Here is a 51,182-nt window from a genome sequence, read left to right as displayed (position 1 = left end):
AACGGCGATTCCGGAAATTGGGCACAAGTGTTCAGCTTCGGCCGGAATGGGTGTTCACGTTGAACCAGAATCGGTGTTCACGTTCCGCCGGAATGGCTGTTCACGATGGGCCGGAATATGCAACGTGATCCTCGACGGGATCGTGAATCCGGGTCGGCATGTTCAAGGATATCCGCAAGAGTATTTCATGGAACCTTCCCAGATTGCTGAAGCGGTCTACTTTCTAACGCAACAACCATCGCAGGCCTGGACGTTCGAACTGGATCTGCGCGCATTTGGCGAAAAATGGTAATGAATAATGAATCAATCATCCCTTCGCTGATAGCCAATAATGGCAACCGGCAATAAGATTCAGTTGATCCGGCTAACGTTCGAGCAGCCACACAAGTGGTTGAAGATCGTCATTGGAGCGCAGGCTACGTCTTTAATCTCATGTCAGCTAAGAGACCTTAGCGCCGCTGAAACGGATAAATAAACCCAGCATTTCTCATACCCGCGTTGTGCCTGCTGTTACCTCCCCCACCACCCAATGGGAGGTCTGTTTTTGGGCACCGAGTTTAAGTGGGCTCTGCTGACACTGACTGTCAGATCTAGTCTGAACATTTACAATCCAGCCAACAATCGGGGGGACTCTTTGAACTAGACATTGAACATCAACGCGCGATCAATAATCGAGCGGCAACGGTCACCGCTATGCTAACGGGACTTATACAGGATGGGGGATTCGCAAGAACAGAAAAGAGAAAGATGGGGGCGACCCCACCAGCCACATCCCGGCACACAATTCCACCGCTGCGGCTGCTCCCTTCCGGGCCTGACCGGGTTCACGGCTTCATGTTGCGAGAGGACCGGCAGAGCCGCCATAACGCGGCTCCAACGGTTTGATGCGATGATCAAACCCTCGAAAACCAGATGTCTCGGACTACTCAACTCGAGACAGGCGCGCAGTATACCAGCCATGCCGCCGGATGCAAAACCGATTTCACGAAATTCGCTTATTGAAACAAAAAGTTAGCGCCAGGCAGGCGTTATATCGGGCTATAGCAACGGCGTAGCCGACCAATCCTGGCGGGGCACCTGGCCCTGCTGCAGCCGCCGGTTCCAGCCCGGCGCGTCGATCAGTTCGCCCTCGCCGTCATAGGGGGGATAGGCCAGCCCCCTGTCCCGGCAGAACAGCGCCAATTTGCGGTTGCTCCACTCGAACAGGCAGCGGGCGATCTCCTCGACTGACAACCGGGGCTGGTCATAAAGCCCGGCGGCCAACCGCTGCTGCTGCGCCTCCACCAGGATAATCCCGGCGGCGGTCGACACGTTGAGCGAGCTGACCATGCCCATCATCGGGATGATGATGTGCTCGTCGGCCTGCGCCTGAGCCTCCTCGCCCACCCCCTGTTTCTCGGCACCGAACAGGATCGCGCAGGGCGCGGTATAGTCGACCAGCCGGTAATCGAGCGCCCGACCGGACAGATGGGCCGCATAAATCTTCATCCCTTGCGCCCGCACGGCTTCGGCCGCCTCGGCAAAGGTCTCATGCTGCTGGGTCGACACCCAGCGGTCCGAACCCAGCGCGGTACCGCTGTAGCGATAACCCGCTTTCGGCGCCACGGTGTGTACCTGGTGGATGCCTACCGCATCGGCGTTGCGCAGCAGCGCCGCCAGATTGCGCGGTTTGTGCACCCGCTCGGCGATCAGCGTCAGGTCGGGTTGGCGGCGCTGCAGCACCTGCAGCAACTTCTGTTTACGTTCCGGAGTCATAATCGTAGATAGCCGTTGGCATGCGGAAAAAGCGATCATGCAAGGTACCGGAGGGGTTCGATTTTTTCCAGTGAACGGCTATGACATAATATGCGCCCTTTTTCTTTAACCTGACCTGGGTTAACACCACCATGAACACTGCTAAAAAGATCATCGCTTACCAGGGCCAGCCTGGCGCATACTCCCACCTCTCCTGCCGCCGCGTGCATCCGGAGATGGAACCGTTTGCCTGCGACAGCTTCTTTGAGGCGATGTTTATGGTCGAGCGCGGCGATGCCGCACTGGCGATGATTCCGCTGGAAAACTCCACCGCCGGCCGGGTCGAAGAGATCTACCGGCTGATGCCGAAAACCAAGCTGCATATCATCGGCGAGCATTTCGAGCCGGTTAACCATTGCCTGCTGGCGCTGCCCGGCGTCAAGGAGGAGGAGTTGAAAACCGTCTCCTCCCACCCACAGGCGCTGGCCCAGTGCGACGGCAATATCAAGGAGATGGGGCTGGAACCGATCGCCAGCCTGGACACCGCCGGCTCGGCCAAGGAACTGGCCGAGAGCGGCGAGCGCAGCCATGCCGCCATCGCTTCCAGCCTGGCGGCCGAACTATACGGCCTGCAGGTGGTCCGCGAGAACTACCAGGACAAGAGCGGCAACACCACCCGTTTCCTGATCGTCGCCCACGACAGCCATATGCCGGCGCTGGAAGCGGACGTGAAATTCATGACCACGCTGCTGTTCACGGTGCGTAACATCCCGTCTGCGCTCTATAAAGCACTGGGCGGTTTTGCCACCAACGGGGTCAACATGGTAAAGCTGGAGAGCTATATGGCTTCCGACACCATGCAGGCATCCAGCTTCCACCTCGATGTGGAGGGCCACCCCTACGAGCAGTCGATGCAGTACGCGCTGCAGGAGTTGAACTTCTTCGCCAAAGACGTGCGGGTCATGGGCACCTACCCGGCCCACCCGTTCCGTTACCGGCAGGATGCGATCATTGAAGAGTAAGAGTGCACAACCAGATGTCGCTTTTGCACAACCCTGCTCAGCAACAAAAGCTTAACATACTGAAACTGGTACAAAAGTATTGTTGTGCACCGCACAATGCAGTGCCATACTGCAGATGCGAATGACGACTCGTCAGCCCACCTGGTTGCGAGAACTCAGTCGCATCCCTTTTTTAACTCTGGCCACTCTAAGAGTTAACGCCTTTAGCCCTCCGCAGTTCGGAGGGCTTTTTTATGTAAAGTGAAGAGTGAACAGTTTCGAGTTAACAGCGTGGTAGGGTGGGCATGCTTTTTGTGCACACGCGGATAACGCCCCGTCCGGCTGGTGGATATATTGCAATTATCATATGCTGAACGAGCTGGAGCGGGTGAGGAGAATCGAACTCCCGTATGCAGCTTGGGAAGCTGCCGTTCTACCATTGAACTACACCCGCAGTTGAAAGCGGCCCGGAGGCCGGGCCAGGCACCGATGGCGGCATCTGGCGAAGACACGGAAAGAATACCCTTTCCGCACTTAATTGCAAGGCTTACTGATTGTTTTCGCTTGGGTTTCAAGCCACAATACAGCAATCAAAAAATGGTGTTCAGGCAATCGCCGTCGCCGAATCCGCGGATGTTGTAACGCGATACTGTTATAATTTGTACATCCGTTGTACTTTCTTCCCCTGACTTGTACCGATATGAATCAAGATAAAACCGTCGAATGGCTTTCGTCACTGACAGCCGAACAACTGGACCGTGTTCAGCAAGCTCTCGTTCAGAAAATCGCTGAGCAAGAAGCACTGAAAGCAAAGGAAGCACAAGAAAAACAGGCTGCCCAGGCCAACCAAAAGAAAGTCGCCGGCATGCCGCCGACCCGCCCGAACGATGTGGAAGCGCTGGCCTCCATGCAGGGCCTCGATATCTCCGGGCTGATGCGCGAAATCTCCAAACGCTGAACGGCGACCGAATACTGCACTGTAATTTTCCAGCAGCCCGGTCGCCCCGCAGCTTACAGTCGCCCCTGACGCTCCGCCCGCTCGACCACCTTTTTCAACACCCGTGAAACGGCAACAAAACCGAAGGTTGCTGTAACGCAGGTGGCCGCCCCGAAGCCGCCGGCGCAATCGAGCCGGGTATTGCCGTCCAGCAGGCTCTTGTTGCCGCAGACACTGCCATCGGGCTGCGGGTACATCAGCTGCTCGGTCGAGTAGACACAGTCCACCGCGAAGCGACGGCCGCTCTTGCTGAAACCGTAATCCCGCCGCAGCAGCGAGCGTACTTTGGCCGCCAGCGGATCCTGCTCCGTGCGGCTGAGATCGGTGACCTGGATCTGGGTCGGGTCCATCTGACCGCCGGCACCGCCGACGGTGATCACCGGAATCTTGCGCCTTTTACAGTGAGCGATCAGCGCCGCTTTTTCCTTGACACTGTCAATGGCGTCTATAACGTAGTCGAATTGGTCGCTGATCAGTTCGGCAATGTTATCCCGGGTGATAAAGTCCTCGACCTCGTACGGCGTACAGTCCGGATTGATCGACCGTATCCGCTCGGCCATCACCTGCACCTTGCTGCGACCGACGGTATCGCTCAGCGCATGGATCTGCCGGTTGGTATTGGTGATGCAGAGATCATCCAGGTCGATCAGGGTGATATTGCCGATGGCTGTGCGGGCCAGTGCCTCGGCGACCCAGGAGCCGACACCGCCGATACCGACCACGCAGACATGTGCCTGGCGAAAAAGCTCGACAGCGGCAGAGCCATAGAGTCGGCGGGTACCGCCAAAACGGTGTTCAAAGTCGTGAGTCACAGCTACCTCGCTACAGGAAATGCGGCGCGATTATAACAATAAAGAACAGCCGGCCCGGTAGGCCAGAAACGGGACCGGCGATTATTCAGGGATTAGAGGCTGAAAACAATAACCGATGGGCATATTCACTGACACGGAAGCCCGCTCAGACCGTTTACTGGACAGCATAGAACAGGCGGTCTGGCACTACGATGCTGACCGGGGTCGAATCGGCTGGGCCAACCCGGCGGCACTGGCGCTTTGGCAGTGCGCCAACCTCGACGAACTGCACGCGCTCCAACCCACCCCACTGGCGGCTTGCCTCGGTGCGGAATCGGACACTTGCGAATTCCAGTGGCGCGGCCAGCATTACCGCTGCCGGATCCAACTCCTGGGCGACCAGCATTGGCTGTTCGAGCAGCTACCGGAACCCGGCCCGCAGGCCGCCGCGCTGTCACAGAAGAATCTGCGCAGCGCTTACGACATGCAGGGCGACCTGATCCTGCGCAACAGCAATGCCCATCGCCTGTTCAACAGCGACGAACAGCACTTTATCGATCACTTCGTCGACCTGCAGCAGGCGGAACAGATCTGGACCCAGCTGCGCCAGGTCGGCAGTTATCTCGGCCAGGCGCTGGTCAACACCCGCACCGGGCCGCGCTGGCACTCGCTGGATATCATCGTTACCCGGCCGCCGCAACGTCGTATCGAGCTGACCGAGCAGGACCTGAACCCCTACCTGGAGAACGAAGACCCGGTGGAGAGCCTGCTGCGTGAACAGCAGGTGATCCTGGAACATGCTGGGGTCGGCATCAGTTTCATCAAGGAACGCCGCATCCTGCGCTGTAACCGTCAGTTCGCCAAGATCTTCGGCTACCAGGTAGAAGAGCTGATCGGCCAGCGCGGTGTGGTGCTCTATCGTGACCAGGCGATTTTCGACAGCGTTGGCGAGGAAGCCTATCCGCTGTTGAGCCGCGGCCAGCTATACAACAAGCGCCTGCTGATGAAGCGCAAGAGCGGCGAGCTGATCTGGTGCGCCCTGCGCGGCAAGATGGTGGTGCCCGGCCATCCGGAATCGGGCTTCATCTGGATCATCGACAATATCGACAACGAAGTGCGCCACCAGCAGGCACTAAAACAAATGATGCAGGAGCAGGAGCTGATCCTGGAGTATGCCATGGTCGGCATCGTGTTCCTGAAGGAGCGCGTAGTCACCCGCTGCAACCAGAAATTCGCCAGCATGTTCGGTTACCAGCCGGAAGAGCTGATCGGCCGCACGACAGAACACCTGCACGTGGACCTTACCGCCTTCGAGCGCATGGGACGCGAAGGCTATCGGCCACTGTCCCGCGGCCAGGTCTACCAGGCTGAGAAGCGGCTACGCCACCGCAGCGGCCAGGAACTGTGGATCGAACTGCGCGCCAAGGCGATCAACCCGCAGGATCTCAGCGAGGGCACCATCTGGATCGCCATGAACATCACCCGCCGCAAGCGGGCCGAGCAGGCGCTGAACGAAGCCCACGAACAGCTGGAACTGAGGGTTGCCGAACGCACCAAGGAGTTGCACGAGGCGATCAGCGAACTGCACCAGGAGATCGCCGACCGGCGTATCGCCGAAGAACGGATCAAGCACCTGGCCCACCACGATCCGCTGACCGGCCTGCCCAACCGGGCGATGCTGGAGGAGCGCCTGCAGCAAACATTGATCCAGGCCGAACGCGCCGACGAGCAGGTAGCGGTGCTGTTCATCGATCTCGACCGGTTCAAGAACATCAACGACAGCCTCGGCCATCAGGAGGGCGACCAGCTACTGAAGGAGGCCGCCGCCCGCTTCAAGCAGTGCATCCGCTCCACCGATATCGTCTCCCGGCTGGGCGGCGACGAGTTCGTCATCATCCTGACCCATCTGCACGACCCGCAACACATCCAGCAGATCGTCGACAAGATCCGCACCCGATTCCGCCGCGAGATGCGGCTCGGCCTGCAGGAGCTGATCGTCACCCTCAGCATCGGTGTCGCCATCTACCCGCAGGACGGTATCGAGCCACGTTCGCTGCTGAAAAACGCCGACGCGGCGATGTACCACGCCAAGGAACAGGGCCGGAACAACTGCCAGTTCTTCAATCAGGGGATCGACAACAGCGTCAGTGAACGGTTACTGCTGGAGAACGCCCTGCATCGGGCATTGAAAGAGCAGCAGTTCGAACTCCATTACCAGCCGCAGGTCGAACAGGCCAGCGGCCGCATCGTCGGCGTCGAGGCGCTGCTACGCTGGCAGCACCCCGACAAGGGACTGATCTCGCCAATGGCGTTTATCCCGCTGGCCGAAGAGACCGGCCAGATCATCCCGCTCGGCCTATGGGTACTGCAGGAGGCCTGCCAGCAGGCCCGGCGCTGGCAGCTGCAGGGGCTGGCGCCGATTACCATGTCGGTCAACCTGTCGGCGTTGCAGATTCAGACCGACGATTTCCTGCAGCAGGTAGCCAGCGTGCTGAAACGCACCGGCCTGGCACCGCAGCTGCTTGACCTGGAGATAACCGAAAGCTGCATCATGCGCAATGTCGAAGACACCATCGACAAGCTCAGCCGGCTGCACCGGCTCGGCATCCAGCTCAGTATCGACGACTTCGGTACCGGCTACTCCAGCCTCGCCTATCTGAAGCGGTTCCCGATCGATAAGCTGAAGATCGACCGCTCCTTCGTCAGTGAGATCGACGTGGATGAGGATGACGCGATGATCTGCAACACCGTCATATCGATGGCCAAGAGCCTGAACCTGAAAGTGGTGGCGGAAGGGGTGGAGAGCGTCGACCAGCTGAACTGCCTGCGCGACTACGGCTGCGACCTATATCAGGGCTACTATTTCTCGCGGCCGGTGCCCGCCTCTGAAATCGAACAGATGTTGCGCGAACAGGCGGCGGATCTCAGCCCGGCTCCTTGCGATGGGCGGTAGCTAATCACCCATCAACGAGAGATACAAGCAGCCCACCCCGACCCTATCGCGGTCGGAGCCCGCTGCTACGGGTTCGCGTTTCGTAGCAGCCCGCTCCGAGGGCGACACCCGCGGGCCCTGCAACCCTGTCGCGGTCAGAGCCCGCTGCTACGGGTTCGCGTTTCGTAGCAGCCCGCTTGGTATGCCCCTTGGGTACCGAGGGCGATATCCGCAGGCCATGCAACCCTGTCGCGGTCAGAGCCCGCCGCTACGGGTTCGCGTTTCGTAGCAGCCCGCTTGGTATGCCCCTTGGGTACCGAGGGCGGCATCCGCGGGCCCTGCAATCCTGTCGCGGTCGGAGCCCGCTGCTACGGGTTCGCGTTTCGTAGCAGCCCGCTTGGTATGCCCCTTGGGTACCGAGGGCGACCTCCGCGGACCATGCCAAGACCTGTCGCGGTCAGAGCCCGCTGCTACGGGCTCGCGTTTCGTAGCAGGCCGCTTGGTATGCCCCTTGGGTACCGAGGGCGATATCCGCAGGCCATGCAACCCTGTCGCGGTCAGAGCCCGCTCCGAGGGCGACAGCGCATAAGCTGTGGCGCCCCGGCTGCCACCCTACAAGGCTCGGCCTCTGGGGCCTGCCACGATTCGGTGAAGAAACAGGAAATTCAAAACTCTTCGTCGGTCAGCTCGGTGATCACCGGCTCGCCGCAGCCCTTGCAGCGCCCTTCGATGTAGACGATCCCTTTCAATTCGTACTCCACCGGGTCGGTCATACCCAGGTCAACCTGCTGACAGTGGTCGCACCAGGTCTGGTTCAGAAATGCCTGCTGCTCATCGGGGTCGCGGGCATGGAAATCGCGTTCAATACGTTCTGACATAATCAGCTTCCTTATGAATTCTCGGGGTTAGCGCCGCTCGGCAACGGCCGGCCAGGGCAGCAGCTCGGGCTCGGCGAACTCGCCCTGCAGCAACTGCCGCACCGACGCCGCCTGGAACAACGTCCCCTGCTCCGGCGGGCAGCAAAAACGGTAGTCACGGCCATTCAGGGTAAACGCCAACGCATAGGCGTGCAGATAGGTACGGTCGGCCGGCGGATTCACCGCTTCATGGTAGAGCGGGTCACCGATAATCGGCGCACCGATGCTCTTCAGTGCCACCCGCAACTGGTGGGTCTTGCCGGTCAGCGGCCGCAGCAGAAACAACCGCTGGCCCGGCTCGGCCGGTTTGCAGAAGAACTGGCTGACGGCCGGGTTTTCACGCCCCGCGGTCAGTTTCCAGGCGCCGCGGCGGGCCTTGGCCATATCGCCGCTGACCGTGCCCTGTTTCTTGCGCGGCTTGCGATCGGACAGTGCCAGGTAGTACTTACTCACCCGTCGCAGGCGGAACTCGGCCGCCAGTGCCGCGGCCGCCTCTGCATGGCAGGCCAGTAGCATCAGCCCGGAGGTAACCCTATCCAGCCGGTGGACCGGCGACAGCCCCGGCAGCTCCAGATCCCGCTGCAGTTGCATCACCAGCCCGCAATCTGACTGATCCTTGTGCACCGACACACCGGGCGCCTTGTCGATCAGTACAAAATCATGGTTGGCTTCGAGAATGCGGTACATGGGATGGCGGCTCCGGTCAATGAAGCGCGGCAGTGTGGCGCAAGGGGCGGCCGGATTCAAGAGACTGTCGTTTTTACCACAGCCTCTCAACCAGTCGCCATCGGGTGCCCAAGGGAGAGCTGAAACTCAGGCGCAGCGGGGTTCGGCAATCAGCGCCAGCTCGTCGGCGAACAGCTGCTCACCGAACGCCTGCCAGCTGGTGCGGTAATCGAACTCGCTGGACAGCGGCTGCCACCCCAACCCATCCAGCACCACGCTGCCGTTGAAGAACAGTGCCATGTCCTGATCAAGCCGCTGTACACCAAGGGTAAAGGAGGCGATCTCCTGCAGGGCAATAGTACCGAAGGCAGTCGCCCAGGCCGAAAAAGTTACCGCCGCCACATTAACGCCCGGACGTGGCTGCAGATCGCCTGCCGCCAGCGCCTCTTGCACCAGCGCATCGCAATTGGCCACCAGCCGTGCATCCAGTTCCGCCACTCGCTGCATTCGATCCGGCAGCGCCTTCTCCATTACCGCCGGTGTCTTGGCGGTCAGTACGGTCAGGAACAGATCCGGTTCCAGCCGGGCGAACAGCTGATAGGCAAAGCCGATCGCCATCATCCGTTCACGACTGCTGCCTGGATAAGAGCGGGCGCGCTCGAACAGATCGAGAATGCGGTTCTGAGAACGACAACTCAGGGCGCAGAGCAGATCCTCTTTACTGCCGAAGTGGTTGTACACCGTTCCCTTGGAATAGTCTGAACGATTGGCGATCTTATCCATCGTCAGACCGGCAAAGCCCTCACTGGCAACGACCTGCTGCGCGATATCCAGCAGCTGCTCTTCCCTCTCGGCAAGCTCACGGGCCTTACGTGTATGGCTAGTTGTCATCGGTTACTACGAACTCGGAGATAAAACGGGCCCCAATTCTATGTCCTCAAAGCGCGTAGGCCAACTTCGTAAAAGCCTTTTCGGCCGATTTCCTGCGCCAGCGCAAACGATCAACCGGCTGCAGCGTGCCAGCAACACCGCATACCGCTCCGACCCGGGCGCAAAACGCGCTGCTCGATATCGCCGTGTGCCCCGTCACCGGCAACCCGGATGGACAGACAGGCCGGCTGGCACCTCAAGCCGGAAAAAGCGCCTATCCGGGCCGCTCTGATTCAGCTGCGGTACCCGCGCCCGATGCGCGTAGGTGATCAGATGGCTCTGAGCCAGCACCTGAGTGACCCTTTGATGCCCGCTGCCCCCCATTAGACCAATGTTCGCCCGGCTGTTAGGCTCGACGGATGGATCCGATCGACAAGCTCCCCACCCTGCCGAGCGATTACTATCTGCATAATTTCCGCAGTCTGGTCGAACAGACCCGACAGCGCTACGGCGACCTGCTGACCGCTGCGGAACAACAGCTGCTGGAGCGATTCAGCCAGTGCCCGGAGCCGGCCCAGATGCTCTATATCCGGTTGATCTGTCGACGCGGCCCCAGCTTTCGCAGCGACAAATTGAGCTATCCGGAGATCGGCGAGCTGCGTTCGGCCGCCGACCATCTGCAGCAGCAGGCGCTGCTTTCGATCGACCCGGACATCGATGCGGAAATCCTCGGCCAACTGCTGACCGCAGTCGAACTTAGGCAACACTTTGCGTTGCATAAAGACCGTAAACCGGCCCTGATCTCGCAATTGCGACAGCAGCAGCCGGAGTCTCGCCCACTGCGCCACTGGCTGCCCGCCGAGCCGTTCGAAATCTGGCAACCGCAAGGCTATGAACTGCTGAGCCGACTGAAACTGCTCTACTTCGGCAACCTGCACCAGGACCTGACCGAGTTCGTGCTACGTGACCTCGGCCTGATGCGCTTCGAGCCTTATTCGCTTAGCCGCCCCCATCGTCAATTCCGGGAGCGCCGCCAGCTGGAGCTGATCCTGTTACTGCAGCAGCTGCGCCAGCAGTGGCAGGAACAGCCGGCGGACGAAGCCGAACTGCCACTTATCGTCGACCGGTTGATCGAACGGCTTGAGCCGGTCTCGGCCGATCACGAACCACTGCCATTGCAAAGCCGCTTGCTGAACAGCCTGGCCCGCCAGATCGAGCGGCAGGGTCTCAGCGAGCAGGCAATCAGGCTCTACCGCTACAGCCAAGAGGCCCCGGCACGTGAGCGAGAAGCCCGGCTACTCGACGTTTTGGGCCAGACCGAACAAGCCTTGCAGCTATGCCGGCAGATCGAGCAATCACCCTGGGATATCAGCGAGCAGCGCTTCGTCACCGGCTTTATGCCACGGCTGCAACGCAGACTGGGCGGGCCGCCGGTCAGACGCCGAGCGATGAGCTATGAGAGCTGCCAGCTACAGCTAGCGGACGATGGCCAACGGGTCGAGATGCAGGTGCTGGCCCACTACCAACAGCGGGGCTGGCAAGGCGTCTGGTGCGAAAACGACCTGCTGTGCGGCCTTCTGGGCCTGCTCTGCTGGCAGCAGATCTTCGCCGACCTGCCCGGTGTCTACAGCCAACCATTCCAGGCGGCGCCATTGGATATCGACAGCGGCCAGTTCTACCGCCGGCGCCGGGCGCTGTTCGAGCAGCGCTTTGCCGAACTGCAGCATTGCGACCTACGCACTGAACTGACGGCATGCTGGCAGCAGAAGACGGGCACCCAGAACCCGCTGGTGCGTTGGGCTACACTGAAGCTGGAACTGCTGTGCGAGATAGCCGACCGGCTACCGCGCGCGCAGCTGATCGCGCTGCTGCGGACGCTGGCATTCGATATCCGCCATTTCCGCGCTGGACTGCCGGACCTGATGCTGTGGCGGCACGATGACTACCGGATGGTTGAGGTAAAGGGACCGGGCGACAGCCTGCAGGAGAGCCAGAAGCGCTGGCTGGAACAGTTCCAGCAGTTGGGGATCCCCTACCAGATCTGCCACGTCAGCTGGCAGACCGGCTGAGCCGATCGGCTCCCACCAACCAGCCGGCCCCATTCGGCAATCGGTACCGGCAACGGCTCCGGCCCGCGCCCGGGTACCCTGGGAGGGAGCCATGCTCGAACAGATTCCATCCAGTCCGGTCGATCCGATTCTGCAGGTGATGGCGCAGTTTCACGCCGACCCGCGGCCCGACAAGATCGACCTGGGGATCGGCGTGTTGCGCGACGAACAGGGCCACACGCCGGTATTGGCGGCGGTCAAGGAGGCCGAGCGCCATCTCCTGGCGACACAGCAGAGCAAAGCCTACCTGGGGCCGGCAGGCAGCGTCGCGTTCAACCGCAAGATCATCGAACTGTTATGGCCGGACAACCCGCAGGACCCCTGCCTGGCCTGCATCCAGACGCCGGGCGGCACCGGCGCGTTGCGGGTCGCCGGAGACCTGCTCAACTTCCTGCACCACGGCAGCCGGCTCTGGCTGTCAGATCCCCCTTGGGTAACCCACCGCTCGATCTTCCCCGCCGCCGGCCTGCACCTGTGCAGCTACCGCTACTTCGATCCGCAACAGGGCCGGCTCGATTTCGACGGCATGCTGGAGGATCTGGCAGAGGTTCAGTTCGGCGATGCGGTGTTGCTGCAGGTCTCCGGCCACAACCCCTGCGGTTGCGATCCGACGCCGAACCAGTGGCAGACCGTCGCCGAGCTGCTATCAGCACGCGGCGCGCTGCCGATCCTCGACCTGGCCTATCACGGGCTGGTCGACGATCTGGCGCGCGACCGACTGCCGCTGGCGCTGATCAACCGCCACCACCGCGAGTGGCTGCTGTGCTACTCGACCTCGAAGACCTTCGGCCTCTACAACGAGCGCACCGGCGCACTGATGATCCACGCCGCCGAACCGGAGGTTTGTCAGCGGGTCTATGCCGAGGCGTTGAACCGGATCTGCGGCAACTATTACATGCCGCCGAACCACGGCGCCGCGGTGGTCGATATCATCCTGGGCAGCGAAGAGCTGCGCAGCCACTGGCAGCAGGAGCTGAACCAGGCTCAGCAGAAGGTCCACCAAACCCGGCAGGCTCTGCTACAAGCGCTGCAGCAACGACACCCCGACCGATTCGATTACATCGCGGCACAGAAGGGGTTGTTCAGTTACCTGAGCCTGAACGACGCTCAGCTGGAGCAGCTGCGCAACCGGCACGCGATCTACATCGGTAGCGGCGGCCGCATAAATATCTCGGGCCTGAATGAAGGCAATCTGGCGCGGGTCGCCGATGCTTTGGTGGAGCTATAAGATTCAAGTTTCAAGCGACAAGCGACAAGCGACAAGCGACAAGCGACAAGCGACAAGCGACAAGCAGTTTGTCAAAACGGATAGCCCGGTGTTTTTCCGGTGGGTAGGTGGCGCCCACTCTGGAGTGCTGCGAACGACCTGTTTGGGTGCATTTTTTGAAGAGCGGTCGCGGCTGAAGCCCCTCCTACAGGGGACGAACATTTTAGCAACGCTTAGCGGACAGCTGGCTTTGTCATGAGGAGGCAAAGCCCCCTCTCCGACATTAAAAAAACTACCAGCCCATTACCTGCTTGATGAAGGGGATGGTGACTTTGCGCTTGGCACTGAGCGAGGCGCGATCGAGTCGCTCCAGCAGCTCGACCAGGTCGCTCATATCGCGGCTGGCGTGGTGGATCAGGTAGCGCACCACCTCGTCACTGAGCTCGAAGCCGCGCGCTACCGCCCGTGCCTTCAGGGCACTCACCTTGTCCTCGTCACCAAGCGGCTGCAGCTGGAACACCATCCCCCAGGTCAACCGCGACTGCAGGTCGGGCAGCTTGATGCCGAGCAGTCGCGGCGGTACCGAGGCGCCGATCAGCAGATGGTTGTTCTGGGCCCGGATCCGGTTGAAGAAGTGGAACACGCCCAGCTCCCAGGCTTCATTGCCGGCGATCACCTGGACATTATCAAGACAGACCAGATCCAGGTGCTCCAGCCCCTCCAGCACATTGGGGCCGCCCATCGCCATCATCTCGTCCAGCGGCAGGTAGATCGCGCTGCGATGAGCCGGTTCGGCCGCATGGCAAACCGCCTGCAGCAGGTGCGAACAGCCTACCGCGCTGGCGCCCCAGTAATAGAGCAGCAGCTCCCCTTCGCCACGGCTGGCCGCCCGGGCGGTCGCCAGCGCCAGCTCGTTACCGCCGGGGTAGAAGTTCTCGAAGCGGGCGTCGTCCCGCAGGCCGACACCTAATGGAATCTGAAATGGGGCGCTACTGCTCATGCACTCTGTTCATTATCGTTATCTTCCTGCGGTTTCTCACTGTATTGCGAATACAGCGAACTGCTCTTGTAGCCGTCGTGCAGGTGGCGCAACAACACCATCACCACCGCCGCTACCGGCAGGGCCAGCAACACGCCGACAAAGCCGAACAGCTGACCGCCCGCCATAATGGCGAAGATCACCGCCACCGGATGCAGACCGATCCGGTCACCGACCAGCAGCGGCGTCAGCAGCATCCCCTCCAGGGCCTGGCCGACACCGAACACCGCCGCCACCCATAGCAACATCATCGGATCCTGGAACTGCATAAAGGCGGCAACGCCCGCCGCCGCGATACCGATAATAAAGCCCATATAAGGGACGATGCTGGCAAGGCCCGCCAGCATACCGATCAACAGCGCCAGATCAAGCCCTATCAACCAAAGTCCGAGCGCATAGACCACACCAAGTGCCAGCATCACCAGCAGCTGCCCCTTGATGAAAGCCCCCAGTACCTCGTCACACTCCTGAGCCCAAAGCTGAACCCGTCGCTCGATATTGCGTGGCAGCAGATGATGAATCCGCTCCATCATCAGGTCCCAATCGCGCAACAGGTAAAACGTCACCACCGGAATCAGCACCAGGTTGGCGATCCAGCCGGCCAGCGCCAGCCCCGAACGACTGACACCGTTCAATATCTGCTTCATCAGGTTGCCGGCCTGCTGCCAATCGCTGCTGATCAGCTGCTTGAGGTGCGCCAGGTCGAACACATCGGGATTTACCCCCAATGTGGTCTGCAGCCAGGGCAGCACCCTCTGTTCGAGCAGCGCCAGACCCACCGGAATCTGTTGCACCATCACCTTGATCTGATAACCCAGGTTGGGCAACAGAAGCAAGACCAGCACCGCGATCAACGCGGTCAGGCCGACGAACACCGTCACCACCGCCAAGGTGCGGCTCATGCCCTTCGCTTCCAGCCGGTCGGCCACCGGGTCGCAGATATAGGCCAGCAGCGCCCCGGCCAGGAACGGCGTCAGGATCGGTGCCAACAGATAGATCAGCGCCAGGGTGATCAGACTGATACTGAGAAAGAACCAGCGTTGCGAATCGGTGATCATGTTCGACTCCGGGTCAGCCCTGCCAGCGATAGTGCAGCGCCATGGTATTGTCGCCGGCCGACGCTCCGCGATGGCTCGGCACCAGTCTCGGCTCCAGCGAAAGCGCCTGCTGCAGCTGGTCGATATGCCCCTCCAGCTGTACACGCAGCAGCAACCGGCTGCCGTCGACCTGCTCGGTATAGACCCCGGTCACCAGGCTCAGCTGGCCGAGGTAATCCAGCAGCGCGCTGTAATCGCGCAGTGAGCGCACGTTGCTGATATCCAGTTGGATACCGTCAAGGTAGTAGCTGTAGCCGGCGCTATCGCCCGTCAAGGCGCTGAACAGACGGTCCGCCACCCGGTCCACCGCCTGGCGCAACGCCTGCTGCTCGCTGCCCTCGGTAACGAAGCGCATCGGTTCGCCTCGGTCGAGCAGCAGCCATTCGATCGCCCAGCTGCCGCCCGGCATCGGCATCAGTCGGCCGGCCAGCACCGCATCGGGCCGGTAACGCAGCGAGGCCTGCTCCACGCCATCGGCGAACAGCCCCCAGAGATCGGACAACGGCAACGCCTGCTGGTCGGTCAGATCCAGCAGCGGCAGTTGGACAGGCAGGCCGCGCTCACGGGCCGCCTGACGCAGCGGCGTAATAAGACGGTGATCGGACGACAGGAAATCCCGCCGGCCCTGCTGCTCCGCCGCCAGCCAGACCATCAGCGTCGGCCGCTGATTGCCCAGAGGCCGCTCGCCGGCTTTGCCGAGCAGCTGGTCGACCAGGCTGCGGTCGAACTCCAGCGCCAGCAGCTGGGCCGGCTGCTCGGTGCCGCTGGCGTCACGTACCGCCTGGTTGGTGCTGCGGTAGGAGAAGCTGCGCACCAGCGGCGCCGCCTGCAGCAGCGCCTGGCGCACGGCCGGCTTGCCGAGCAGATCGCGTCGGCCCGAGACCCGTACCAGCACCTCGGCCAGCGCTTCACTCAGCTGCGCCGCAGTGGGTCGGCTGGTCTGGTTCGGCACCAGCAGGCTGGCATTATAGAGCCCGGCCACCTCACCGCCGCGGCAGAGGGTGGTTACCAGCATCATCAGCAGGAATAACGGCCAAAAGCGCTTGTTCATCGAGTCCTTCAATCCCATTCCAGCGGCGCCGGCAGCGCAGCGTTTATTGTCCAGAATTCAGCCGCCAACTTTACCACAGGAAGCCCCCCCACAATACCGGCCCGGCAGCCGCCAACCCGCCGATCAACGAGCTTGACGGGAGGCCTGAACGGCGTGGCTCGGCCGGCGCCAAACTGCTAGAATAGCCGCTTACTTAAATCCGCTTTAATTCACGCTTGCCAAAGGTTTACTGAATCCATGTCTACTGGTTCCGAAAACACCTCCCTGAGCTACAAAGACGCCGGTGTCGATATCGATGCGGGCAACGCCCTGGTCGACCGTATCAAAGGGGTCGCCAAACGTACTGCACGCCCCGAAGTGATGGGTGGTCTGGGCGGTTTCGGCGCACTGTGCCGCATCCCTCAGGGGTATAAAAATCCGATTCTGGTGTCCGGTACGGATGGCGTAGGCACCAAACTGCGTCTGGCCATGGATCTGAACAAGCACGACACCATCGGCATCGACCTGGTGGCGATGTGCGTCAACGACCTGGTGGTGGCCGGCGCCGAGCCGCTGCAGTTCCTGGACTACTACGCTACCGGCCGACTGAACGTGGATATGGCGGCCGACGTGGTTGCCGGTATCGGCAAGGGCTGTGAACTGGCCGGCGCCGCGCTGGTCGGCGGCGAAACCGCCGAGATGCCGGGCATGTACAACGGCGACGAATACGACCTGGCCGGCTTCTGCGTCGGTATCGTCGAAGAAGACCAGATCATCGACGGCAGCAAGGTCAGCGTCGGCGACACCCTGATCGGCCTGGCCTCCTCCGGCCCGCACTCCAACGGTTACTCGCTGATCCGCAAGATCATCGAAGTCTCCGGCGCCGACCTGAGCCAGCCGCTGGACGGCCGTCCGCTCAGCGAAGCCCTGCTGGAGCCGACCCGGATCTACGTCAAGCCGCTGCTGCAGCTGATCAAACAGAGCCAGGTCAACGCGCTGTCGCACATCACCGGTGGCGGCCTGCTGGAAAACATCCCGCGCGTACTGCCGGGCAGCGCCAAGGCGGTGATCGACATCAACTCCTGGCAGATGCCGGCCGTGTTCAACTGGCTGCAACAGCAGGGCAACGTTGAAGCGCGCGAAATGTACCGCACCTTCAACTGCGGCGTCGGCATGGTGATCGCCATACCGGCGACCGAAGCCGACAACGCGCTGAAACTGCTGCAGGACGCCGGCGAGAACGCCTGGGTAATCGGCCAGATTGAAGCGGCCGCCGAGGGCGAAGAGCAGGTCGAGCTGCGCGGCCTGGAGGCCTGAGCATGGCGAAACGGATCGTGGTGCTGATCTCCGGCAGCGGTTCCAACCTGCAAGCGATCATCGATGCGGTCGACGCCGGCCGCATCGACGGCCGCATCAGCGCGGTGCTGTCCAACCGGCCGGACGTGTTCGGCCTGGAGCGCGCCGAAAAAGCCGGCATCACCACCGAGGTATTGGATCACAAAGCCTTTGACAGCCGCGACAGCTTCGACGCCGCGCTGATGGAGCGGATCGACAGCTACCAGCCGGACCTGCTGGTACTGGCCGGCTTCATGCGGATCCTGACGCCCGAGTTCGTGCGCCACTACCAGGGCCGGATGTTCAACATCCACCCGTCGCTGCTGCCGAAATACAAAGGACTGCACACCCACCAGCGCGCACTGGAGGCCGGCGATAGCGAACATGGCTGCACCGTCCACTTCGTTACCGAAGAGCTGGACGGCGGCCCGCTGGCGGTTCAGGGCACGGTCAGCATCGAGCCGGATGATACCGAGGAGAGCCTGCAGCAGAAGGTGCACAAGGTCGAGCACCAGATCTACCCGTTGGCGGTGGAGTGGTTTTGCGCCGACCGGCTGCAATGGAGCGAACAGGGGGTCACCCTGGACGGCAGCCCGCTGCCCGCCAGCGGTTACCGCTACCAACCGAACTAACTGCGACAACGAACGGACAGCCCGATGCTGAAGATGCGAAAAGGAACCCTTGGCCCAGCCCTGCTGCTGCTACTGAGCACCAGCAACCCAGCCATTGCCGCATTGGAATTGAGCCCCTATGCAGCCCAATACCAGATCGACTGGGATGCCGATATCAGCTTCAGCGGCAACGCGGTGCGACAACTGCGCCGCGATGCCGACCACTGGATACTGGAAACCAAGGCTTCGGCGCTGTTCGCCAGCATCGTCGAGCGCAGCCGCTTTGAAAGCACTCCACACATCAAGCCGTCCAACTACCACTTCAAGCGCAAGGCGCTGGGACGCACCCGCAGAGCCGACCTGAGCTTCGATTGGCAGAACGGCGAAGTCACCAACAACGTCAACCAGAAACCCTGGAAGATGGCAGTCCCGGCGGGGGCACTGGACAAACTCAGCGTTCAGCTGCAGCTGCGCATGGATCTCGCCGCCGGCGAACAGCAGTCCTTCGACTACCAGGTGGCCGACGGCGGCCACCTGAAAACCTACCGCTTCGCCATCGACGGCCATGAACCGGTCGCCACCCCGATAGGCACCTTTGACACGGTGCGGGTCAAACGGGTGCGTGATGCCGACAGCAGCCGTCAGACCTGGATCTGGTTCGCACCGGAACTGGATTACCTGATCGTCAAACTGCGCCAGACCGAGGATGACGACAAGGAGTACCGGCTGGAGTTGAAGTCATTGGAGCGCAACTGAGGCGCAACCTCCTCCAAACCGGATAGCAAAAAGCCGCGAGCCTCTCGCGGCTTTTTTGTTGTTTTTGTTAGTAGCTAGTTAACAGTCTTGAGTTAACAGAGCCGCGGCCCACGACGCCCGGCAATTACTGAGCGCATCCCGCAACCGAAATCAGACACATCGCGATACTCCGTGGCATTCCACAACTGGCGTGCCATCTCTCGAGCCCAGAGTCGCCCACGGAGTGGGCTGCTACAACAGCACTGTACTCCGTAGCAGCCCACTCTGTGGGCGACAGGAGCAAACACACAGGCACACTACCCCTGTATCACATAGGTACTCAGCGCCGTCGCAATCGGCAGACTACCCCGAACAGCCCTACCAGCGGCCTCCAGCCCAGCAGCATCGAAAGCCAAAGCGAAAATACGACAGACCGGAGAAAGAAAATAGCCATCGCGATACACGACCGGCGATCTACCAGCAAGAAAAACCAAATAAGCGAGGGATAAAAAAGAGAGAGAAGATGGCGTCCCATAGGGGGTTCGAACCCCTGTTACCGCCGTGAAAGGGCGGTGTCCTAGGCCACTAGACGAATGGGACGCAAAGATAGAAGCGAACCGCTTCTAATCAAGACCGAGACTCCAAAACGCTTGTTTCCGTTTCTTTGTCCCGTTTTTGTCCGGCCAGTAGATCCTAACCGCACAGATCATAAGGTTTGGTGGAGCCTAGCGGGATCGAACCGCTGACCTCAACACTGCCAGTGTTGCGCTCTCCCAGCTGAGCTAAGGCCCCGTGCCAAATGATGGAGCGTATATTAATGGCGACCGGCCAGGCTGTCAACAGAGTTTCACAAAAAATTTTAAGATTTTTTCTTTTATTTTCAGCTGGTTATATTTTGACCGCCCGTCAGGCCGGCTGCCGCGGATAGCCCCAAAAGAAAACCCCGCACGGCGGCAGCCGGGCGGGGTTTGTCGTCAGAGAGCTTCTGCCAGGCTCAGTCTTCGAGTTGCGCGGCGATGGCGCGGTACTCTTTCTCCCACTTCTTGGCCTGCTTCTTGGACGGACCACCGACCAGGTTCAACGCATGGCGCATCCGGGCACGGCTCATGTCCGGCCCCAGGATCGCCATGGAATCCATCACCGAGACGGTCTGGCTAGTGCCGGCGATAGCGATGAACAGCGGGAACAGGAAGTCACGAATCTTCAGCTCCAGCGCATCGGCCACCTGCTTCAGGTTCCGGAACAGCCGGTCCTTATCCCAGTGACGCTCGGAGTCCAGGTACCAGACGGTGAACTGCAGAATGCGACTGATATCCTCCTGGCTCAGCGTCTTGTGCTCGAACTGCTCCAGCGTCAGCTGCGGCATTCCGGACAGGAAGAAACCGGCCAACGGCGCCACGTCGGAGAAGGTTTCCACGCGCTGCTGGATCAGCGGCACGACCTGCATCAGGTAATCGGCGTTCAGACCCCACTCGATGTAACGCTGGGCGAACTCTTCCGGACTCAGGTTTTCACGCACCCAAAGTCCATTCAACCAGCTCAGCTTCTGCTGATCGAATACCGGCCCACCCAGCGATACCCGCTGGATATCGAAGTTGTCGAACATCTCCTGGCGGGTGAATTTCTCGCTTTCGTCCGGCATCGACCACCCCATGCGGCCCAAGTAGTTGAGCAGCGCTTCCGGCATGAAGCCCATGCGCTGGTAGTAGAGGATGCTGGTCGGGTTCTTGCGCTTGGACAGCTTGGACTTGTCCGGGTTGCGCAGCAGAGGCATATGACAGAGCTTCGGCATCTCCCAGCCGAAATACTGGTACAGCAGCTTGTGCTTCGGCGCCGAGTTGATCCACTCTTCACCGCGGATCACGTGGGTGATCTCCATCAGGTGATCGTCGACCACGTTGGCCAGGTGGTAGGTCGGCATGCCATCCGATTTCAACAGGATCTGGGCGTCAACCATGCCCCAGTCCAACTCAATGGTGCCGCGCAGCAGGTCGTCGATCTCGCAGGCGCCCTCCTCCTCCGGCACCACCATACGAATTACGTAGGGCGCGCCCTCGGCGATACGCTTCTCCAGCTCCTCCGGCGGCAGCGCCAGGTCGCTCTGTTTCAGCGCGGTGTGCTTGCCTTCCGCCCGGCGTGCTTCGCGCAGCTGGTCAAGCTCCTCGGCGGTACGGTAGCAACGGAACGCCTTGCCCTCGTCCACCAGTTGCAGCGCATACTGAGCATACATATCCTTGCGCTCGCTCTGGCGGTACGGGCCGTGCGGGCCGCCCACATCCGGCCCCTCGTCCCACTCCAAGCCAAGCCAGCGCAGGGAATCCAGAATGGTCTGTTCGGATTCGCTGGTGCTGCGGGTCTGGTCGGTATCTTCGATACGCAGGATGAACTGGCCGCCATGCTGACGGGCGAACGCCAGGTTGAACAGTGCGATATAGGCGGTACCTACATGCGGATCGCCAGTCGGTGACGGCGCGACACGGGTGCGAACGGTCATTGGAGTCCCTGATCTACAGTGAAATTGTCAGAAAAATAAGACCGGGATTATACCTGTCGCACCGCCATTAACCCAACAGCGACGACCAATCAGAACAGCGCCTTCAAGGTGCCGTTATCCCAGAGCACGCCACCCCAGGTCAGCGTAGTAATGATGATCATCACGAACACCGCCGCCGAGCCGAGATCCTTGGCCAGGCCAGCCAGCTCGTGAAATTCGGTTCCGGCCCGATCGACCACCGCCTCGATGGCGGTGTTGACCAGTTCGAATACCAGCACCATCAGCACGGTGCCAATCAATGCGGCCAGCTGCATCCCGCCCTGAGCGACAAACAACGACAGCGGAATAAGCACCAACGCCGCGTAAACCTCGTAGCGGAATGCGGGTTCATTACGGAAAGCGGCACGCAGTCCCTGCAGCGAATAGTTGGTTGCATGATAGAAGCGGCTCAGGCCGGTGATCTTGCGGGTCACTGTCATTATCCTGCCTATCCCATCTGGAAAGCTGGTGTGCATCGCAGCTCGGCAAGGCCGGTCGCCATAACGGGCCCGGAACCGGCAAGCTGTCTTCTAGCGCGTATTATGCAGTGTTTTACCCACAGCCGTAACCGCCCCAGCGATGCTTTGCGGACCCGTTGCGCAATGTGGATAGTCCTCTGGTTTCAGACCTTTGGCAATCAGCAGTAAGCGCCCCAAACAAGTCGCCTCGCCAACGGCAGATGCGACCAGCGACCGCTCACCAGGCGCGCAGCGGATCAGCTCAACGTACCACCAGGCAGGCACATTTCGCCGTATTGCAGACCCGATGGGATACGCTGCCCAGCAACAGCCCGCCCAGATCGCTGTGCCCCTGACTACCGATCACGATCAGGTCGGCGCCGATCTTTTCGGCATGGGACACAATGGATGCACCAATCCCCCCTTCAAGCAGTTCGCTTGCTGTCACAGCTCCCCCGAACTGCTCAGCCTTCTCTTCAGCCTGTTTCAATATCTCCTGGCCATACCTGATGGTTTCGTCAGGCAGCATCGCAACGGACGCCGCGCCCATCGCCAGATACTGCAGGTCCGCCACATGAACCAGATGAAGCTCCGCATTCGACAAACGCGCCACTTCGCAGGCTTTAATAAGCGCCTTGCCGGCGTCTTCGGAATCATCGATGGCAACTACAATTTTTTTAAACATACGCCCGCCTGATTGATGGATTGCTACCTCTGGAGCGGCGCCAGCCAAAACGGCATCGGCAAGCGCCATAGAATAGAACTATAGACAAATCGCCGATTTTCGCTGCACCAGGCCAATCAAGCAGCCCCCCCCACCCCCTGACTGAACCGTCGCCCCGCCCAGCTTTTGAACAAAATCCGACAAGGCGCTGAAGCCCCGCCCCGGTAACGACTGGTGTATAATCGACCGTTTCGTAATTCGTTTTATATTGCTGTAGGCAAGTAACCGTACGCTGGGGACCGATGACCGACCTGAACCACACCCAAGACAACGCCTCGAACACCAAGCTGGACCGTCGCTTCACCGTCGCGCCGATGATGGACTGGACTGATCGACATTGTCGCTACTTCCATCGCCAGCTATCGAAGCATGCGGTGCTGTACACCGAGATGGTAACCACCGGTGCGCTGATCCATGCAGAGCCGGCCCGTTTCCTGGATTTCCACGCCCAGGAACACCCGGTGGCATTGCAACTGGGCGGCAGCGATCCGCGTGAACTGGCACTGTGCAGCAAGATGGCGGAGGACTGGGGTTACGACGAGGTCAACCTCAATGTCGGCTGCCCCAGCGACCGAGTACAGAACAACATGATCGGCGCCTGCCTGATGGCGCATCCGCAGCGGGTAGCCGACTGCCTGCACCAGATGCAGCAGCAGGTGTCGATCCCGGTGACCGTCAAGCACCGGCTCGGCATCGATGATATGGACAGCTACGAAGAACTGCATCACTTCGTCGACATGGTGCGCCAGTCCGGTTGCAGCACCTTTATCATCCATGCCCGTAAGGCGATCCTGCAGGGGCTGAGCCCGAAAGAGAACCGTGACATCCCGCCGCTGAAGTACGACTGGGTCTACCGCATCAAACAGGACTTCCCGCAGCTGGAGATCCTGATCAACGGCGGCATCAAGACCCTGGCGGAGTGCCAGCAGCACCTGCAGCATGTCGATGGCGTGATGGTCGGCCGCGAAGCTTACCAGAACCCCTACCTGCTGGCCGAGGTCGACAGCCTGATCTACGGCGATGAACGCCCGGCACCGAGCCGCAAGGACGCCGCCCATGCGCTGCTCGACTACCTGACCAGTCAGTTGCAGCAGGGTGTTTACCTGAATCACATGGTGCGTCATACCCTGGGCCTGTTTCACGGCCAGCGGGGCGGACGCCAATACCGTCGCTATCTCAGCGAAAACGCACATAAGCCCGGTTCCGGCCTGGAGGTGTTCCAAGAAGCCCTCAGCCGGGTACCGGATTGACCGATCTTCCTGGAAGTTACCGATGATGAACCAGCTCGAACAGCTTAAACAGATGACCGTGGTGGTGGCCGACACCGGCGATATAGACGCGATCCGCCAGTTTACACCGGAGGATGCGACCACCAATCCTTCACTGCTACTGAAGGCGGCGGCGCTGGACGAGTATCGCCCGCTGCTGGGACGCGCCAAACAGTGGGCTCTGGCACAGAATAATGGCGGCGATACGCTGTTGCACGATATGACCGACGCCTTCGCGGTGCTGATCGGCTGCCAGATCCTGCAGCTGATCCCCGGCCGGATCTCCACCGAAGTGGATGCCCGGCTGTCGTTCGACTGTGAGGCCACGCTGGCGCGGGCCCGCAAGCTGATCCGGCTGTATGAGGAGAACGGTATCGGCCGCGAGCGGGTGCTGGTCAAGATCGCCTCCACCTGGGAGGGGATTCAGGCCGCCCGGGAACTGGAACGCGAAGGGATCAACTGCAACCTGACCTTGCTGTTCAGCCAGACCCAGGCTGCGGCCTGCGCCGATGCCGGCGCCTACCTGATCTCGCCGTTCGTCGGCCGGATTCTGGACTGGTACAAGGCACAACAGCCTGAGCAGGATTTCAGCGGCGCAGCCGACCCCGGGGTACGCTCGGTCAGCGCAATCTACCGCTACTTCAAGACCCACGGTTACAACACCATCGTAATGGGCGCCAGCTTCCGCAACACCGATGAGATCCTGTCGCTGGCCGGCTGCGACCGGCTGACCATCGCCCCGCCGCTGATGGAGCAGCTGGCCGCCAGCAACGCGCCACTGAGCCGGCAGCTGGGCGGCGAGCAGCGCAGCGAAGATAGTCGTCACGAACCTTCGGAGCACGAGTTCCGCTGGCTGATGAACGAGGATGCGATGGCCACCGAGAAGCTGGCCGAGGGGATCCGCAAGTTTGCTGCCGACCAGGTACTACTGGAACAACTGCTGAGCCAGCACGACTAAACCCCGGCATTCTGGCCCGCCCGAACCGATGTGGGCGGGCTTTTTCCGGCTTCAACCGCCTTTGGCGGCGGTGCAGCGATATCCAAAGGGCGCACCGCATGTAGCCGAAAAAGAGCGGTACCTTACTAACCTTTAGCGTCAGCAGAAAGAGGCTTTCAGAGACTTCTTACAGGCATGAAAAAGGGCCTGGTTGCTATGCAACAGGCCCTCTACAGCTTCATTGCCAATACAGCACTCGCTCCCTGAGTACCGGAAAGAGGTCGCTCATCCTTGAACTTGTGCAACTCCCTTTGCATCCCCTTCCAATGCCTATTCTATGGATCCAGGCTTGGCGGTATATAGGAAAAATTCTTAATTTTCGTTTTTTGGTATTTAAGCGAGCTTGCGTTCTTAGCCGGTTGGCCCGTTGGTTTTGGTGTTCCAAGGGAAACAGGCCCCGCAACGGCTTTCCGCACCCCGGACTGCAGCCAAGCGCAACCACGGTTAACTGATTGTCGATAACTGGTAACTGGTAGAAAATAACTGGCAGAAAACCCTAGCACTCCAGCGCCTTGATCAGGTCTTGAAACGCCTCTCGATTGGATTCGTTCAGCCCCATCAACACTCGATGAGCCGCGATAATCCGTGCTTTCACCTGATCATCGGACTCCTGAACCCAAGGCAGCGCTTGCAGATCGCTGGAACTGGTCGGCAACTGATCGAGCAGCAGGAATACATGATCAAACCCCATGCTCATCAGCACCCGGGTGACATCCTCATTTGTCGACACCAGTGCCGGCTTGGCCAAGCCCAGCTGCTGCGACTTGACCGCCAGCTTGGCAATCAACCCGAGCGAAGTACTGTCAATCGCGTCAGTTTCGGTCAGGTCGATCAGGATATCCTCTATTCCGGCACAGGCAAACACCTGCTGCAGATGGGCATCCAGCGACGAGCAGAGCGTCAGGCGTACGTCACCAACACACTTCAGCACGTAGCGGCCCGACTGACAGGCATAAAAAATTGCTCCGTTACTCATCCCGCTTACTGCCTCGCCAGAATCATGATTGCGATATCATCGGGCGCCTCGGGGACCTCGCCACCCAACAGCGCCTGCTTAAGCTGAATCGGATCATCAGTTCCCGTTTCCTCCACCACCCGGCGAAGGTACTGTTCCTTCTGTTCCAACGACTCCTGCGGCAACACCTCCAGAATACCGTCCGAAAACAGCGTCAACCGGAAGGCTTCAGGCAGCTTGACCGCATGCTCATCGAATACCGGCTCGTCGAACAAGCCGACCGGCATTCCCCGACCAGCCAGGTAATCGCTACCCTCAGCCGTCGAAATCAGCGGCATCGGATGATGCCCTCCCACAGCATAGTGCAGACATTCCGTTTTCAGGTCGAACAAGCCGACAAACATCGTCAAATGCTTGCCCAGCCCTGTCTCCAGCAGCTCATGGTTGATCCGCTTCAGCGTGCTGGTCGGCGAAAGTACATCAAAACTGGAGCCACGTCTAAAGTTTCGTGCCAACCGGTTGGCCATATTCTTCAACAACACCGTTACCAATGCCGACGAGGCACCATGTCCGGATACATCGGCGAGATAGAACATGCAGTAACGCTTATCCAGCGTCACCACATCGACGAAGTCACCACTCAGATAGAGCGACGGTGTCAGGTCATAGCGCACACCGATACCCGGCAGCGCCTGCATCTTGGCGTTGGGCAGCATCCGGTGCTGAATATGCCTCGCCGCCGCCTGGTCGGACTCGAGCTCGTCCAGGCTGCGCTCGAGCTGTTCACGGTAGCTTTCGGTATCGTCAACCAGCCTGGCACGTTCCAGAAAGCGGATCACCGAGCCGGCAAAGGCCTGCGCTTCGGTTACCATCGTATCCACCAGGAATACATCCGATGCACCCTGCCGTAACGACTGCATCACCACTTCACAGGACGACTGCCCCTCCAACAACGCCAGCACGGGACGCGGATCCTGCAGCGAGACCAACTCTTCCAGCTGGCGATCAAGCTCGGGGGTTGCAAAGGCGATGATCAACGAAAAACGGCGCTCCGCGAGCGCCTGAACCGCTTCGCTATAAGAAAAGGCGGTAGTGATGCGAACCGGAGGCAGCTCCGCTTCGTCAAGAATAGCAAACACCCGGTCGACGACTTGCGACGACGGGTGCAGCAGAAGAATTGATTGGCAAGGATGACTCATAAACCTGCCACTAAACCAGGCCGGGATTCATGAGTCATCACGGTAAACCCATTACTAAAAACTTGCAATCCACAGCATTAGAAATTGCTGTCGTCGTAGTCAATGGCCTTACCATCACTGATCGAGAACTTACGACGTTGCAGGTAGGCATCGCGAATGAAGATATAGCGGTCGCCGGTCACCAGCTCTTCCGCTTTCAGCAGATCCACCCGGGTATCAAGCACACGAAGTGCATACAGGGCATTCTGCGCCCCCTGGTCATCCACTTGGCGGAGCGGGTCCACCGCATAGTCAGCCACCAGGCCGATACCGTCCCGAACGGACGACGGGCCGAAAAACGGCAACACCAGGTAGGGCCCCGAATCCATTCCCCAGACCCCCAACGTTTGGCCGAAGTCCTCATCATGCTCTTGCAACCCCATCGGGGTCGCTACATCGATGACGCCTGCCAGGCCGATGGTACTGTTAAAAACCACCCGCGCCACATCAGTGCTGGCCTCGGCCACCTTACCCTGCAACAGGTTATTCAGCGCCGTACCAACATCCGCCAGGTTGTCGAAAAAATTGCCGACCCCGGTCTCGATGATATCCGGTGTAATCCAGTGATAGCCCTGCGCAAGAGGTTTTACCGCGTAACGATCGAGCGTATCGTTAAAGGTAAACACTGCCCGGTTGAATCCCTCCCATGGATCTCCCGCGGCGTCGGTTTGCTCGGCAGCCCCTACTCCAAGCGAAGCCACCAGCAATGCCGCACCCATCAATGCCTTGCAAGCCATATCAAATCCTTATCCAAATTCACCTCAAGCGCTAATTCTAGCGATATCCGCTGCCGATCCCAAACAAAATAGTAGCAGCGGGACAATTCTTTGTTAGTTCAGCACTCATCCGGCAGGCTATACAGCCGGAATTACTTGCTGCCGTGATAGATATCGACCCCGTGCCAAAGCTTGGCGTCTGCGGGTTCCTCATCGGTATTGAACCCCCGATAACTAGCGCCCCTCCACTCAATCATTTCCTTGTTCAGGTAGCGTGTTTCAGTTGGAAAGCGTGCACCCTGCCCCATATAGGTCTCTGGGGCATTTTTCGGCAACCAGGGCTCATCGTCTGCAGCCAGCACCACACCCGACCACAGCATTATTGTCGATACGATCAGCAGGATTCGAGTCTTCATCTGACAACCCTCCTGTTATCAGATTAAGCTGGGCCGATGAAATGAAACTGAAAGCCCGGGACCACACCTGGCGGGCTCGACTGGCAATATTCTTTGATGACCAAGGGATCCCCAAAGGGCGGGGAATGATATCTCCAAACGAAAAAAGGGCTCCCAAAGGAGCCCTCTTTTTCTAACCGACTTTTAGAAAGTCAGATTAGAAGTCTACGCGGTAACCTACAGACAGAGTGTCTACAGCGTCGCCGTTGTCTTCTGCATCGCTGTCAGCGATGATGTAGTTCGCGAATACGCGAGCCTGCTTGCCCAGCTTCTGCTGAACTTCCAGAGCTACCTGGCTGCCGTCGCCTTCGAAGTCTACGTAGTTAGCCAGCAGCTTGGTGTTACCCATAGCGTAGGAACCAGCAACTTCCCAAGTATCTTTGTCAGTGATGTCGTTGCTGGAGTACTCAGCTGCGACGTACAGGTTGTCCATTTCGTAGGAAGCGGCTACAGCAGTGTAGTCGTCATCTACAGAACCCTGGTAGTCCAGAGTAGAAACACCTACGGAGAAGCCACCTACGGAGTAGTGAGCTGCCAGGTTGTAAGCGTCGTCGTCGTCGCCAGTGTTAGCTTCGTCCGGAGACTCGCCGCTGCCGTCACGAGCTACCAGTACAGCAGCAACCTGGAAACCGCTCAGGTCCGGAGAGATGTAGGCCAGGGTGTTACCCTGACGACCAGCCAGAGAGTAGTTGTGAGTCGGGTTAGAACCGAAGTCCAGGATATCTACTTTAGCAGAAGTCCACAGGTACTGCGGAGTCCACTGACGGCCAACAGTTACGGTACCGAAGTCGCCAGTCGCGCCAACGTATGCCAGACGGCCTTCGCCTTTAGTCTGACCGAAAACACCAGACTCGGTGCTTACGTTAGTTTCGAAGTGAGCGATAGCTTTCGCACCGGAGAACAGCTCGCTGGAAGCTTTAACACCGATACGAGAAGAGTTGTCCTTAATGTCCAGCTCAGAACCATCAGCGTCTACTACAGCTACACGCAGGGAGCCGTACAGAGTAGCGTCAGCCTGTGCAATCATCGGAGCAGTCAGAGCGCCAGCAACAGCCAGAGCGATCAGTGACTTTTTCATCAACATTTCCCCTTCAATATTCAACATACTAGTAGTGAATTCTATCTTATTCTCAGCACACCCACGGAAGGCGTCTTCTGAAAATACTATAAAACTATTTCATTTCAAACAGATGAAAATAATTTTTTCATCCATTCGGCCCCTGAGCTAATCCAGTGACTACTCCGGGCTATCACAACCGTATTATCCGGGCTTGAGCTGCTTAAAGCTGGGCAGAATCCGCTACCCGCCCGGAAGATTTGGCGCATTACAGCACAGCCTCAATCGTAGTGCAACCACTCTAAACTCCGGAAAACGCAACAATCCCGGTGCAATACGTTCAGCGGCTGATGCACGTCAAGCTTTCACCCCTGTACCCGTTGCCATTGCTGGCGTAACCGCTTGTCGGAAACCGGCATCCGGGTGCCAAGTTGTTGAGCGAACAGTGATATTCGATACTCCTCCAGCATCCAGCGAAACCGCTCCAGTTCGCTATCGACAATGCCCTGCTTGTGGTGCTGCTCGGCCCGTTTCTGGTAATCCTGCCAAAATGCGGATAACTGCTCGCTATAAAGGCGCTGCTGATTTAGCTCCCGCTGATATTTATCCAACCGCAACTCAATTCCTTTGAGGTATCTTGGATACTCTTTCAAGTACTCCCAACTGCAGTCGGCCAGGTAACGGTTATTCAACAAAGCGGCCAACTGCTGCTTGATATCGTTCAGCACCGTGACCGCCGCCAGATCGATTGAGCCCTTCAAGCGCTTCTGAATGCGGTGGTAATAACCGTGGCACTCAAAGACAAAACGGGCGAGCTCCTGGGCCGTCTCTATAAAGCCACCTTTATAGCTGCTCAACCGTTCATTAAATTCCGCCTCATTAACGGGCAGCGATTGATCGAGCTGAAACTGACGCCGAGCCGCCTGAAACAGGATCTGCTGTTCCAACTGGCGGCGCTCGAACAGCCCGCCAGCCAATATCAAGCTACGATCCAACTCCGGCAACTTGCCCTTGAGCGCCCGTTGCTGCTCTTTCAGCGCCAGCAGATAGAGCCGTGCCACGCCGTGGATCGAGCGTTGCCGTGCCTGCTCTGCCGAGACCGACAGGGTCAGCTCGGCGGAGTCCTGCTGATCGACCAGCGTCGGGTAGGCCTCGATCTCGATCCCGCCAGCCTGGCGCACCCGTATCTGTTCCGCCAGCGGTCCGAAGTCCCAGCGCTGAATACCCTTGCGCCCCCACTGCCGGGGCGAGTCCTCGAGGATCGCCTCCTCTGCCTGGTCGCCATACTTATGACAGAGCGCCTCCCAGTCGCGCGACTGGGCGATCTGCTTGCCCGCGCTATTGAGCAGCTGGATGTTGACCCGATGATGATCGTCCAGCACAGCGGCCCGGAGTTGATCGGCATCGATCAGCACCCCGGTCATCCGCTTGAGCTGCAACGCCATCGCCTCGTATAGGTCGCCCTCGCCGAATTGCAACGCGGACAGCAACGCATCGACATAGTCGGGAATCGGCACGAAGTTCTTGCGCAGCTGCTTGGGCAGGCCTTTAAGGATCGCACTGCATTTTTCATGGATCATGCCGGGCACCAGCCACTCCAGCCGCTGCAACGGCAACTGCTTCAATAACGGCAGCGGCACCCGCACGCTGAGGCCGTCATCCTGCCGGCCCGGTTCGAACTGGTAACCGAGTTTCAGCGTTGCGCCCCGCTGCTGCAATTTATCCGGGTATTGCAATGCGGTGACATGCTCCGCCGAGCGCTGCAGGATATCGTCCTCGGTCATGAACAGCGCCTGCGGATCTTCCGCCTCGACCTGCTTCCGCCAGTGCTCGAAGCCGGCACCGTTGACGATCTGGCCGCCACCGAGCTTCTCCATCCGTTGATGGTAGAACTGGTACAACTGCTCCTCGTCGACCAGCAGGTCGCGCCGGCGCGACTTGGCCTCCAGCTCCTCGACATCGGCCAGCAGCGCCCGGTTGTGCTGGAAGAACTTGCCACGGGTCTGGAACGCCCCCTCCACCAGCGCGCTGCGGATGAAGATCTCGTGGGACGCCTCCGGATCGATCTTGCCGTAATGCACCTTGCGCTTGGCGACAATGATCAGGCCGTAAAGGGTAACCTGTTCGCTGGCGACCACCTGAGCGCGCTTCTTCTCCCAGTGCGGCTCCAGGTAACTGCGTTTGACCAGGTGCGGTGCCAGCGGTTCCACCCAGGCCGGCTCGATGCGGGCTACCGTGCGGGCGAACAGCCGGCTGGTTTCCACCATCTCCGCCGCCATCAGCCACTTTGGTGAGCGCTTGTACAGCATCGAGGCCGGGAAGATAAAGAAGCGCCGGTTGCGGGCCCCCAGGTATTCACGATTCTCCTGGCGGGTGCCGATATGGCTCAACAGACCGGCCAGCAGTGCCCGGTGCACCTGTTCGTAGCTGGCCGGCTCCCGGTTCTCGCGGTAGCCAAGCTCCTTGCAGATGATATGCAGCTGACGGTGGATATCGCGCCACTCGCGCATCCGCATAAAGCCCAGGAACTGCTTCTGACAGAACTTGCGCAGCTGGCTCTGGCTCAATTCCTGACGCTGCTCTTCGTACAGCTGCCACAGGTTGACGAAGGTCAGGAAATCCGACTCCTCGTGGGCGTAGGCCCGGTGCTTCTCGTCGGCGGCCTGCTTTTTGTCGGCCGGTCGCTCACGCGGGTCCTGTACGCTGAGGGCACTGGCGATGATCAGCACCTCCTGCAGCGCGTCCTGCCTGGCGGCCTCGATCACCATCCGGCCGATACGCGGGTCGACCGGTAATTTACTCAGCTCTCGCCCGATCTGAGTCATCTGCCGCTTGTCGTCGACCGCGCCCAGTTCCTGCAGCAAATTAAAGCCGTCATTAATGAAACGTGAGTCGGGCGGGTCGATAAACGGGAACTCGGAGATATCTCCCAGCCGCAAACCGAGCATCTGCAGGATTACCGCCGCCAGGTTGGTACGGCGGATCTCCGCATCGGTAAATTGCGGCCGGGCTACGAAATCCTCTTCCGAATAGAGCCGGATACAGATCCCTTCGGCGACACGGCCACAGCGCCCCTTGCGCTGGTTGGCGCTGGCCTGGGATACCGGTTCGATCGGCAAGCGCTGCACCTTGGAACGGTAGCTGTAGCGGCTGATCCGGGCGAAACCGGGATCGATCACATAGCGGATGCCCGGCACCGTCAGCGAGGTTTCGGCGACGTTGGTGGCCAGTACGATGCGTCGACCGGCCCCTCGGTTGTCGTGGAAGATCTTGTTCTGCTCGGCGGCGCTCAGGCGGGCGTACAACGGCAGCACCTGGCAGTCGCGCAGTTGCGCCTTGCGCAGGTAGTCGGCGGTTTCGCGGATCTCCCGCTCACCGCTGAGGAACACCAGGATATCGCCCCGTACCGACGCCTTACGCTGGCGTTCCAGCAGGATCAGTTCGTTGACCGCGGCAAGGATCGCCGCGCTCTGGTCGCCAGCCACCTCCTCGTCCTCGGCTTCGGACAGCGGCCGATAGAGGGTTTCGACCGGATAGGTGCGGCCGGACACCTCGATGATCGGCGCCCCGTCGAAGTGTTTCGAGAACCGCTCCAGGTCGATGGTGGCGGAGGTGATGATCACCTTCAGATCCGGCCGCTGCGGCAGGATCCGCTTCAGGTAGCCAAGCAGGAAGTCGATATTGAGGCTGCGTTCATGCGCCTCGTCAATGATCAAAACTTCATACTGGTTCAGGTAACGGTCGTGTTGGGTCTCGGCCAGCAGAATGCCGTCGGTCATCAACTTTACCAGGGTGCGCTCCGATGACTGGTCGGTGAAGCGTACCTGGTAGCCCACCAGCGCGCCCAGCTCGCTGTGCAGCTCTTCGGCGATGCGCGAAGCCACGGTGCGGGCCGCCAACCGACGCGGCTGGGTGTGGCCGATCCTGCCGCGGCCGCCCAGCCCCAGCTCAAGGCAGATCTTGGGCAGCTGGGTGGTCTTGCCGGAGCCGGTCTCACCGGCGATTATCACCACCTGGTTATCGGCGATCGCCTGTTTGATCTGATCCCGCTTCTGACTGATCGGCAGGTCCGGATAGTCGATGGTGCCGATCTGCGCCAACCGCTGCTGGACCGACTCCTGCGATTGCTGCAGCTGTTCCGAAATCGCGTTGAGCATCCGGTCCGCCGGCTTGCGTTGGCGCAACCGCTGTGCGGCCTGCTGCAAGCGTTTCTCAAGCGACCGGCGGTCGGCGATCAGACAGTGGGCAAGTTGTTGGTAGAGAGGGCTAAGAGTGTCGTTCACAAGCATCCAGCAATCGCGGTTATAAAAGAGTAACGGCCGCCGCTCACTTGGAGCGGCGGCCCTGTATCAGGTATCGGGTGGATACGGCTGCGGTTCGGCGGGTGATCAGTCGACCACCATCGCGGCACACTGGTCGATCAACGGAATGCCATGATGGAACACCACCATCTGGCCGCACGTCAGCGCCTGCCAGGCCTCGTTGTCAGTCAGCGGCTCGGTGGCAACCACCGTCACCACGTCATTCGGCGTGGTCTCCTGGACGAAATCCACCGTCACATCGCAGTCTTTCAAGCTGGCTTCGCCGAATGGCGCCCGGCGGGTCAGCCAGGAGAGTTTGGTGGTGCAGTAGGCGAACAAGTAGTTCGATTCCGACAGCAACATGTTGTACACCCCCAGCTCGCGCAGCTTATCGCACTGCTGGCGGATGAAGTCGGCCAGTTCGCAGATATCGGCCGGCGGTTCGGGATAACGCTCGCGGATCTGGCCGATCAGCCAGCAGAATGCATATTCGCTATCAGTGCTGCCGATCGGTTGGTAATAGCCCAACGGCCAGTCGAACAGGCACTTGTCCAGCTGGCCGTTATGGGCGAAGGTCCAACTGCGGCCCCAGAGCTCACGGCTGAACGGATGGGTATTCTCCAGCCGGATCTCACCGACGTTGGCCTGGCGGATATGGCTGATCACCACATGGCTCTTGATCGGGTAGTTGCGGACGAAGTTGGCGACCTCCGACTCGATACTGGGCGCCGGATCGTGGAAACAACGCACCCCCTTGCCCTCGTAGAAAGCGATCCCCCAACCGTCACGGTGCGGCCCGGTACCGCCGCCCCGCTGCATCAGGCCGGTAAAGCTGAAGCAGATATCGGTCGGTACGTTAGCACTCATGCCCAACAGTTCACACATCGCTCGCGACCTCCTTATTCATTATCCGACAGCACAATCCGATCCGGCAGGCTGTCGAGCAGCGCAAAGGCATCCTCGACCGCACTCTGCTGCGGCAACGGCAACGCCGCTGGGGCATTGACCAGCGCTTCCGGGGTGCGTCGCTCGCCGACGAAGGTGCCCTCGGCGTCGATCGACATCTTCTGGCAGATCACCAGGCCGCGCACCTCGCCGCCGTTTTCAATATGCAACAGTTCGCACTGCAGCTCGCCCTCCAGCATACCACTGACAATAACCGTCGGCGCCTGTACGGTGCCGCTGACAGAGCCTCGCTTACCGATACTGATATCGCTGCTGGAGACGACACTGCCTTCGAAACTGCCGTCGATATGCATCTTGCCGACCACCGTCATATCACCGCTGAAACGGTTGCCTTCGGCGATGATCGTTACGGCCGAGCGTTCGGGTTTAACGGATAGAGTTTTTTTAATGATGCCCATTCGACGCTTCTGATCTGACTGAAGATGCTGTCCACATTGGTCATATTGAGTGCCAGGAACGGCTCCGGGTTCAGCCGGCTGAACAGGTGCCGCACCTCGTAATGCAGGTGCGGGCCGGTCGAAACCCCTGTATTGCCACTGTAGCCGATCAGCTGGCCCTTGCGGACGAACTGGCGGCTCTGGACTTCCATTTTGTCCAGATGACCGAAGTAGGTTTTAAATCCGAAATTATGCTGCAGGATGATCAGCTTGCCGTAGCCGCTTTTCTTATGAAAGGCGGCATACTCCACTACCCCGTCCGCCGTGGCATAGACCGGCGTACCGACCGACGCCCGAAAATCGATACCGCCATGCTGCATCCGCTTCTTATAGACCGGATGGTGACGCATGCCAAAGCGGTCGGTGATCTGCGGCTTGCCATCCATCGGCAGACCGTTGGGGATCTGGTGCAACAGATACTTACGCTGTTCGGCCACCCGCCGCAACGCCTCCATCCGCTCGGCGGTACTGAGCCCTTCACCCGAGATGCCCAGCAGCCCCTCCAACTGATTGATCCGGTCGATCGCCTGGGCGAAACGTTGGTTTTCCTGCGCCAGGCTGTCACGCTCGAGACGCAGCTCGCTGAGCGCCGAGTCAAGCTCATCCTTCTCGCGCATGAACAGCTGCTGGCTGTCGCTGACCTCGGCGTAGCTGGCCTGCAGTTGCAGGTGGTCCTGTTCCAGGTCGGCCAGGCTGTCGCGGGTAATCATCAGCAAGCCGTTGGAGACGAAGAAACTCAACGCCGCCAGCAGCAGGAACAGCAGGAACAGGTACTTGGCCGCCTGACCCAGGGTGTACTGCGTCGAACCGTAGACGGTCGTCAATGTGATCACCAGCTTTCGTTTCAAGCCCGCACCTGTGCCTTCGGGAAAAATTGCGGGCTAAATATACCGGTTCCTCACTACCTTGTCATAATCACCGCGGGGGCGTCTTCCATCAATAACGCCCCCTGAAAAACTAGCTTTCCCCCTGGCTGCTGCCACCGGCCTTGGGCGCCAGTGCCAGAATACGGTCGGCCAACCGCGAAAACGGCAGGCTTTGCAGCCAGACGGTGCCGCTGCCCTGCAGGGTTGCCAGCCAGAGCCCTTCGCCGCCGAACAACATCGACTTGAGCCCCTTGACCATCTCGATGTCGTAGTCGATCCCCTCGCTGAAGCCGACCAGGCAGCCGGTATCGACCCGCAGGGTTTCGTTGTTCAGCTCTTTGCGCACCAGCGTGCCACCGGCCTGCATGAACGCCATACCGTCCCCTTTCAGGTGCTGCAGGATGAAGCCCTCACCGCCGAACAGGCCGCTGCCGATCCGGCGCGAGAAAGCAACATCGACCTTGGTGCCCAGCGCCGCACAAAGAAAAGCATCTTTCTGGCAGTACAGGCTGCCGCCGACCTGGGCAAGGTCGACCGGCATGATGGTGCCCGGATAGGGTGCCGCGAACGCGACCTTGGCCTTGCCGTCGCCGGCGTTGCTGAAATGGGTCATGAACAGCGACTCGCCGGTCAGCATCCGCTTGCCGGCCGAAAACAGCTTGCCGAACAACCCCTGGTCCGGCTGCGAGCCGTCACCCATCCGGGTTTCGAAACCGATCCCCTGCTCCATATAGTTCATCGAACCCGCTTCGGCGATCACCGTTTCGCCCGGGTCCAGCTCCACCTCGACGATCTGCATCGACTCACCGAGTATCCGATAATCCACTTCATGGCTGCGCATCAACTTTTCTCCTGATCAGTGTTCGTTCGATTCAAGCCCAGCCGGCCAATCAGCCAGGGCATGGTCGGCGCCTGCACGCAAAGCGTGAACAGCACCACACCGTAGGCGATCGACTGGACGGTGTACCAGCTTTCCAACTCCAGCGGCAGCGACAGCGCCAAAGCCGCGGTTACCGAGCCGCGGATACCGCCCCAATAGATCACCAGTTGGGCCCGCCAACCGACCGACTCACCGGGCAGCAGGTTGACCAGCGGCATGGTCACCAGCAATCCCAGGCCGCGCGCCAGCAACACCGCAGCGATCCCCAACAGCATCGCCAGCCACTGATCCTGGAACATCGCCAGGGTGATGGTAACCCCCAGCAACAGGAAGATCGCCGCGTTGGCCAGCGAACCACCGAAGGCCCACAGGCAGTGCAGTTCCTGTCGCTGAGGCGAGTCGCCTTCACGCCGCTGCAATTCGGCGAAAATCAGCCCGACCACCAGTACCGCCACCACCCCGGACAGGTGCCACAGCTCCGCCAGCAGGTAGCTGCCATAAGCCGCCACCAGCATCACCGCCATCCGGTTGAAGGTGGAATCCATCCAGCGATAGATCAGTCCGAGCAGCAGTGCCACCATCAGCCCGACCAGGATGCCGCCGCAAAAGATGGTGGTGAATTTAAGCGATGCGGCGGCCAGGGTGATCTCCTGCTGCGGCATCAGCGCCAGTGAAGTCAACAGGGTGAACAGCACGATGGCAGTCGCATCGTTGAACAGGCTCTCGCCGTCCACCAGCAGTATCAGACGCTCCGAAACACCGGCCCTTCGAAACAGCTCCAGCACGGCCACCGGGTCGGTAGCCGACAGAATGGCACCGCTCAGCAGCGCCACCACCCAGGAAAAATAACTCGGATAGCCGATGCCGTAATAGAGCACCACCGCGCTGACGCCCGCCGCCAGCAACATCATCGGCGTCGACAGCAGCAGAATCGCCACAATATTGCGCAGCAACTGGCGGCTATCCATATGTAGCGCCGACTCGAAGATCAGCAGCGGCAGAAAGACGAAGAACACCAGATCGTGGAAATGGTACCAGCGCAGGCCGGTATCGAGACCGGCGGCGACCAATATCTCGGAACCGATATAGCCACCGAACACCAGCAGCAGACCGTAAGGCAGATGCATGCGCCGGGCCAGCGGCTGCAGCAACACCGCCAGCAACAACATGCCGAGAAACATCAGCATCAGTTCCGGTATCGCCATCGCCACCTCCGATAGCCCCTTCAGACCGGGCCGTAGTTACGGAGGTCCGGTCTCGTTCACAACAGTTCCCGCCCAAGCCGCGTTAATGTGGCGTTGTGCTGCAGCCCAAAAAAACCGGTGACCCAAGCCGCCGGTTTCTTGTCAGGAATATTGCCGCCTGCCGCTCAGGCTGCCGAGTCAGGCAGCGGCTGCAGCCGGTAGCAGGGCTCGTATTCCTGATAGTTGAGCTTCATCCGGCGCTGTTCGACGAACGAGCGCAACAACGCGTCCAGCGGCTCCATGATCGCCGCCTCGCCCTTCAGCTCGAACGGACCATACTCTTCGATCGCCCGGATCCCCGGTTCCTTGACGTTACCCGCCACAATGCCCGACAGCGCCTTGCGCAGATTGGCCGCCAGATCGAAATCGGACTGCCCCCGGAACAGGCTCAGATCAGCCATGTTTTCATGGCTCGGCATGAACGGCTGCTGGAACTGCTGCGGCACATGCAGCTGCCAGTTGAAGTGGAAGGATTCGCTGGTCGCCTTGCGGTGACTGGTCACCGCCTCCAGCCCCTCCTTCATCTTCACCGCCACGCCGTGCGGATCGTCGACGATGATCTGGTACTTGCCGGCCGCCTCCTCGCCCAGGGTATCGCGGATAAAGCGATCGACGGTTTCGAAGTAGGCCTCGCTACCGGACGGCCCGGTGAAGATCAGCGGGAACGGCAGCTTGGCGTTACGTTCATGCAGCAGGATACCGAGGATGTAGAGGATCTCTTCTGCGGTACCGGCGCCGCCCGGGAACACGATAATGCCGTGCCCCAGCCGCACGAACGCCTCCAGCCGCTTTTCGATATCCGGCATGATCACCAGCTCGTTGACGATCGGGTTGGGGCTTTCCGCGGCGATGATGCCGGGCTCGGAGATACCGACATAGCGGCCATCGCAGATCCGCTGCTTGGTGTGCGCGATGGCGGCGCCTTTCATCGGCCCCTTCATCGCCCCCGGGCCGCAACCGGTGCAGATATCGAAACCGCGCAGACCCAGCTCGTAGCCCACCTTCTTGGTGTATTCATACTCGGTGCGACCGATCGAGTGGCCACCCCAGCACACCACCAGACTCGGCTTGACATGCGGCTTCAGCGCCGAGGCGTGGCGCAGGATATGAAACACCTCATTGGTCATCCGGCTGGTTTCATCCAGTTCCTCGCTGTACTTTTCCAGCTCGACGCCGACATACAGCAGGTCGCGCAACACCGAGAACAGGTTCTCGCGGATCCCCTCGATAATCTGGCCGTCGACGAAGGCATTGGTCGGCGCGTTGATCAGGTCCAGCTGCAGGCCGCGATGCTTCTGGCTGACGCGAATATCGAAGTCGCGATATTTCTCCAGCACCAGCTTGGTGCTGTCCAGTTCACTACCGCAGTTCAGCACTGCCAAGCAGCACTGGCGAAACAGCTTATACAGCCCGCCCTGGCTGACGTCCTGAAGCTTGGCGACCTCGTACGGTGACAGCGTGTCCAGGTTATCGAGCGGGGTAACGCTGGTGGAAACATAGGGATCAATAATCATAAATACCACCTCCCGTGGAGCACCGGGTCCGAACAGACTGGACGGGGGACGGGGCTGCGAACAACAGCGAACCGGGTGGTTCAGTGTCGCGGCAACCGTCTGACGCAGGGTAGTTAAGCGTAGCCGTGTTCCCACAGTCCGGGATTGTTATTGAGTCAGCAGAGGGCACAAAGGACCGACTGGCAGCAACTCCTCAATTCCTTTTTTGATACTTCAGACCGATGACAATTCCATGAAGCTTACTGATCCACTATAGGACAGCTTTAGCGAAAAAGGCAAAACTGGTTAAAAATCAAACAGTTCCTTTTTCCAGCAATCGATCGACCAATTCCGGCACCCGGGTTCCGGCCGGGCCGGGCAAGTGGTGGTCGAAGGCGTTATGTACCTTGGAAGGCTCGAGATTCTGCTCCAGTGTCCGGGCACCGGCGGCATTGGCGACCTCAACGAAGCCCGCCGCCGGGTAGACGTGACCGGAGGTGCCGATCGCCAGGAACAGGTCGCAACGCTCCAATGCGTGATAGATACGCTCCATCTGCATCGGCATCTCACCGAACCAGACGATATCCGGTCGCAGGTTGCCGCCGCTGCCACAGCAGGCACAGAGGTCCTCCGGCATTGCATCCTGCTCGGTACGATAGACTTGGCCGCTGTCCACACAGCGCAGACTGAGCAGTTCACCGTGCATATGGATCAGGTTGCGGCTGCCGGCCCGCTCATGCAGGTTGTCGATGTTCTGAGTGACCACCAGCACCTCGCCGTCGAATTCACGTTCCAGCCGGGCCAACGCCAAGTGGGCGGCATTGGGTTTAACCTCCGGCGACAGCAGCTGTTGGCGACGCTGGTTGTAGAACCGGTGCACCAGCCGGGGATCACGGGCGAACGCTTCCGGCGTCGCCACATCCTCGATACGGTGGTCCTCCCAGAGCCCATCCGCCGCACGGAAGGTGCGAATACCCGATTCGGCCGATACCCCGGCGCCGGTCAAGATCACGATTGAGATAGTCATTTCGCCTGCTCCAAAAATCGTTGCCAATGCCGCCCGCTTGCTGCAACGTAAAAAGACCGTTACCGCTAATCAACCCCCCGGATGTTATTGGCTGTAACGTGCATGAAACATTATGGCTGAACTATGCTGAAGCAAGACCATGGCAACTGCTTGATTTAGTGGTTGTATTTTGCAGTCTGACGAGGGAACTAGCCATGACCGCCTCGAAACTCTATATCCTCGATACCAATGTTCTGCTGCACGATCCCAAGTGCCTCTACGAGTTCAAGGAGCAGGATATCACCATCCCCATGACGGTCCTGGAGGAGCTGGACCACATCAAGGACCGCAAGCAGAGCGTAGCCCAGGAAGCCCGCCACGTGATCCGGGCGATCGACAACATTCTCAGCGAGGCCACCAGCCCGTCGGAGATCACCCGCGGTGTCCAGATCGAAGTCAGGGGCCCCGACGGCAGCGTGCTCAAGGCACTTGGCAAACTCAGTATCTTCCCCGACCACGAACTCAGCACCCAGCGCGGTTTCCTGCCCGATCAGAGCAACAAGGACAACCTGATTATCAACTGCGCGCTGCACCTGCAGACCACCAACCCGCACCGCGAGATCATCCTGGTCACCAAGGATATCAACATGCGGCTGAAGGCGCTGGGCGCCGGCCTGCAACGGGTGGAAGACTACCGCACCGACCAGCTGGTATCCGATATCGAGCTGCTGCCGGCCGGCCACCACCGCATCGAAGGCAATTTCTGGGAGCGGGTCGAGCAGGTCGACAGCTATCAGGAGGATGGCAAGACCTACCACCGCATCGCCCGTCATCTGCTGCCGGATACCTACCCCTGCGAATATATCTACGACGACAGCGACGACTTCGCCGCCCGGGTGGTGTCGGTCAGCGACCAGGAAGTGGTACTGCGTGATCTCGGTCATGCCCACCTGATGCACCAGAACTGCTGGGGGATCGAGCCGATCAATATCTACCAGGCGTTCGCCATGCAGTCGGTGCTGGACCCCACCATCGACCTGAGCATACTGAACGGCGCCGCCGGTTCCGGTAAGACGCTGGTGGCCCTGGCCTGTGCGCTGGAGATGGTGATTGAGCAGAAGCGCTACAACAAGATCATCGTCACCCGCTCGACCCCGCCGGTCGCCGAGGATATCGGCTTCCTGCCGGGTACCGAGGAGGAGAAGATGACCCCGTGGCTCAGTTCGATACACGACAACCTGGAAGCGATGCACGAGCACGACGAACGTCCGCAGAGCAGCGTCAAGTACGCCATCGAAAAAGCCAATATCCAGTTCAAATCACTGAACTTTATACGCGGGCGCAGCATCCAGGATGCGATCGTATTGATCGACGAGGCGCAAAACCTGACCCCGTCGCAGCTAAAAACCATCCTGACGCGCTGCGGCAAGGGTACCAAGATGATCTGCCTGGGCAACCTGGCCCAGATCGACTCGAACTACCTGACCCCGCTGACCTCGGGGCTGACCTATATCGTCGAACGGTTCCGCGGTTTCGACGGCGCCGCCAACGTCCACTTCGAGGGGATCTTCCGCTCCCGGCTGGCAGGCTATGCCGAGGAACACCTATGAAGTTGACGGGTTTTGCAGCGAAAATCGTATAAAATATCCGTTTCCGGCGGTCCACTCCCTGATCAGGGAATTGACCGGAGTCAGCCGACCAAAGTATAAAAACCACCTGAAAGCCGCATGCCTGCTGGGATGCGGCTTTTTCGTCACACTGTTATAACGATCAGGTTAGTTGTCGACAGTTTCAATCCCCGGCCGATTGCATATAATGCGCCGCAAAAAAACGATAACAATACTGTCATCAAGACGACGGCAGCGTGTGGCGATTACCCCCGCCTGGCTGAAGCCGCTGCCTGTTACGGGTTAACCGACCCTTCGTCCGGAGGCACCCTTCCAAAAAAAGGGTCCAGTAAATCAATCACCTAAAGGTGAGGTGGACTAATGCCAGCGAACAAGCACGACGTTCTCATCCGCAGTGGTGGCGTACTCCGTACCACGCCACTGTATGACCCCGACAACATCACCGACTCGCTATACGGCGGCTGGCAGGCGCGCTCCGAACGGACCGCACACCCGTGCAGCAACCAACAGGCAGCGGCGGCATAACGCGTTAGCGCCTCGGATGGCGTGCACCTTTCACGCGCCGGGCACTCTAACGACTTATCCCGCGGCTCCCGACCGATCCATGCCGGCTGAGATCATAGCCGAGCGCCAGGATTGGGGGCGAGATAGCCGCAGCCCTCCAGGCTGAAGTCCGCCTTATAACCGCAGGCCCGAACAGCGGCTGATACCGGTTGCGGACGCTATCTCGATATCCATCATTTGCGATCAAATGGCGATGTTCGTATGACCACAACTAAAGTAGATGTATTGCTCGTCGGGGCCGGTGCCATGAGCACCACCCTGGGTATGCTGCTCAAGCAGCTGGACCCCTCCCTGAAAATCCGCATGGTGGAGCGGCTGGACCATGTCGCCAAGGAAAGCACCGACGGCTGGAACAATGCCGGAACCGGTCATGCCGCTTATTGCGAGCTGAACTACACGCCCGAACGCCAGGATGGCAGCATCGACACCAGCAAGGCCTTTAACATCAACGCTGCCTTCGAGGTCAGCCTGCAGTTCTGGTCCCACCTGGTCGAACAGGGCGCCCTGCCGGCACCGAAAGAATTCATCAACCGGGTGCCGCACGAAAGCTTTGTCTGGGGCGAAGAGAAGGTCGAGTTCCTGCGCAAGCGTTATCAGGCGCTCAGCAGCCATCCGGCGTTTGCCGATATGGAGTACAGCGAAGACCCGCGGGTACTGGCCGACTGGATGCCGCTGGTGATGCAGAACCGCGACCCGATGCAACCGGTGGCGGCGACCCGGGTTCGCTACGGCACCGACGTCGACTTCGGTGCCCTGGCCCGCAACATGGCCGTCTACCTGCAGCAACAACCGGATTTCGAACTGCTGCTCAGCCGCACCGTCAAGGACCTGGATAAACAGTCGGACGGCAGCTGGAAGGTCGAGATGAGAAATGAGAAGACCGGCAAGGATGAGCTGATCCACGCCAGCTTCGTGTTCCTCGGCGCCGGCGGCGGTGCGCTGCCGCTGCTGCAGCTATCCGGCATTCCGGAAGGCAAGGGCTACGGCGGCTTCCCGGTCAGCGGCCAGTGGCTGGTCTGCGACAAGCCGGAGATCGTCGAGCAACACCTGGCCAAGGTGTATGGCGCCGCACCGATCGGTGCGCCGCCGATGTCGGTCCCCCATCTGGACACCCGCATCATCGATGGTAAAAAGGCCCTGCTGTTCGGTCCGTTCGCCGGCTTTACCACCAAGTTCCTGAAAGAGGGCTCGGTACTCGACCTGCCGCTCAGCATCCGGCTGAACAACCTCAAACCGATGCTGTCGGTCGGCAAGAACAACATGGACCTGACCCGTTACCTGATCAGCGAGGTGATGCAGTCCCACGGCGACCGGGTCGACTCGCTGCGCAACTTCTTCCCGGAGGCCAAGGACGACGACTGGACCCTGGCGTACGCCGGCCAGCGGGTGCAGATCATCAAGAAGGACGGTAAATGCAGCGGCAAGCTGGAGTTCGGCACCGAGGTCATCTCCTCCGCCGACGGTAGCCTGGCCGCCCTGCTGGGCGCGTCGCCGGGTGCCTCCACCGCGGTCAGCACCATGATCAACATCGTCGAGCGCTGCTTCGCCGAGCGCCTGACCAGCGACGCATGGCAGGCCAAGATCAAGCAGATGGTGCCCTCCTACGGCCAGTCGCTGGTCGACAACACCGAGCTGCTCAAAGAGGTCCGCCAGCGCACCCTGAAGGTGCTGGAACTGGACCGCTAAGCCGCAGCCAGCCGTCCCTTCATCGACACGCCAAGCCGGTCACTCCCTGACCGGCTTTTTTCGTTGAGTGGACAGCAAACAGCTTTACGTCAATAGTCGCTCGCCAGCAGAGTGCATCCATCGGATAGCGGCTCCGGCTACGAATGTTTGGTTCATCGCGGATTGGCGGGAATCATCTACATCAGGTGAACAATCGCCGCGTGGGCACAAAAAACGTGCCCAGCCTACAAGGCTTCGTAGATACCGTCTCTCGATTCCGGCCACAACAGCCTCTTATAGCCCTTGTGGCTGGCGCTCCGGCTGGCTCTTCACCACACCAATGTAGGGCCGGACCCGGCCGGGTAGGCCTGGCCCGCCAAACGCCGCCAGGCGTTGTCAACCGCCTGCGGCGGTGGCGCCCCGGGTGGGCCCTACAGGGCCCTATCGTAGCGGCCCACTCCAAGGGCGACCCGTTTCGAAACCCTGCCCAGACCCGTCGCGGTCAGAGCCCGCTGCGACAAGTGCCCTGCCGTAGCAGCCCGCTCTGAGGGCGACATCCGCGGACCCTGACAAATTCATCGCGGTCGGAGCCCGCTGCTACGAGTGCCCTGCCGTAGCGGCCCGCTCCAAGGGCGACATCCGCGGACCCTGACAAATTCATCGCGGTCGGAGCCCGCTGCTACGAGTGCCCTGCCATAGCGGCCCGCTCCGAGGGCGACCCGTTTCGAAACCCTGCCCAGACCCGTCGCGGTCGGCGCCCGCTGCTACGAGTGCCCCGCCGTAGCGGCCCGCTCTGAGGGCGACATCCGCGGACCCTGACAAATTCATCGCGGTCGGCGCCCGCTGCTACGAGTGCCCTGCCGTAGCGGCCCGCTCCAAGGGCGACCCGTTTCGAAACCCTGCCCAGACCCGTCGCGGTCAGAGCCCGCTGCTACGAGTGCCCTGCCGTAGCGGCCCGCTCCAAGGGCGACCCGTTTCGAAACCCTGCCCAGCCCCGTCGCGGTCGGCGCCCGCTGCTACGAGTGCCCTGCCGTAGCAGCCCGCTCTGAGGGCGACATCCGCGGACCCTGACAAATTCATCGCGGTCAGAGCCCGCTGCTACGGGGACAGAGCTTCGCATAGCGCGACCTGCGAAGCGCGCGGGCTGACGGAATAGTTCAAATAGAAAACAACCGGCAAGCCTAAAACCGATTACAATGGCGTCTGAAATCTTCGAACAATCGAGACAAAGCGGTTGATGAAGCGAATCCGAACACAGCTACAGCGCTTCCCGATCCTGCTGGTGCGCGGCTATCAGTACCTGATCAGCCCGCTGCTGGGCAGCAACTGCCGTTTCTACCCCAGCTGCTCCAGCTACATGGTCGAGGCGATCGAGACCCACGGCACCGGCAAAGGGATCTACCTGGGCACCCGCCGCATCCTGCGCTGTCACCCCTACTCCGAGGGTGGCCTGGACCCGGTACCGCCACGGGCCGAGCGGCCGGCGTGCTGCACGCCGAAGAAGCGGTAGAACGCCCGCATCAGCCGTTGTGCCTCGGCCAGTTCGATCTCCGCAAAACGCAGCTCGGTGCCGGCCTGGCGCTGGCTGAGCGCGAACGCATCCAGCGACAGTACCGCCCCCAGCTTGGCATACCCGCCCAGCGACTGGTGGTCCTTCATCAATACGATCGGCTGACCGTCCGGCGGCACCTGGATCGCACCGTAGCAGGTCCCCTCCGACAGCATCCCCGACAGTTCGGGCCTGATAGCCGGGCCGCTGAGTCGGTAGCCCATCCGGTCGCTTTCCGGTTGCAATAGATAAGGACTGCTGAAGAACTGCTTCAGGTCGGCCAGCCTGAAGCGCTCGATCTGGTATCCCAGGATCACCCGCAGTACCAACTCGGCCCGGTAATCGGGCTGGAAAGTCGGCGGCGTCATCCGCCGCTGCCGGTCCGGCTGTTCGGCCAGGCAGGGCAGCTCATCACCGGCGGTCAGCGCCCGGCCCAGCAGGCCATCATGCGGCTCACGCAGTACCGACGAACGGCTGCCGAAGCAAGCCGGTACCTGCAAACCGCCGGCCACCGCCAGGTAGCCACGGATGCCGCGGCGCGCCCAGCCAAAGTGCAGCCGGTCGCCGGCCGCCACCGGAAAACTCTGCCAGGGGGCGATCGGCCGGCCATTCAGGTCCAGCTGAAGGTCCGCACCGGTGACCGCCAGCCATAACGGCCGCTCTGCCCGGAGCTCGACATTACCGATGGTGATCTCCAGCAACGCGGCGTCGACCGGATTATCCAGCAGATGGTTGGCCCAGCACGCCGCCTGTTCATCCATGGCACCACCGCAGGTCAGCCCCAGCCGCAGGTAGCCGAATCGACCGCAATCCTGCACCGTGGTCAACAGGCCCGGCTTGATCACCTTCAGCCCCATCAGCGTCCGCCTCCCACTCGACCGCTCCATCGGGCGATCGATGTTGGCCCGAACGGTCTGCCCGCCAACCACCGATAGCCACGGACCTGGCAGAGCAACATCGCGCTGGCAGCTTTAGAATCAGACGTTATAAAAGACGTGCGCGCCACAACGTCTTTGACCCTGTCAGCTATCGGCGCTATAGAAGAGAGATAAGTCGTACAAGAGCCATTACTTATGTTCAGCCCACTCACGGTCATCCTGGTCGTCACCTGCTACATGGCCTTTTTGTTCGGTATAGCCCAACTGGTGGAGCGGCGCATCGAACAAAACCGGTACAATCCCGACAAGCCCTGGCTCTATGCCCTGTCACTGGCGGTGTTCCATACCTCCTGGTCGTTCTACGGCAGCGTCGGCTTTGCCAGCCAGAACGGCCTGCTCTATCTCGGGGTCTATATCGGCGCCTTCCTCGGCATCATGTTCGGTTGGGTATCACTGCGCCGAATGGTGCAGGCCAAGGAAGCGTTCCGCATCACCAGCGTGGCTGACTTCATCTCCACCCGCTATAACCGCTCGCCGGCGCTGGCAGCCCTGGTCAGCCTGATCGCCCTGTTCGGCGTCACCCCCTATATCGCGTTGCAGCTGAAGGCGGTCATCGATTCGCTGCAGATCATCACCGACGCGCCCTCAGGCGAGGTATTGGACGTCCGGGCCGCCGGCTTGCTGGTGACCCTGTTCATGGCCGCCTTCACCATCATCTTCGGGGTACGCCGGCTGGACCCGACCGAACGCCACCAGGGGATGATCTCGGCGCTGGTCGCCGAATGCCTGGTCAAGCTAACCGCTTTCCTGGTTGTCGGCATCTTCGTCACCTACTACCTGTATGACGGCTTCGGCGATATCGCCCAACGGATGCACGACCATAACATCAGCTATGTGATGAGCGCCGCGGCCCACGAAGATGCCGGCGTCCTCTGGCTGACGCTGATCATCCTCAGTTTCGTCGGCGTTCAGCTGCTGCCGCGCCAGTTCCATGTCGCGGTGGTCGAGAACGTCCATCAACGGCACATCAAGACCGCCATGTGGCTGTTCCCCCTCTATATGGTGGCCAGCAACATCTTTGTGATACCGATCGCCGGTGCCGGTCTGCTCAGCAACCTGCCGTCGGAGAATGCCGACTATTTCGTGCTGATGCTGCCACAGAGCCAGGGCGAAGACCTGATCACCCTGATCGCCTTCATCGGCGGCTTCTCAGCCGCCACCGGGATGATCCTGATCACCACCATGACGCTGGCGACCATGGCCTCCAACCATCTGGTACTGCCGTTGATCGAGAAATTCGGCCTGCTCAACCAGCTGCACAACTACCTGCTGCAGATCCGCTGGCTGCTGGTCGCCGCGATCCTGTTCGGCAGTTACTGGTTCGCCGACGAGTTCGCCGACTCCTACATTCTGGTGGCGATCGGCCTACTCTCCTTCGCCGCGATCCTGCAGCTGGCACCGCCTCTACTGGGAGGCCTGTTCTGGAAACGGGGCAACAGCCTTGGCGCCCTGCTCGGCCTCAGCCTGGGCTTCGCCACCTGGTGGTACACGCTGGCGCTGCCGACCTTCATCAAACACGGCTGGTTCAGCGCCGACCTGCTCAACGAAGGCCCCTGGGGTATCGGCCTGCTGCGGCCTGAGGCGCTGTTCGGCCTGTCGGGCCTGCCGCCGATCAGCCATGCGGTGTTCTGGTCGTTACTGCTGAATATCGCCGGTTACCTGATCGGCTCCCTGCTCTACAAGCCAAACAAGAGCGAACGCAACCTGACCACCGAATTCCTCTGCGCCTTGCTGCCCGCAGCCCGCCAGCACAAAGCCCGGCCAACCGGGCTGGAAGCCTATATCGCGCTGCATCCCAAGATGGACGAGGCGGAGAGCCTGCTGGCCAGCTACCTCAGTGACGAGAAGGCGAGTCGCTCAGTGCAGACCATCGCCGAAGACCTGCAGGTGTCGGGCAAGGACAGGGTCACCATCATCGAGCTGGTCGAATTTCACCGTATGGTCGAGCATGTGCTGGCCGGTTCAATCGGCGCTGCCGGTGCCCATAGCGCGATGGAAAACAGCATCCGTTACAACGAACGCGAATCCGCCGATCTGAAAGCGCTGTACAGCCATATCGTTTCCGAGCTGAACGTACCAACCATCGAACAGGAGACCATCAGAAGCGGCGCCGAAGAGGGCGGCTTCGGCCTGATCGAGGAACTGCAAGCCAAGATCGACGCCCTGCAAGCCACCGCCCGGCAGCAGGAGGAGAAGATCGCAGGCCTGGAGCAGAAGCTGGAGCAGCGCTACGAGGAGGTGTTCCGCTACCGGATCGAAGCCCAGAAGGCCAACCAGGAGATTGAAGGGCTGCGCAAGAAACTGGCCGAGCAGCTTCAGCAGGATCTCTGAGCGCAGGCCAGCGAGAAGGGGTATTTCAGAACGATTAACGGGTAACCGTTAACGTCGCCATTCAGAACCGCTTATAAAAACTGCCGTAAAAAACTGCCATGAAAAAACCGCCCGGCATCTGTGCCGGGCGGTTTTTACGTCATCGATCTAGAATCGCGCTGCGCGCGAAACATACCGCTACATTCAGCCTTCCGACTTGTGCAGGTGGACATCCATCTGCGGGAACGGGATGCTGATCCCCTCCTCGTCGAAACGCAGTTTGACCTTCTCGGTGGTATCCCAGAGCACGTTCCAATAGTCGCCGGACTTGACCCAGGGCCGCACCACGAAGTTGATGCTGCTGTCGGCCAGCGCCGAAACCGCCACCACCGGCTCAGGTTCAGCCAGGATTCGGTCATCCTCGGCGATGATTGCCTCCAGAAGTTTTTTGGCTTTAAGCAGGTCGTCACCGTAGCCGATACCGAACACCATATCGACGCGGCGGGTGTCCCGGGCGGAGAAATTGGTAATCACGCCACCGTAGATGGCGCCGTTCGGCACGATCACTTCACGGTTGTCCGGCGTACGCATCACGGTATTGAAAATGCTGATATGTTCCACCACCCCGGTCACTCCGCCGGCGTCGATGAAATGCCCCTCGCGGAACGGCCGGAAGATGATCAGCAACACGCCGGAGGCAAAGTTCTTCAGCGAGTCCTGCAGCGCCAGGCCAACAGCCAGACCGGCGGCACCGACCAGAGCGATCAGCGAGGTGGTATCGACACCCAGCTGGCTCAACGCGGCGATGATCACCACCAGCAGGATCAGCGCCTGGCCGATTGAAGCGACGAAGCTGATCAACATATCGTCCACTTTGGCTTTACGCAGCGCACGCTCTAGCAGGTGGATAATCAGCTTACCGACCTTGCGACCGACAAAGAAGATCACCAACGCCAGAGCAATATTCACCAACCAGGGCATCACATGCGCATCAAAATAGCCATCCATCTATTGGCTCCTTGTTCAACGGAAATTCAACATTATTAAGAATTGACAACTTCATTCACAGCCGGACATGCAAAGCGGCGTACAACTCAGTAGAATACAGCGTTCACCGGCAGTTGGTTAGTACTATGAAAAGACTCGTTTTTTGCACACTTCTCCTGGTCCTGAGCCCGATTCTTCAGGCTGCCACCGGTCATATCACGGACGACGTGTCGGTGTTCATGCACGGCGGGCCCAGCAATAAGTACCGAATTACTGGCCGCACCTCCTCCGGCGACACCATCGAAATCCTGAAGCGCGATCCAAGTACCAAATATGTTCAGATCCGCACCAGTACCGGGCGTGAGGGCTGGGTCGACGGCAAGTACGTCGAAACCGGTAAAAGCATCGCTGCCCGGCTGCCGATTCTGGAGCAACAGCTGGAGACCAGCCGCAAGGAGAACGAGGATCAGCGGGCCAAGTACGAAACCCTGCACGAGCAGTACAACGCCCTGCAATCGGAACGCAACGGCGTCCAGGCCCAGATCGATGACCTGAATAACACCATTCGTCGGCTGCAGCTGGAATTGGATACCAAGGACGAAAGCAACCTGCTGCGTTGGTTTACCCACGGTGGCCTGGTGGCACTGGGCGGGGTTATTCTCGGCCTGATCCTGCCGATGTTCGCCCGTCGCAAGAAACGCCGCGACGAGTGGTAATCACCCGTCTGCTGCCCTGTTGAAAAAACCGCCCTCGGGTAATGCCGATCAGTTAAGCTCTTTAACTTGCTGATCAGGCAAGAGAAAATCCGGAATCCATGTTAAGGGTTCCGGATTTTTTTATGCATTTCAGTCAGGCAGTGGATGCCATCTCTCGCGTT

The 51,182-nt window shown here is 60.2% G+C and carries 41 protein-coding genes, 3 tRNA genes, 1 other RNA gene and 1 pseudogene; 16 read left to right on the top strand and 30 right to left on the bottom strand.

Features of this window, described 5'->3' with window-relative positions:
* Window positions 1–292, top strand: a pseudogene (locus K6T12_RS15045) (hypothetical protein); the annotation flags it as partial.
* Window positions 293–757: 465 nt separating this feature from the next.
* Here K6T12_RS15045 and ffs read toward each other — a convergent pair.
* Together ffs and trmH are read right to left on the bottom strand one after the other, a co-directional pair.
* Window positions 758–854: signal recognition particle sRNA small type (gene ffs / locus K6T12_RS15040), an RNA gene on the bottom strand.
* A 184-nt stretch (window positions 855–1,038) separates the two neighbouring features.
* The gene (gene trmH / locus K6T12_RS15035; RefSeq protein WP_222223692.1) at window positions 1,039–1,755 is read right to left on the bottom strand and encodes a tRNA (guanosine(18)-2'-O)-methyltransferase TrmH; all 717 of its coding nucleotides are present in this window, start codon (window positions 1,753–1,755) and stop codon (window positions 1,039–1,041) included.
* 131 nt (window positions 1,756–1,886) lie between these two features.
* On the opposite strand from trmH, the gene K6T12_RS15030 reads away from it, so the two are divergent.
* Window positions 1,887–2,756, top strand: a complete 870-nt coding sequence (locus K6T12_RS15030) for a prephenate dehydratase (protein WP_222223691.1) — start codon at window positions 1,887–1,889, stop codon at window positions 2,754–2,756.
* A gap of 359 nt (window positions 2,757–3,115) precedes the next feature.
* Here the strand turns inward: K6T12_RS15030 and K6T12_RS15025 are convergent.
* Window positions 3,116–3,189, bottom strand: a tRNA-Gly gene (locus K6T12_RS15025).
* Between the two features lie 246 nt (window positions 3,190–3,435).
* On the opposite strand from K6T12_RS15025, the gene K6T12_RS15020 reads away from it, so the two are divergent.
* Complete coding sequence (locus tag K6T12_RS15020) at window positions 3,436–3,693, top strand: hypothetical protein (protein ID WP_222223690.1); 258 nt, start codon at window positions 3,436–3,438, stop codon at window positions 3,691–3,693.
* A 53-nt stretch (window positions 3,694–3,746) separates the two neighbouring features.
* On the opposite strand, the gene tcdA is transcribed toward K6T12_RS15020, so the two are convergent.
* The gene (gene tcdA / locus K6T12_RS15015; RefSeq protein ID WP_222223689.1) at window positions 3,747–4,544 is read right to left on the bottom strand and encodes a tRNA cyclic N6-threonylcarbamoyladenosine(37) synthase TcdA; all 798 of its coding nucleotides are present in this window, start codon (window positions 4,542–4,544) and stop codon (window positions 3,747–3,749) included.
* Window positions 4,545–4,659: 115 nt separating this feature from the next.
* Here tcdA and K6T12_RS15010 point away from each other — a divergent pair, with 115 nt between their 5' ends.
* A complete protein-coding gene (locus tag K6T12_RS15010; protein WP_222223688.1) occupies window positions 4,660–7,476 on the top strand; it encodes a sensor domain-containing protein in 2,817 nt (938 codons plus the stop codon).
* A gap of 644 nt (window positions 7,477–8,120) precedes the next feature.
* Here K6T12_RS15010 and K6T12_RS15005 read toward each other — a convergent pair.
* From K6T12_RS15005 to K6T12_RS14995, 3 genes are all read right to left on the bottom strand, one after another.
* Window positions 8,121–8,333 (bottom strand): hypothetical protein, encoded by a 213-nt coding sequence (locus tag K6T12_RS15005; RefSeq protein ID WP_222223687.1) that lies wholly within the window; start codon window positions 8,331–8,333, stop codon window positions 8,121–8,123.
* A gap of 27 nt (window positions 8,334–8,360) precedes the next feature.
* The gene (locus tag K6T12_RS15000; RefSeq protein WP_222223686.1) at window positions 8,361–9,059 is read right to left on the bottom strand and encodes a TIGR01621 family pseudouridine synthase; all 699 of its coding nucleotides are present in this window, start codon (window positions 9,057–9,059) and stop codon (window positions 8,361–8,363) included.
* A 126-nt stretch (window positions 9,060–9,185) separates the two neighbouring features.
* The gene (locus K6T12_RS14995; protein ID WP_222223685.1) at window positions 9,186–9,929 is read right to left on the bottom strand and encodes a TetR/AcrR family transcriptional regulator; all 744 of its coding nucleotides are present in this window, start codon (window positions 9,927–9,929) and stop codon (window positions 9,186–9,188) included.
* A gap of 398 nt (window positions 9,930–10,327) precedes the next feature.
* Here K6T12_RS14995 and K6T12_RS14990 point away from each other — a divergent pair, with 398 nt between their 5' ends.
* Window positions 10,328–11,977 carry a VRR-NUC domain-containing protein gene (locus K6T12_RS14990; RefSeq protein ID WP_222223684.1) on the top strand — a complete coding sequence of 550 codons (1,650 nt, stop codon included), beginning with the start codon at window positions 10,328–10,330 and terminating at the stop codon, window positions 11,975–11,977.
* Between the two features lie 91 nt (window positions 11,978–12,068).
* On the top strand, window positions 12,069–13,244 hold the full coding sequence (locus tag K6T12_RS14985; RefSeq protein ID WP_222223683.1) for an amino acid aminotransferase: 1,176 nt from the start codon (window positions 12,069–12,071) through the stop codon (window positions 13,242–13,244).
* A gap of 271 nt (window positions 13,245–13,515) precedes the next feature.
* Here K6T12_RS14985 and hda read toward each other — a convergent pair whose 3' ends face one another.
* The 3 genes from hda to K6T12_RS14970 are packed head-to-tail and all read right to left on the bottom strand — an operon-like array spanning window position 13,516 to window position 16,410.
* Entirely contained in the window at window positions 13,516–14,223 is a 708-nt protein-coding gene (gene hda, locus K6T12_RS14980) for a DnaA regulatory inactivator Hda (protein ID WP_222223682.1), read from the bottom strand.
* Window positions 14,220–15,320 carry an AI-2E family transporter gene (locus tag K6T12_RS14975; protein ID WP_255611775.1) on the bottom strand — a complete coding sequence of 367 codons (1,101 nt, stop codon included), beginning with the start codon at window positions 15,318–15,320 and terminating at the stop codon, window positions 14,220–14,222. Before K6T12_RS14975 ends, hda begins: the two co-directional genes overlap by 4 nt.
* Window positions 15,321–15,333: 13 nt before the next feature.
* Complete coding sequence (locus K6T12_RS14970) at window positions 15,334–16,410, bottom strand: DUF2066 domain-containing protein (protein WP_222223681.1); 1,077 nt, start codon at window positions 16,408–16,410, stop codon at window positions 15,334–15,336.
* A gap of 237 nt (window positions 16,411–16,647) precedes the next feature.
* On the opposite strand from K6T12_RS14970, the gene purM reads away from it, so the two are divergent.
* Genes purM through K6T12_RS14955 form a run of 3 tightly spaced genes read left to right on the top strand, consistent with a single transcriptional unit; the run spans window position 16,648 to window position 19,091 of the window.
* Window positions 16,648–17,706 carry a phosphoribosylformylglycinamidine cyclo-ligase gene (gene purM / locus K6T12_RS14965; protein WP_222223680.1) on the top strand — a complete coding sequence of 353 codons (1,059 nt, stop codon included), beginning with the start codon at window positions 16,648–16,650 and terminating at the stop codon, window positions 17,704–17,706.
* Window positions 17,707–17,708: 2 nt separating this feature from the next.
* Window positions 17,709–18,356, top strand: coding sequence for a phosphoribosylglycinamide formyltransferase (purN, locus tag K6T12_RS14960; RefSeq protein ID WP_222223679.1), 648 nt, complete (start codon window positions 17,709–17,711; stop codon window positions 18,354–18,356).
* Between the two features lie 24 nt (window positions 18,357–18,380).
* Window positions 18,381–19,091, top strand: coding sequence for a DUF3108 domain-containing protein (locus tag K6T12_RS14955; RefSeq protein ID WP_222223678.1), 711 nt, complete (start codon window positions 18,381–18,383; stop codon window positions 19,089–19,091).
* Between the two features lie 503 nt (window positions 19,092–19,594).
* On the opposite strand, the gene K6T12_RS14950 is transcribed toward K6T12_RS14955, so the two are convergent.
* The 5 genes from K6T12_RS14950 to K6T12_RS14930 all read right to left on the bottom strand — a co-directional run bounded on the left by K6T12_RS14950 (window position 19,595) and on the right by K6T12_RS14930 (window position 22,815).
* Window positions 19,595–19,670: transfer RNA gene (locus K6T12_RS14950), tRNA-Glu, on the bottom strand.
* A gap of 116 nt (window positions 19,671–19,786) precedes the next feature.
* Window positions 19,787–19,862 (bottom strand) — tRNA-Ala (locus K6T12_RS14945).
* A 202-nt stretch (window positions 19,863–20,064) separates the two neighbouring features.
* Window positions 20,065–21,564, bottom strand: a complete 1,500-nt coding sequence (gene gltX / locus K6T12_RS14940; protein ID WP_222223677.1) for a glutamate--tRNA ligase — start codon at window positions 21,562–21,564, stop codon at window positions 20,065–20,067.
* A gap of 89 nt (window positions 21,565–21,653) precedes the next feature.
* Entirely contained in the window at window positions 21,654–22,037 is a 384-nt protein-coding gene (locus K6T12_RS14935) for a diacylglycerol kinase (protein WP_390879087.1), read from the bottom strand.
* A 286-nt stretch (window positions 22,038–22,323) separates the two neighbouring features.
* On the bottom strand, window positions 22,324–22,815 hold the full coding sequence (locus K6T12_RS14930; protein ID WP_222223675.1) for a universal stress protein: 492 nt from the start codon (window positions 22,813–22,815) through the stop codon (window positions 22,324–22,326).
* Between the two features lie 212 nt (window positions 22,816–23,027).
* Here K6T12_RS14930 and dusA point away from each other — a divergent pair, with 212 nt between their 5' ends.
* Both dusA and tal read left to right on the top strand, forming a co-directional pair.
* Window positions 23,028–24,035, top strand: a complete 1,008-nt coding sequence (dusA, locus tag K6T12_RS14925) for a tRNA dihydrouridine(20/20a) synthase DusA (RefSeq protein WP_222223674.1) — start codon at window positions 23,028–23,030, stop codon at window positions 24,033–24,035.
* A gap of 22 nt (window positions 24,036–24,057) precedes the next feature.
* Entirely contained in the window at window positions 24,058–25,011 is a 954-nt protein-coding gene (tal, locus tag K6T12_RS14920; protein WP_222223673.1) for a transaldolase, read from the top strand.
* Between the two features lie 535 nt (window positions 25,012–25,546).
* On the opposite strand, the gene K6T12_RS14915 is transcribed toward tal, so the two are convergent.
* The 13 genes from K6T12_RS14915 to cobB form a co-directional block, all read right to left on the bottom strand.
* The gene (locus K6T12_RS14915) at window positions 25,547–26,026 is read right to left on the bottom strand and encodes an STAS domain-containing protein (protein ID WP_222223672.1); all 480 of its coding nucleotides are present in this window, start codon (window positions 26,024–26,026) and stop codon (window positions 25,547–25,549) included.
* 5 nt (window positions 26,027–26,031) lie between these two features.
* Window positions 26,032–27,204 (bottom strand): PP2C family protein-serine/threonine phosphatase, encoded by a 1,173-nt coding sequence (locus K6T12_RS14910; protein ID WP_222223671.1) that lies wholly within the window; start codon window positions 27,202–27,204, stop codon window positions 26,032–26,034.
* A gap of 77 nt (window positions 27,205–27,281) precedes the next feature.
* Window positions 27,282–27,980, bottom strand: a complete 699-nt coding sequence (locus K6T12_RS14905; RefSeq protein ID WP_222223670.1) for an MlaA family lipoprotein — start codon at window positions 27,978–27,980, stop codon at window positions 27,282–27,284.
* Window positions 27,981–28,111: 131 nt separating this feature from the next.
* Window positions 28,112–28,375: a hypothetical protein gene (locus tag K6T12_RS14900; protein WP_222223669.1), complete on the bottom strand. Its 264-nt coding sequence runs from the start codon at window positions 28,373–28,375 to the stop codon at window positions 28,112–28,114.
* Window positions 28,376–28,571: 196 nt separating this feature from the next.
* Window positions 28,572–29,492, bottom strand: coding sequence for a porin (locus K6T12_RS14895; RefSeq protein ID WP_255611772.1), 921 nt, complete (start codon window positions 29,490–29,492; stop codon window positions 28,572–28,574).
* Window positions 29,493–29,836: 344 nt separating this feature from the next.
* Complete coding sequence (gene hrpA / locus K6T12_RS14890) at window positions 29,837–33,760, bottom strand: ATP-dependent RNA helicase HrpA (RefSeq protein ID WP_255611771.1); 3,924 nt, start codon at window positions 33,758–33,760, stop codon at window positions 29,837–29,839.
* Between the two features lie 99 nt (window positions 33,761–33,859).
* Window positions 33,860–34,657 (bottom strand): class II glutamine amidotransferase, encoded by a 798-nt coding sequence (locus tag K6T12_RS14885; RefSeq protein WP_222223667.1) that lies wholly within the window; start codon window positions 34,655–34,657, stop codon window positions 33,860–33,862.
* Window positions 34,658–34,671: 14 nt separating this feature from the next.
* Window positions 34,672–35,136, bottom strand: coding sequence for a bactofilin family protein (locus tag K6T12_RS14880; protein ID WP_222223666.1), 465 nt, complete (start codon window positions 35,134–35,136; stop codon window positions 34,672–34,674).
* Entirely contained in the window at window positions 35,085–36,023 is a 939-nt protein-coding gene (locus K6T12_RS14875) for a M23 family metallopeptidase (RefSeq protein ID WP_222223665.1), read from the bottom strand. Before K6T12_RS14875 ends, K6T12_RS14880 begins: the two co-directional genes overlap by 52 nt.
* Before the next feature lie 109 nt (window positions 36,024–36,132).
* The gene (locus K6T12_RS14870; protein ID WP_222223664.1) at window positions 36,133–36,882 is read right to left on the bottom strand and encodes a TIGR00266 family protein; all 750 of its coding nucleotides are present in this window, start codon (window positions 36,880–36,882) and stop codon (window positions 36,133–36,135) included.
* Complete coding sequence (locus tag K6T12_RS14865; protein WP_222223663.1) at window positions 36,882–38,126, bottom strand: cation:proton antiporter; 1,245 nt, start codon at window positions 38,124–38,126, stop codon at window positions 36,882–36,884. The genes K6T12_RS14870 and K6T12_RS14865 overlap by 1 nt, the downstream gene beginning before the upstream one ends.
* 164 nt (window positions 38,127–38,290) lie before the next feature.
* Window positions 38,291–39,679, bottom strand: a complete 1,389-nt coding sequence (gene ppnN, locus K6T12_RS14860; protein ID WP_222223662.1) for a nucleotide 5'-monophosphate nucleosidase PpnN — start codon at window positions 39,677–39,679, stop codon at window positions 38,291–38,293.
* Between the two features lie 292 nt (window positions 39,680–39,971).
* A complete protein-coding gene (cobB, locus tag K6T12_RS14855) occupies window positions 39,972–40,685 on the bottom strand; it encodes a Sir2 family NAD+-dependent deacetylase (RefSeq protein WP_222223661.1) in 714 nt (237 codons plus the stop codon).
* A gap of 194 nt (window positions 40,686–40,879) precedes the next feature.
* On the opposite strand from cobB, the gene K6T12_RS14850 reads away from it, so the two are divergent.
* From K6T12_RS14850 to yidD, 3 genes are all read left to right on the top strand, one after another.
* Window positions 40,880–42,274, top strand: coding sequence for a PhoH family protein (locus K6T12_RS14850; protein WP_222223660.1), 1,395 nt, complete (start codon window positions 40,880–40,882; stop codon window positions 42,272–42,274).
* Window positions 42,275–43,057: 783 nt separating this feature from the next.
* Complete coding sequence (mqo, locus tag K6T12_RS14845) at window positions 43,058–44,542, top strand: malate dehydrogenase (quinone) (protein WP_222223659.1); 1,485 nt, start codon at window positions 43,058–43,060, stop codon at window positions 44,540–44,542.
* A gap of 1,216 nt (window positions 44,543–45,758) precedes the next feature.
* Window positions 45,759–46,031: a membrane protein insertion efficiency factor YidD gene (gene yidD, locus K6T12_RS14840; protein WP_222223658.1), complete on the top strand. Its 273-nt coding sequence runs from the start codon at window positions 45,759–45,761 to the stop codon at window positions 46,029–46,031.
* On the opposite strand, the gene K6T12_RS14835 is transcribed toward yidD, so the two are convergent.
* On the bottom strand, window positions 45,956–46,927 hold the full coding sequence (locus tag K6T12_RS14835) for a 5-oxoprolinase subunit C family protein (RefSeq protein ID WP_222223657.1): 972 nt from the start codon (window positions 46,925–46,927) through the stop codon (window positions 45,956–45,958). The genes yidD and K6T12_RS14835 overlap by 76 nt on opposite strands.
* Window positions 46,928–47,143: 216 nt before the next feature.
* Between K6T12_RS14835 and K6T12_RS14830 the strand changes: the two genes are divergently transcribed.
* On the top strand, window positions 47,144–49,339 hold the full coding sequence (locus K6T12_RS14830) for a hypothetical protein (RefSeq protein ID WP_222223656.1): 2,196 nt from the start codon (window positions 47,144–47,146) through the stop codon (window positions 49,337–49,339).
* Window positions 49,340–49,522: 183 nt separating this feature from the next.
* Here K6T12_RS14830 and K6T12_RS14825 read toward each other — a convergent pair whose 3' ends face one another.
* The gene (locus tag K6T12_RS14825) at window positions 49,523–50,326 is read right to left on the bottom strand and encodes a mechanosensitive ion channel family protein (protein WP_222223655.1); all 804 of its coding nucleotides are present in this window, start codon (window positions 50,324–50,326) and stop codon (window positions 49,523–49,525) included.
* A 125-nt stretch (window positions 50,327–50,451) separates the two neighbouring features.
* Between K6T12_RS14825 and K6T12_RS14820 the strand changes: the two genes are divergently transcribed.
* Complete coding sequence (locus K6T12_RS14820) at window positions 50,452–51,021, top strand: TIGR04211 family SH3 domain-containing protein (RefSeq protein WP_222223654.1); 570 nt, start codon at window positions 50,452–50,454, stop codon at window positions 51,019–51,021.
* Window positions 51,022–51,182: the final 161 nt, after the last annotated feature.

Source organism: Marinobacterium arenosum, assembly GCF_019795155.1.
Classification (GTDB): Bacteria; Pseudomonadota; Gammaproteobacteria; order Pseudomonadales; family Balneatricaceae; genus Marinobacterium_C; species Marinobacterium_C arenosum.
This window is presented reverse-complemented; position numbering and strand designations above follow the sequence as displayed.

What these genes read in the sequence shown, in the direction of transcription:
- trmH (WP_222223692.1), bottom strand. Translation starts at nt 1,755, where the DNA reads ATGACTCCGGAACGTAAACAGAAGTTGCTGCAGGTGCTGCAGCGCCGC.
- K6T12_RS15030 (WP_222223691.1), top strand. Translation starts at nt 1,887, where the DNA reads ATGAACACTGCTAAAAAGATCATCGCTTACCAGGGCCAGCCTGGCGCA.
- K6T12_RS15020 (WP_222223690.1), top strand. Translation starts at nt 3,436, where the DNA reads ATGAATCAAGATAAAACCGTCGAATGGCTTTCGTCACTGACAGCCGAA.
- K6T12_RS15010 (WP_222223688.1), top strand. Translation starts at nt 4,660, where the DNA reads ATGGGCATATTCACTGACACGGAAGCCCGCTCAGACCGTTTACTGGAC.
- K6T12_RS15005 (WP_222223687.1), bottom strand. Translation starts at nt 8,333, where the DNA reads ATGTCAGAACGTATTGAACGCGATTTCCATGCCCGCGACCCCGATGAG.
- K6T12_RS15000 (WP_222223686.1), bottom strand. Translation starts at nt 9,059, where the DNA reads ATGTACCGCATTCTCGAAGCCAACCATGATTTTGTACTGATCGACAAG.
- K6T12_RS14995 (WP_222223685.1), bottom strand. Translation starts at nt 9,929, where the DNA reads ATGACAACTAGCCATACACGTAAGGCCCGTGAGCTTGCCGAGAGGGAA.
- K6T12_RS14990 (WP_222223684.1), top strand. Translation starts at nt 10,328, where the DNA reads ATGGATCCGATCGACAAGCTCCCCACCCTGCCGAGCGATTACTATCTG.
- K6T12_RS14985 (WP_222223683.1), top strand. Translation starts at nt 12,069, where the DNA reads ATGCTCGAACAGATTCCATCCAGTCCGGTCGATCCGATTCTGCAGGTG.
- hda (WP_222223682.1), bottom strand. Translation starts at nt 14,223, where the DNA reads ATGAGCAGTAGCGCCCCATTTCAGATTCCATTAGGTGTCGGCCTGCGG.
- K6T12_RS14975 (WP_255611775.1), bottom strand. Translation starts at nt 15,320, where the DNA reads ATGATCACCGATTCGCAACGCTGGTTCTTTCTCAGTATCAGTCTGATC.
- K6T12_RS14970 (WP_222223681.1), bottom strand. Translation starts at nt 16,410, where the DNA reads ATGAACAAGCGCTTTTGGCCGTTATTCCTGCTGATGATGCTGGTAACC.
- purM (WP_222223680.1), top strand. Translation starts at nt 16,648, where the DNA reads ATGTCTACTGGTTCCGAAAACACCTCCCTGAGCTACAAAGACGCCGGT.
- purN (WP_222223679.1), top strand. Translation starts at nt 17,709, where the DNA reads ATGGCGAAACGGATCGTGGTGCTGATCTCCGGCAGCGGTTCCAACCTG.
- K6T12_RS14955 (WP_222223678.1), top strand. Translation starts at nt 18,381, where the DNA reads ATGCTGAAGATGCGAAAAGGAACCCTTGGCCCAGCCCTGCTGCTGCTA.
- gltX (WP_222223677.1), bottom strand. Translation starts at nt 21,564, where the DNA reads ATGACCGTTCGCACCCGTGTCGCGCCGTCACCGACTGGCGATCCGCAT.
- K6T12_RS14930 (WP_222223675.1), bottom strand. Translation starts at nt 22,815, where the DNA reads ATGGCGCTTGCCGATGCCGTTTTGGCTGGCGCCGCTCCAGAGGTAGCA.
- dusA (WP_222223674.1), top strand. Translation starts at nt 23,028, where the DNA reads ATGACCGACCTGAACCACACCCAAGACAACGCCTCGAACACCAAGCTG.
- tal (WP_222223673.1), top strand. Translation starts at nt 24,058, where the DNA reads ATGATGAACCAGCTCGAACAGCTTAAACAGATGACCGTGGTGGTGGCC.
- K6T12_RS14915 (WP_222223672.1), bottom strand. Translation starts at nt 26,026, where the DNA reads ATGAGTAACGGAGCAATTTTTTATGCCTGTCAGTCGGGCCGCTACGTG.
- K6T12_RS14910 (WP_222223671.1), bottom strand. Translation starts at nt 27,204, where the DNA reads ATGAGTCATCCTTGCCAATCAATTCTTCTGCTGCACCCGTCGTCGCAA.
- K6T12_RS14905 (WP_222223670.1), bottom strand. Translation starts at nt 27,980, where the DNA reads ATGGCTTGCAAGGCATTGATGGGTGCGGCATTGCTGGTGGCTTCGCTT.
- K6T12_RS14900 (WP_222223669.1), bottom strand. Translation starts at nt 28,375, where the DNA reads ATGAAGACTCGAATCCTGCTGATCGTATCGACAATAATGCTGTGGTCG.
- K6T12_RS14895 (WP_255611772.1), bottom strand. Translation starts at nt 29,492, where the DNA reads ATGAAAAAGTCACTGATCGCTCTGGCTGTTGCTGGCGCTCTGACTGCT.
- hrpA (WP_255611771.1), bottom strand. Translation starts at nt 33,760, where the DNA reads ATGCTTGTGAACGACACTCTTAGCCCTCTCTACCAACAACTTGCCCAC.
- K6T12_RS14885 (WP_222223667.1), bottom strand. Translation starts at nt 34,657, where the DNA reads ATGTGTGAACTGTTGGGCATGAGTGCTAACGTACCGACCGATATCTGC.
- K6T12_RS14880 (WP_222223666.1), bottom strand. Translation starts at nt 35,136, where the DNA reads ATGGGCATCATTAAAAAAACTCTATCCGTTAAACCCGAACGCTCGGCC.
- K6T12_RS14870 (WP_222223664.1), bottom strand. Translation starts at nt 36,882, where the DNA reads ATGCGCAGCCATGAAGTGGATTATCGGATACTCGGTGAGTCGATGCAG.
- K6T12_RS14865 (WP_222223663.1), bottom strand. Translation starts at nt 38,126, where the DNA reads ATGGCGATACCGGAACTGATGCTGATGTTTCTCGGCATGTTGTTGCTG.
- ppnN (WP_222223662.1), bottom strand. Translation starts at nt 39,679, where the DNA reads ATGATTATTGATCCCTATGTTTCCACCAGCGTTACCCCGCTCGATAAC.
- cobB (WP_222223661.1), bottom strand. Translation starts at nt 40,685, where the DNA reads ATGACTATCTCAATCGTGATCTTGACCGGCGCCGGGGTATCGGCCGAA.
- K6T12_RS14850 (WP_222223660.1), top strand. Translation starts at nt 40,880, where the DNA reads ATGACCGCCTCGAAACTCTATATCCTCGATACCAATGTTCTGCTGCAC.
- mqo (WP_222223659.1), top strand. Translation starts at nt 43,058, where the DNA reads ATGACCACAACTAAAGTAGATGTATTGCTCGTCGGGGCCGGTGCCATG.
- yidD (WP_222223658.1), top strand. Translation starts at nt 45,759, where the DNA reads ATGAAGCGAATCCGAACACAGCTACAGCGCTTCCCGATCCTGCTGGTG.
- K6T12_RS14835 (WP_222223657.1), bottom strand. Translation starts at nt 46,927, where the DNA reads ATGGGGCTGAAGGTGATCAAGCCGGGCCTGTTGACCACGGTGCAGGAT.
- K6T12_RS14830 (WP_222223656.1), top strand. Translation starts at nt 47,144, where the DNA reads ATGTTCAGCCCACTCACGGTCATCCTGGTCGTCACCTGCTACATGGCC.
- K6T12_RS14825 (WP_222223655.1), bottom strand. Translation starts at nt 50,326, where the DNA reads ATGGATGGCTATTTTGATGCGCATGTGATGCCCTGGTTGGTGAATATT.
- K6T12_RS14820 (WP_222223654.1), top strand. Translation starts at nt 50,452, where the DNA reads ATGAAAAGACTCGTTTTTTGCACACTTCTCCTGGTCCTGAGCCCGATT.